Origin of the sequence: Sphingopyxis sp. Root154, from assembly GCF_001427105.1 — a bacterium.
GTDB lineage: Bacteria > Pseudomonadota > Alphaproteobacteria > Sphingomonadales > Sphingomonadaceae > Sphingopyxis.
In genome coordinates this window covers 230,687-287,177 of record NZ_LMGI01000001.1, presented here as the reverse complement: position 1 = coordinate 287,177, position 56,491 = coordinate 230,687, and the positions used below count along the sequence as shown (strand labels likewise).

At 63.4% G+C, this 56,491-nt stretch carries 55 protein-coding genes, 1 tRNA gene and 1 pseudogene (2 of these 57 cut by a window edge); 28 read left to right on the top strand and 29 right to left on the bottom strand.

What is annotated here, in order from left to right:
* The 3 genes in view from ASD73_RS01260 to ASD73_RS01250 are tightly spaced (at most 44 nt apart) and all read left to right on the top strand, a layout consistent with a single transcriptional unit that may run on beyond the window.
* Positions 1–441, top strand: partial view of a bifunctional salicylyl-CoA 5-hydroxylase/oxidoreductase gene (locus ASD73_RS01260; protein WP_056369841.1) — the 3' end only. Its footprint begins 1,860 nt before the window's first position; the window shows 441 of its 2,301 coding nt (coding positions 1,861–2,301); its start codon lies off the left edge, out of view; the stop codon is at positions 439–441.
* 44 nt (positions 442–485) lie between these two features.
* Entirely contained in the window at positions 486–986 is a 501-nt protein-coding gene (locus ASD73_RS01255) for a MarR family winged helix-turn-helix transcriptional regulator (protein WP_235534052.1), read from the top strand.
* The gene (locus ASD73_RS01250; RefSeq protein ID WP_056369843.1) at positions 983–1,396 is read left to right on the top strand and encodes an acyl-CoA thioesterase; all 414 of its coding nucleotides are present in this window, start codon (positions 983–985) and stop codon (positions 1,394–1,396) included. Before ASD73_RS01255 ends, ASD73_RS01250 begins: the two co-directional genes overlap by 4 nt.
* A gap of 349 nt (positions 1,397–1,745) precedes the next feature.
* On the opposite strand, the gene ASD73_RS01245 is transcribed toward ASD73_RS01250, so the two are convergent.
* The gene (locus ASD73_RS01245) at positions 1,746–3,992 is read right to left on the bottom strand and encodes a TonB-dependent receptor (protein WP_056369845.1); all 2,247 of its coding nucleotides are present in this window, start codon (positions 3,990–3,992) and stop codon (positions 1,746–1,748) included.
* A gap of 556 nt (positions 3,993–4,548) precedes the next feature.
* Between ASD73_RS01245 and ASD73_RS01240 the strand changes: the two genes are divergently transcribed.
* A complete protein-coding gene (locus ASD73_RS01240; protein ID WP_235534051.1) occupies positions 4,549–5,694 on the top strand; it encodes an NAD(P)-dependent alcohol dehydrogenase in 1,146 nt (381 codons plus the stop codon).
* 138 nt (positions 5,695–5,832) lie between these two features.
* On the opposite strand, the gene ASD73_RS01235 is transcribed toward ASD73_RS01240, so the two are convergent.
* Positions 5,833–6,318 carry a DNA -binding domain-containing protein gene (locus tag ASD73_RS01235; RefSeq protein WP_082521280.1) on the bottom strand — a complete coding sequence of 162 codons (486 nt, stop codon included), beginning with the start codon at positions 6,316–6,318 and terminating at the stop codon, positions 5,833–5,835.
* Here ASD73_RS01235 and ASD73_RS01230 point away from each other — a divergent pair.
* The 3 genes from ASD73_RS01230 to ASD73_RS01225 all read left to right on the top strand — a co-directional run bounded on the left by ASD73_RS01230 (position 6,317) and on the right by ASD73_RS01225 (position 7,018).
* Positions 6,317–6,538, top strand: coding sequence for a DUF2274 domain-containing protein (locus ASD73_RS01230; RefSeq protein WP_056370468.1), 222 nt, complete (start codon positions 6,317–6,319; stop codon positions 6,536–6,538). The two genes, ASD73_RS01235 and ASD73_RS01230, sit on opposite strands and share 2 nt — an antisense overlap.
* A 5-nt stretch (positions 6,539–6,543) precedes the next feature.
* Entirely contained in the window at positions 6,544–6,837 is a 294-nt protein-coding gene (locus ASD73_RS22090; protein WP_443027938.1) for a helix-turn-helix domain-containing protein, read from the top strand.
* Between the two features lie 94 nt (positions 6,838–6,931).
* A tRNA-Leu gene (locus tag ASD73_RS01225) sits at positions 6,932–7,018 on the top strand.
* A 78-nt stretch (positions 7,019–7,096) separates the two neighbouring features.
* Here the strand turns inward: ASD73_RS01225 and ASD73_RS22085 are convergent.
* Positions 7,097–7,638: pseudogene (locus tag ASD73_RS22085) on the bottom strand (IS5 family transposase); the annotation flags it as partial.
* A gap of 63 nt (positions 7,639–7,701) precedes the next feature.
* A complete protein-coding gene (locus ASD73_RS22655) occupies positions 7,702–8,376 on the bottom strand; it encodes a Crp/Fnr family transcriptional regulator (protein ID WP_056375896.1) in 675 nt (224 codons plus the stop codon).
* 154 nt (positions 8,377–8,530) lie between these two features.
* Here ASD73_RS22655 and ASD73_RS01205 point away from each other — a divergent pair, with 154 nt between their 5' ends.
* The 4 genes from ASD73_RS01205 to ASD73_RS01190 all read left to right on the top strand — a co-directional run bounded on the left by ASD73_RS01205 (position 8,531) and on the right by ASD73_RS01190 (position 13,790).
* Positions 8,531–10,771: a TonB-dependent receptor gene (locus ASD73_RS01205; RefSeq protein WP_056369853.1), complete on the top strand. Its 2,241-nt coding sequence runs from the start codon at positions 8,531–8,533 to the stop codon at positions 10,769–10,771.
* 293 nt (positions 10,772–11,064) lie between these two features.
* Complete coding sequence (locus tag ASD73_RS01200; RefSeq protein WP_200934856.1) at positions 11,065–12,153, top strand: acyclic terpene utilization AtuA family protein; 1,089 nt, start codon at positions 11,065–11,067, stop codon at positions 12,151–12,153.
* Positions 12,146–12,454, top strand: a complete 309-nt coding sequence (locus ASD73_RS01195) for a DUF4387 domain-containing protein (RefSeq protein ID WP_056369856.1) — start codon at positions 12,146–12,148, stop codon at positions 12,452–12,454. Before ASD73_RS01200 ends, ASD73_RS01195 begins: the two co-directional genes overlap by 8 nt.
* 10 nt (positions 12,455–12,464) lie before the next feature.
* Positions 12,465–13,790, top strand: coding sequence for a CitMHS family transporter (locus ASD73_RS01190; RefSeq protein ID WP_082521278.1), 1,326 nt, complete (start codon positions 12,465–12,467; stop codon positions 13,788–13,790).
* Positions 13,791–13,952: 162 nt separating this feature from the next.
* On the opposite strand, the gene ASD73_RS01185 is transcribed toward ASD73_RS01190, so the two are convergent.
* From ASD73_RS01185 to ASD73_RS01160, 6 genes are all read right to left on the bottom strand, one after another.
* Positions 13,953–14,285 carry a helix-turn-helix domain-containing protein gene (locus ASD73_RS01185; protein ID WP_056375894.1) on the bottom strand — a complete coding sequence of 111 codons (333 nt, stop codon included), beginning with the start codon at positions 14,283–14,285 and terminating at the stop codon, positions 13,953–13,955.
* Complete coding sequence (locus tag ASD73_RS01180; RefSeq protein ID WP_056369863.1) at positions 14,282–14,647, bottom strand: type II toxin-antitoxin system RelE/ParE family toxin; 366 nt, start codon at positions 14,645–14,647, stop codon at positions 14,282–14,284. The genes ASD73_RS01185 and ASD73_RS01180 overlap by 4 nt, the downstream gene beginning before the upstream one ends.
* A gap of 29 nt (positions 14,648–14,676) precedes the next feature.
* Positions 14,677–15,162 (bottom strand): helix-turn-helix domain-containing protein, encoded by a 486-nt coding sequence (locus ASD73_RS22965; protein ID WP_056369865.1) that lies wholly within the window; start codon positions 15,160–15,162, stop codon positions 14,677–14,679.
* A gap of 35 nt (positions 15,163–15,197) precedes the next feature.
* The gene (locus tag ASD73_RS01170) at positions 15,198–16,448 is read right to left on the bottom strand and encodes a tyrosine-type recombinase/integrase (RefSeq protein WP_056369867.1); all 1,251 of its coding nucleotides are present in this window, start codon (positions 16,446–16,448) and stop codon (positions 15,198–15,200) included.
* Positions 16,449–16,742: 294 nt separating this feature from the next.
* A complete protein-coding gene (locus ASD73_RS01165; protein WP_056369869.1) occupies positions 16,743–17,912 on the bottom strand; it encodes a benzoate/H(+) symporter BenE family transporter in 1,170 nt (389 codons plus the stop codon).
* Positions 17,913–17,943: 31 nt separating this feature from the next.
* A complete protein-coding gene (locus ASD73_RS01160; RefSeq protein ID WP_056369871.1) occupies positions 17,944–20,913 on the bottom strand; it encodes a DUF2339 domain-containing protein in 2,970 nt (989 codons plus the stop codon).
* A gap of 143 nt (positions 20,914–21,056) precedes the next feature.
* Here ASD73_RS01160 and ASD73_RS01155 point away from each other — a divergent pair, with 143 nt between their 5' ends.
* From ASD73_RS01155 to ASD73_RS01115, 9 genes are all read left to right on the top strand, one after another.
* The gene (locus ASD73_RS01155; RefSeq protein ID WP_056369872.1) at positions 21,057–21,473 is read left to right on the top strand and encodes a Rap1a/Tai family immunity protein; all 417 of its coding nucleotides are present in this window, start codon (positions 21,057–21,059) and stop codon (positions 21,471–21,473) included.
* A gap of 786 nt (positions 21,474–22,259) precedes the next feature.
* Positions 22,260–24,563 carry a TonB-dependent receptor gene (locus tag ASD73_RS01150; RefSeq protein ID WP_235534050.1) on the top strand — a complete coding sequence of 768 codons (2,304 nt, stop codon included), beginning with the start codon at positions 22,260–22,262 and terminating at the stop codon, positions 24,561–24,563.
* A gap of 16 nt (positions 24,564–24,579) precedes the next feature.
* Entirely contained in the window at positions 24,580–25,830 is a 1,251-nt protein-coding gene (locus ASD73_RS01145) for an MFS transporter (RefSeq protein WP_056370473.1), read from the top strand.
* 107 nt (positions 25,831–25,937) lie between these two features.
* Positions 25,938–27,131, top strand: coding sequence for an amidohydrolase family protein (locus ASD73_RS01140; protein ID WP_056369874.1), 1,194 nt, complete (start codon positions 25,938–25,940; stop codon positions 27,129–27,131).
* Positions 27,132–27,267: 136 nt separating this feature from the next.
* Complete coding sequence (locus ASD73_RS01135) at positions 27,268–28,173, top strand: LysR family transcriptional regulator (protein WP_056369877.1); 906 nt, start codon at positions 27,268–27,270, stop codon at positions 28,171–28,173.
* 163 nt (positions 28,174–28,336) lie between these two features.
* On the top strand, positions 28,337–29,323 hold the full coding sequence (locus ASD73_RS01130; RefSeq protein ID WP_156377299.1) for a Rieske 2Fe-2S domain-containing protein: 987 nt from the start codon (positions 28,337–28,339) through the stop codon (positions 29,321–29,323).
* 71 nt (positions 29,324–29,394) lie between these two features.
* Positions 29,395–30,195 (top strand): acetoacetate decarboxylase family protein, encoded by an 801-nt coding sequence (locus ASD73_RS01125; RefSeq protein WP_056369880.1) that lies wholly within the window; start codon positions 29,395–29,397, stop codon positions 30,193–30,195.
* Positions 30,195–31,064, top strand: a complete 870-nt coding sequence (locus tag ASD73_RS01120) for an SDR family NAD(P)-dependent oxidoreductase (RefSeq protein ID WP_056369882.1) — start codon at positions 30,195–30,197, stop codon at positions 31,062–31,064. The genes ASD73_RS01125 and ASD73_RS01120 overlap by 1 nt, the downstream gene beginning before the upstream one ends.
* A complete protein-coding gene (locus ASD73_RS01115; protein WP_056369885.1) occupies positions 31,058–32,401 on the top strand; it encodes an MFS transporter in 1,344 nt (447 codons plus the stop codon). The genes ASD73_RS01120 and ASD73_RS01115 overlap by 7 nt, the downstream gene beginning before the upstream one ends.
* Before the next feature lie 30 nt (positions 32,402–32,431).
* Here ASD73_RS01115 and ASD73_RS01110 read toward each other — a convergent pair whose 3' ends face one another.
* Positions 32,432–33,574, bottom strand: coding sequence for a helix-turn-helix transcriptional regulator (locus ASD73_RS01110; protein ID WP_056369887.1), 1,143 nt, complete (start codon positions 33,572–33,574; stop codon positions 32,432–32,434).
* Positions 33,575–33,801: 227 nt separating this feature from the next.
* On the opposite strand from ASD73_RS01110, the gene ASD73_RS01105 reads away from it, so the two are divergent.
* Positions 33,802–35,352, top strand: coding sequence for a FadD3 family acyl-CoA ligase (locus ASD73_RS01105; RefSeq protein ID WP_235534049.1), 1,551 nt, complete (start codon positions 33,802–33,804; stop codon positions 35,350–35,352).
* A gap of 60 nt (positions 35,353–35,412) precedes the next feature.
* Here the strand turns inward: ASD73_RS01105 and ASD73_RS01100 are convergent, their stop codons facing one another.
* The 13 genes from ASD73_RS01100 to ASD73_RS01040 are packed head-to-tail and all read right to left on the bottom strand — an operon-like array spanning position 35,413 to position 47,496.
* Positions 35,413–35,877, bottom strand: a complete 465-nt coding sequence (locus tag ASD73_RS01100) for a MaoC family dehydratase (protein ID WP_056369889.1) — start codon at positions 35,875–35,877, stop codon at positions 35,413–35,415.
* Entirely contained in the window at positions 35,874–36,656 is a 783-nt protein-coding gene (locus tag ASD73_RS01095; RefSeq protein WP_235534046.1) for an SDR family oxidoreductase, read from the bottom strand. The genes ASD73_RS01100 and ASD73_RS01095 overlap by 4 nt, the downstream gene beginning before the upstream one ends.
* Positions 36,657–36,667: 11 nt before the next feature.
* Complete coding sequence (locus ASD73_RS01090) at positions 36,668–37,849, bottom strand: acyl-CoA dehydrogenase family protein (protein WP_056369892.1); 1,182 nt, start codon at positions 37,847–37,849, stop codon at positions 36,668–36,670.
* The gene (locus ASD73_RS01085; protein ID WP_056369894.1) at positions 37,846–38,922 is read right to left on the bottom strand and encodes an acyl-CoA dehydrogenase family protein; all 1,077 of its coding nucleotides are present in this window, start codon (positions 38,920–38,922) and stop codon (positions 37,846–37,848) included. Before ASD73_RS01085 ends, ASD73_RS01090 begins: the two co-directional genes overlap by 4 nt.
* A gap of 1 nt (position 38,923) precedes the next feature.
* Entirely contained in the window at positions 38,924–39,829 is a 906-nt protein-coding gene (locus ASD73_RS01080) for an SDR family oxidoreductase (protein WP_056369896.1), read from the bottom strand.
* Positions 39,829–40,980, bottom strand: coding sequence for an acetyl-CoA C-acetyltransferase (locus tag ASD73_RS01075; RefSeq protein WP_056369898.1), 1,152 nt, complete (start codon positions 40,978–40,980; stop codon positions 39,829–39,831). Before ASD73_RS01075 ends, ASD73_RS01080 begins: the two co-directional genes overlap by 1 nt.
* Before the next feature lie 9 nt (positions 40,981–40,989).
* Complete coding sequence (locus ASD73_RS01070; RefSeq protein WP_056369900.1) at positions 40,990–41,922, bottom strand: acyl-CoA dehydrogenase family protein; 933 nt, start codon at positions 41,920–41,922, stop codon at positions 40,990–40,992.
* On the bottom strand, positions 41,922–43,085 hold the full coding sequence (locus ASD73_RS01065) for an acyl-CoA dehydrogenase family protein (RefSeq protein WP_056369902.1): 1,164 nt from the start codon (positions 43,083–43,085) through the stop codon (positions 41,922–41,924). The genes ASD73_RS01070 and ASD73_RS01065 overlap by 1 nt, the downstream gene beginning before the upstream one ends.
* Positions 43,085–43,834: an enoyl-CoA hydratase family protein gene (locus ASD73_RS01060; protein WP_056370477.1), complete on the bottom strand. Its 750-nt coding sequence runs from the start codon at positions 43,832–43,834 to the stop codon at positions 43,085–43,087. Before ASD73_RS01060 ends, ASD73_RS01065 begins: the two co-directional genes overlap by 1 nt.
* Before the next feature lie 4 nt (positions 43,835–43,838).
* Complete coding sequence (locus ASD73_RS01055) at positions 43,839–44,906, bottom strand: NAD(P)H-dependent flavin oxidoreductase (RefSeq protein WP_056369904.1); 1,068 nt, start codon at positions 44,904–44,906, stop codon at positions 43,839–43,841.
* Between the two features lie 4 nt (positions 44,907–44,910).
* Positions 44,911–45,807: an enoyl-CoA hydratase gene (locus tag ASD73_RS01050; protein WP_056369906.1), complete on the bottom strand. Its 897-nt coding sequence runs from the start codon at positions 45,805–45,807 to the stop codon at positions 44,911–44,913.
* A gap of 2 nt (positions 45,808–45,809) precedes the next feature.
* Positions 45,810–46,610: a CoA-transferase subunit beta gene (locus ASD73_RS01045; RefSeq protein WP_056369908.1), complete on the bottom strand. Its 801-nt coding sequence runs from the start codon at positions 46,608–46,610 to the stop codon at positions 45,810–45,812.
* Positions 46,611–46,620: 10 nt separating this feature from the next.
* A complete protein-coding gene (locus ASD73_RS01040; protein WP_056369909.1) occupies positions 46,621–47,496 on the bottom strand; it encodes a CoA transferase subunit A in 876 nt (291 codons plus the stop codon).
* Positions 47,497–47,647: 151 nt separating this feature from the next.
* Here ASD73_RS01040 and ASD73_RS01035 point away from each other — a divergent pair, with 151 nt between their 5' ends.
* The 3 genes from ASD73_RS01035 (at position 47,648) to ASD73_RS01025 (ending at position 50,342) form a co-directional block, all read left to right on the top strand.
* The gene (locus ASD73_RS01035) at positions 47,648–48,412 is read left to right on the top strand and encodes an SDR family oxidoreductase (RefSeq protein WP_200934854.1); all 765 of its coding nucleotides are present in this window, start codon (positions 47,648–47,650) and stop codon (positions 48,410–48,412) included.
* 139 nt (positions 48,413–48,551) lie between these two features.
* Positions 48,552–49,583, top strand: a complete 1,032-nt coding sequence (locus ASD73_RS01030) for an NADP-dependent oxidoreductase (protein ID WP_082521275.1) — start codon at positions 48,552–48,554, stop codon at positions 49,581–49,583.
* An 87-nt stretch (positions 49,584–49,670) separates the two neighbouring features.
* Positions 49,671–50,342 carry a hypothetical protein gene (locus ASD73_RS01025; RefSeq protein WP_056369916.1) on the top strand — a complete coding sequence of 224 codons (672 nt, stop codon included), beginning with the start codon at positions 49,671–49,673 and terminating at the stop codon, positions 50,340–50,342.
* Here the strand turns inward: ASD73_RS01025 and ASD73_RS22645 are convergent.
* Entirely contained in the window at positions 50,315–50,524 is a 210-nt protein-coding gene (locus ASD73_RS22645) for a hypothetical protein (RefSeq protein ID WP_156377244.1), read from the bottom strand. The two genes, ASD73_RS01025 and ASD73_RS22645, sit on opposite strands and share 28 nt — an antisense overlap.
* A 41-nt stretch (positions 50,525–50,565) precedes the next feature.
* A complete protein-coding gene (locus ASD73_RS01020; RefSeq protein ID WP_056369919.1) occupies positions 50,566–51,489 on the bottom strand; it encodes a LysR substrate-binding domain-containing protein in 924 nt (307 codons plus the stop codon).
* A 111-nt stretch (positions 51,490–51,600) separates the two neighbouring features.
* Between ASD73_RS01020 and ASD73_RS01015 the strand changes: the two genes are divergently transcribed.
* The 4 genes from ASD73_RS01015 (at position 51,601) to ASD73_RS01005 (ending at position 54,005) form a co-directional block, all read left to right on the top strand.
* The gene (locus ASD73_RS01015) at positions 51,601–52,467 is read left to right on the top strand and encodes a pirin family protein (RefSeq protein WP_056369921.1); all 867 of its coding nucleotides are present in this window, start codon (positions 51,601–51,603) and stop codon (positions 52,465–52,467) included.
* Between the two features lie 139 nt (positions 52,468–52,606).
* The gene (locus tag ASD73_RS01010; RefSeq protein ID WP_056369924.1) at positions 52,607–53,248 is read left to right on the top strand and encodes a hydrolase; all 642 of its coding nucleotides are present in this window, start codon (positions 52,607–52,609) and stop codon (positions 53,246–53,248) included.
* A gap of 62 nt (positions 53,249–53,310) precedes the next feature.
* A complete protein-coding gene (locus ASD73_RS23105; protein WP_235534044.1) occupies positions 53,311–53,547 on the top strand; it encodes a hypothetical protein in 237 nt (78 codons plus the stop codon).
* Entirely contained in the window at positions 53,469–54,005 is a 537-nt protein-coding gene (locus ASD73_RS01005) for an isochorismatase family protein (RefSeq protein WP_327196906.1), read from the top strand. The genes ASD73_RS23105 and ASD73_RS01005 overlap by 79 nt, the downstream gene beginning before the upstream one ends.
* A gap of 490 nt (positions 54,006–54,495) precedes the next feature.
* Here ASD73_RS01005 and ASD73_RS01000 read toward each other — a convergent pair whose 3' ends face one another.
* The 3 genes in view from ASD73_RS01000 to ASD73_RS00990 are tightly spaced (at most 48 nt apart) and all read right to left on the bottom strand, a layout consistent with a single transcriptional unit that may run on beyond the window.
* Complete coding sequence (locus tag ASD73_RS01000; protein ID WP_056369925.1) at positions 54,496–55,263, bottom strand: alpha/beta fold hydrolase; 768 nt, start codon at positions 55,261–55,263, stop codon at positions 54,496–54,498.
* Positions 55,260–56,414: a M20 aminoacylase family protein gene (locus tag ASD73_RS00995; protein WP_200934881.1), complete on the bottom strand. Its 1,155-nt coding sequence runs from the start codon at positions 56,412–56,414 to the stop codon at positions 55,260–55,262. The genes ASD73_RS01000 and ASD73_RS00995 overlap by 4 nt, the downstream gene beginning before the upstream one ends.
* A 48-nt stretch (positions 56,415–56,462) precedes the next feature.
* Positions 56,463–56,491: the final stretch of an AMP-binding protein gene (locus ASD73_RS00990; protein ID WP_200934853.1), read on the bottom strand. It continues 1,525 nt past the right edge of the window; the window shows 29 of its 1,554 coding nt (coding positions 1,526–1,554); its start codon lies beyond the right edge, outside the window; it ends in the stop codon at positions 56,463–56,465.

The window sequence follows — 56,491 nt, the reverse complement described above, 5'->3', positions numbered from 1 at the left end:
CTAGCCGTCCGGATATCGGCGAACGACTGGATGGGCGAGAAGGGCATTCAGCCATCGGACGCGGTCGAGATCGCGCGGCGGCTGAAGGCGGCCGGGGTCGACCTGATCGATGTGTCGGCGGGTGAAACGGCTCCCGGCGCCCGGCCGGTCTATGGCCGGATGTTCCAGACGCCCTTCGCGGACCAGATTCGCAACGAAGCGCATGTTCCGGTGATTGCCGTCGGCAATATCTCCGATGCCGACCAGGTTAATTCGATCCTGATGGCCGGCCGGGCCGACCTCGTCGCGATCGGCCGCCCGCATCTTGTCGACCCGGCATGGACGCAGCGCGCCGCGGCGGCGGCGGGTTACGAGCGTCAATCGGTGTACCCCGCTTATGTCTTTGGCCAGCAGCAGGCGCTTCGCACGGCACAGCAGCAGGCCGAGGCCGGCCGCGCATGACGCCCGACACGCCATAAACGGTTTCGCCCGCGAGAAGAATCATTATGGGAATCGGCATGGAAAACCGAGAACAATCATCAGCAAGTCCCGCGGCCGATCCCGCGACCACGCGCGAGCTCCGGATCTGGGTGCGCCTGCTAAGCTGTGCGCGGATCGTCGAAAAACGGCTGCGGCGCAATTTCCAGGAGCAATTTGGAACGACGCTGCCGCGATTCGACGTGATGGCCGCGATCGAACGGGCCCCCGAGGGTCTGAACATGGGGGCACTGTCGCGGGCGCTGCTCGTATCGAACGGAAATGTGACATCGATCGTGCGGCAGCTCGTCGATCAGGGCCTGATAACTTACAAGCCCGATCCGCAGGATGGCCGCTCCGCCATCGTTGCCTTCACCGAAACCGGGCGGTCGCATTTTAGCGAACTGGCACTCGCGCATCGCCAATGGGTGCACGAGGCGCTCGATGAGTTTCCGGCTGAAATGCAGGAGCAATTGCTGGCCTTGCTGGTCGATCTCCGTACGCAGCTTTTAAAGGATGACCCGATTTGAGTTTCGAGACAAGCGCACAGGTCCGCTTCGCGGACGTGGATCCGGCCGGGATCGTTTTTTATCCCCGCTACTTCGAGATGCTCAACGCCGCGGTCGAGGACTGGTTCGCAAAGCGTCTCGGGCTGCCGTTCGGGATCATGCACCGCGAATGTCACATGGGCGTTCCGACCGTCAGCCTTGCGGTGACCTTCCTGCATCCGAGCCAGCTCGACGAGCAGCTGGCGATTTCGCTTTCCCCCCGGGACATCGGCAGGAGCAGTTGCACGCTTGACGTCCTCTTCACCGCCGAGGGACGCGACCGGCTGAAGGCCGAGGTCGTTCTCGTTTGCATGGACCTGAAATTGATGCGCTCGATGCCGTGGCCTGCCGACGTGCGCGCGCAAATGGAAGCCGACCAGCTGCCGGCGTAGCGGGCCCGCTCGGGCCTTCCCGGCTGCGGACAAAGCGTTCGCATTTTGACACGAAATCGGCCGTCACATGAGGTGCCTGGGGCCACATCGGGTGTCTGCCGCGACATGGCGGCATCGCCGCAGCCGCGGGCTGCAGCCGCGGTTTGCGCCAAACCGGCGCCGGCGTCGCCGGCCCGGTCCGGTTAACGCGAAGGCTTTCGGCGGATGGGGCGTCGCCGGCCGCGTACCGCGCGCGACCAGGGAAGCCGTGGAGCGCGTGCAAACCGGATGACCGTAACGGGCGGGATCTGTAGCCCTGGCGCGCCAATGCTGCCGCCGCCCCGGGTGGCGGCGGCAGCCGTTCGGCGAACTAGTGCCGGACGGAGATTTGCAGCGCGACTGTGCGCGGCGTCTCGGATGACGCGAGATAAGCCCCGGCGATACCGGGAAACAGGCCCGTGCCATAGTTGGGAACGCGCTTGTCGGACAGGTTGCGGCCGATCAGCGCAACCTCGATCCCGCTCGGCTTGTGCTCGACGCCGAGACGAAGTCCGACCTTCACATAGGTGCTGGTCTTGGGAACCGTCGAGTTGAGCGCATCCTGAAAGTAGAAACCGGAACGAAGTTCGGCATTCGCATTGGCCGAGAATTTCAGCTCGTCGCTGAGCTGCGTGTCGTAGTTGATCGCCGCGATGCCGCTCCATTTCGGGGCGCGGACGAGTTCGCGCCGTTCGTTCGCGGCCGGTTGCTTGTTGATCGCATCGGCATAGGTTCCGTTCAGCGAGAAGCTGAGCTCGTCGAGCGGGCGCCACATCGCCTCGAATTCGACGCCGCGCGAGCGAATGTCGATATTCTTGACGATGAAGGAGGTGCCGCTGAACAAGGAGGTCTGGAAATTATCGACGTCGACATTGAAGAGCGCGACGTTCAGATGCGTTGCCGAAGCGCGCCCGATCTTGATGCCGATTTCCGCCGTTTTCGCGATTTCGTCGTCATATTCGGCCGTGCTGCTGCCGTCCGGCCGCAAGAGGGTCGGGTTGTTCGGAGCGTTGGCGAAACCGCCGGTCTTGCTGCCCTTGCCGTAGGATGCATAGAGGATCGCATTGTCCGAAATATCATATTTGGCGCTTACCGCGGCGTCGAGATAGTCCTGCGAACGCGAAAGCGAGACAGGCGCGAACGGCTGATAGATGGCGGTGATAAGATTGCCGTTGCGGATGATGTCGCGCGCATAATCGGCGTCGCGATCCTCGGTCGTGTAACGCACCGAGCCGGTCAGCACGAACCGGTCGCTGATTTTCGCGTCCAACGACGCGAAACCCGACCAGTCGACGGTTTTCTGGCGGAAGCGGGTGCGCTCCGCGCCGACGATGGGGCTAGGGGCGACGGCGTCGAACCCGACGTCGAAATTGTAGATGTTGTGGTAATAGAGACCACCCGCCATCAGGCTGAAAATACCGATCTCGGGCGTGCTCATGCGCAGCTCTTGCGTGAAGGTCCGGTCGCCGGCCCGATCCGCGAAGAAGATGACCGGCGAATTGATGACGGCATTATTGTTGTTGAGGAGCGAACCCGTGCTCTTGAAATAGCTGGTGATCGAAGTGAACTCGAACCCGCTGTCCGGGGTGTAGTTCAGCGTCGAGACCACCCGGTGCGAGGCGTTTTTGGCGAAGGTGTCGGGGAAACCCGGGCGTGGGGTCGCGCGGGTGCGGTCGTTGAAAGCAGCGGTGAAATTGGGATCGCCCGCCGCTGCCGCATAGGCGGCAACGCGCCCTTGGGTATCGCCGGCCACATAGAGAACCTGGCCTTCGGATTCGTAGGTCTCATGCTGGTACGACGTGTTCCAGTCGAGCGTGGACGTTGGTTGCCAGCGGACGCTGACGCGGCCGGCCCATGTCGCGACTTTCGGGCTTTCCTTGCCCGTCAGGTCATTCTTCACCCAGCCTTCGAGATCGGTGACGCGGCCCGCGACCCTGACAGCGAATTTGTCGGAAAGCGGAATGTTCACCATCGCATCGAGCGTGTCGTCTCCAAGCGCGAATTCGTGCGAATAGGAGGCGTTGAAACCGAAGTCGAACGCCGGCTTGTTGGTGTTCATCGCGATCGCGCCGATGGTCGTGTTCTTGCCGAGAACCGCCGACTGGCTGCCCTTGATGACCTGGATATCGGAGACATCGAACAGCGAAGAGGCATAATCGCGTCCACGCGCCGTGAAGACCCCGTCGACGAACAGGGCAACCGACTGATCGAACGACTGGTTCGAGGCGTTCGATCCGATGCCGCGGATCGATGCCACCGCAAGCGCTCCCGGCGCCGACTGGATGATGACCCCGGGGGTGATCGCCGGCAGATCGAGCGCGGAGGTGATGTTGGTCCTGGCGATCAGGTCGCCCGAGACGATGGCAACCGTCGCCGGCGTGTCCTGCGCCGACAGATTGCGCTTGAGCGCGGTAACGGTGATTTCCTCATCTGCGCCCGCAACGTCCTCGGCGCCATTCGCTTCGGCACCATTGTCGGTCTGCGCATGGGCTAGGGTGCTGAAGAGCGCCGACGCCAGGAGCGCGCCTCGCGCCGCGTTGGTCAATCGTCTCGGCTCATTCTTGCTGAAATTCTTCATGCTAATCCTCCTCATCAGATCCCGCGATCGCGCATCGGCGATGTCGCCGGACGCCCCTGGTTTCGGCCTTGTTCCTCCGGCCGGTATTTTGTTGGTCGGTCTCGCCGACGTGCAAACATGTGAGAGCCACATGTCAGCGAGAGAAGTTTTAACCTTAAAATAAATTCGCGACAATCGGTTCCCTGTCCGCTTCGGGCAGTCATTATCCGCTTCGGGCAAGGAAAATGAGGCGCCGGATCGAGGCCGCGCCGAGCGATTGACCACCTCCTGCGCCGTTTGCGAGCTACCCTGCGAAAAAGTTCATGATATTTGAAGCAGATGGATAGCGAAAAGGGCCTGGGCATTCGCCCCTTCCGCTTCTCCCTGCGCTATCTCCGGGGCATGGTCCCACGTTGAATTATTCACGGTCTGACATAGGAGATTTCGACGGCGCATGCCGTTCAAATGGCGATCGTGCGGCCTCGGCATTGGGGTTTCACCGCATCAGCCCGATGAGGGGGCCCCGGGCGAACGCCGTTTGTCCTGGCAGGCTTCCAATTAAAACAGGGAGATGAATATGAGTTCGGTTCACATGACGTCGGCGTCTGTCGAAGGCCGCCATTACGCGCGCGCCGCGGTCGTCCGCCCCGCATCGCGCAACTTCGACATCGAAGCCGTCAGTCTCGACGAGCCGCGCGAGGACGAGGTGCTCGTTCGTATTGTTGCGACGGGGCTGTGCCACACCGACCTGATCGCTCGCGATGAAGTCTATCCCGTCCCTCAGCCTATCGTCCTTGGTCACGAGGGCGCGGGGGTAGTCGAAAAGGTTGGCGCGCGCGTCACCCACGTCGAACCTGGCGACCATGTCGTTCTCACCTTCATGAGCTGTGGGGAATGCCCGGCCTGCAAGCAGCAGTCGCCGGCCTATTGCCACCAATTGTTCGGCTTGTGCTTTGGTGGCGCGCGATCCGATGGAAGCAGCGCCATCCGCGACGCGAGAGGGGAGGCGCTGCACGGTCATTTCTTCGGCCAGTCCTCCTTCGCGACGCGCGCGATCGCCCATCGCCGTAATGTGGTAAAAGTGCGCCGTGATGCGCCGCTCGAACTGCTCGGCCCGCTCGGTTGCGGTCTGCAGACCGGCGCGGGCGCGATCCTGAACGTCTTCCGCCCGAAGCAAGGGCAAAGCGTGGCCGTGTTCGGAGCCGGCGCAGTGGGGCTGAGCGCCGTCATGGCGGCGCGGCACGTCGGTGCCGCACCGATCATCGTCGTCGACGTCGTGCCCGACCGGTTGCAGCTCGCAAGCGCGCTGGGCGCCGACCTCGCGATTGATGCGCGCGAGGGGAATGTCGTCGAACAGATTCGGGCCGCTTCGGGCGGGGGGGTGGATTTCTCGCTCGAAGCGACGGGGATTGCAGCGGTGCTGCGCCAGGCGATCGACGCGCTCGGCCAGCGGGGCGTTTGCGGGATCGTCGGCGCGACCGCGCCGGCGGAGGAAGCGAGCTTCAACATTGCCGATCTGATGATCGGTGGCAAGACGATCCGGGGCATCGTCGAAGGCGACAGCGTCCCGGACCAACTTATTCCGCGGCTCGTCGATCTCTATCTGGCGGGCGAGTTTCCGATCGATCGATTGGTCCGAACCTATTCCTTTGATGCGATCGATCAGGCGGTCGCCGATGCCGAGAGTGGCGCGGTGATCAAGCCCATCCTCCTGATGGCGTGAGCGCGCCTGCATAGGCAAAGGAGGCGGTGTCGCGCTTCCGGCCGGGGCTGCGTCGCCAATACGAGATCCTCTCGGCGCCTGTCTGGCGTGGCAGTGGCGAATGCGGCCGGGAGATCGGATTGGCGACAATCTTGCGCATCAATCGAACCATGGTCCGGCGAACGGATCGCCGAGCAGGCGCCGCGCGCGTTTTACGAGGCGCTGGACACGCGATCGGTAGGAGGGGCTTTCGGCCCGCCAGCGATGCGGGGCGATCGCCCCGCGGAACAATCTTCGCGCGATTTCCTGCTGATTGGCTCCTGCGACGACCGCATCGGCGACGCGAAGTTCGAGGATCCAGTGCGCCGCCTTGCTTTCCTTCGGCATCATCGATCGCGGCAAACCGCCGTTCTGCGCGAGTACGACAAATTGGCGAAGCGCCGCCTGCTTGGGCTTTGCCGATTGCAGCCCGCTGATCCGGTGTTCGATGAGGACCGGTCCGCCCAGCAGGGTTCCATCGAACAGGTCGAGACGGATCGCCCAGCGCCCGTCGCTCATCAACCAGTGCTCGTGTCGATCGGCATCGATCTCCACCGAGAGCAAGACATCGTGCTTCGGCCTTGGCAGCATGCGGAGAACTGACATGAATGAAATCAGACTACCGAAACTGCCCGATCGGACCACCGTCAAGCTTACTATTGCCGTGTCGCCGGACCTGAAAAGCGCTTTGGATGCCTATGCCAAATTCTACACCGCAACCTATCAGGAAGAGGAAGCTGTTGTGGACCTGATTCCTGCAATGCTCACGCAGTTCCTTTCGAGCGATCGCGGGTTCGCGAGATCCCGCGGGCAAAAGCGAGAGTAGTCATCGTGGATGATCAGCGGCGATTGGTATCGGAACGAGGCGGTCCTGATCTGTGTGGCGTCGAGACCGGTGCACAAGAACGGGCGTCGCCATTTTATGCTAATGCCGAGGCGGCGAGATTCCTGCGCCTTTCGCCCCGAACCCTCGAAAAGATGCGGGTAGTAGGCGGCGGGCCGCCGTTTCGAAAATTTGGACGTCGGGTCCTCTACACGCTCGCCGATCTGGAGGATTGGGCGGCGCGCCGCACATGCGACTCAACGTCTGATCCGGCCTGGAAAGCGCCGCCGATCAGTCGTTGATAAAAGCCTGCATTCCGCTCTGGAAATCTCCGGGAGGCTCGCCTATAGGCTCCGCACTGTCGATCAGTGCCCGTCCAAGCGTGCAGATCGGCATGCGGGCGTGGTGAAATTGGTAGACGCGCGGGATTCAAAATCCCGTTCCTTAATCGGAGTGTCGGTTCGAGCCCGACCGCCCGCACCATCAGGTTCCGATAACCTCGCCGACCACGACCACATAGATCGTGCCACGAACGCGGCAACCACAAAAGTCGTGACCCTAGGCGTCGCGAAACCCGTCGGCATCATAGCCGCGGTCGGCCAGCATCCATCGCGCTTTGGGTTGACTGTCGAGCAACGCTGCGGCGCAGCTGTAATCGCTGATCTGCCCGGCCGTCGTGAAAAAGCTGATCGGACGACCACTCGCATCGGTCACAGCATGCAGCTTGGTGTTTATGCCGCCCTTCGTCCGACCGATCAGGCGTCCCGGGACCCTTTATTCCCGCAGGCTGGAGGCCGTGTGGTGCGGCTTGAGATAGGTCGCGTCGATCATGATCGTCTCGCGATCGGGAGCCTTAGGGGCAGCCAGGTCTTCAATCATGCGGATGAAGATGCCTTTGTCGCTTCGCCGCTTCCAGCGATTGTAGAGCGTCTTCGCCGGGCCATAGTCCCTCGGCACTTCGCGCCATCTCAGCCCATTGCGGTTGACGAAGATCATCCCGCTCAAACCCGCCGGTCGTCGACCCGCTCGCGGCCATGGCTCTTCGGAAAATAGGGCTGAAGACGCGCCATCTGCTCGTCCGTCAGCCAAAACAGAACGCTCATCCGTAAGGCTCCTCACCGCGAGCCCGAATGACAGCCGTCACATCAAATCAATAGGTAAGGATCCTAGGTTTCGTGTCTTAATCGAGGAAGATTGAGCACAATCCAAGTGCCCTCCCGCTTCTCCACGAGTTCTTGCTCCTTGAAATAGGTGATCTCGCGCTGGACGCTTTGCCGGGTTACGTCGAAAATGCTGGCAATGTCGGACTGGGTAAAGGGGAAGTCGAGCTCGATGGGAGTTGACGAGGTTGTCCCCACGCACCGTTCAGCAAAGTCGGCAAACATATTTGCGATCTGAAAGCGGAGCCGCGTGGTCGCGCGCATTTCGCGGGCGGCGAACTGCCAGCTTATGGCGTCGGCGAACTTACGGCACAGGGCTTCAGGAATTGCGCTGTGGCTGTGATAAAGCTGCCAAAAATCGCGCTCATGTAGTGCACGGATGCGGCTGGGGACCATGGCGATCGACGTATGATTATAGGGTCGCCGCGAAATTATCGCGGTTTCGGCGTAGCAGTTCCCTGGAACATAGATGGTGATCAGCGTCTCGCTGCCATCCTCATGCAGACCGCTCAGACGCACGTAGCCGGAAACAACCTGGAATATGCGCGTCGCATCTCGGCCCGCCTCCGCTATGACGTCTCCTGCCGCGACGTCGAACTCGATCATACGCGCAAGGACTTCGACCCGCACGGCATCCGGCAGATTCCCGATCCAGTTCTCATGGGAGAATATTCGCTGCATCTTGCGTTGTTCTTTTTGCCTCCCTGCGTTTCACGTAGCACCAAATTTCAGTCGACCATGTAACATAGGTGTCATGCCTCACCGAGCGCCGCGATGCACAAGGCGCCTCGAATCGGGATCGGCCGAAGCCGACCTAAATGAGGGAGACGAACAGATGGCATCGACGAAGATCAATCTACTACGCGCGTCGAGCGCACTGCTGCTTACGATGGCTAGCCCGGTATTCGCGCAGCAAGGGCAGGATGCGCCGCCACCGGATGTCGGGGCCAACGACGCATCCGGAATCGAAGAGATCATCGTCACCGCAAGGCGCCGCGAGGAGTCCCTGCAAAGCGCTCCGATCACGGTGACGGCCTTCACTGGCGAGCAACTTGCGGCCAAGGGCATCACCGATTTCAGCCGACTGGCCCAGGCGACTCCCGGCATCAATTTCGACGCCTTTCCGAAGGCCGCCCCGCGCCCATTCTTCCGCGGCGTCGGCAGCAGCAATCAAGGCGCCGGCGGCGACCCCTCGTCTGTCGCGTTCCTCGATGGCGTCTATCTGGGTCGCGCAGCGATGCTCGGCATAGATTTTTACGACATGGAACGGGTCGAGGTTCTCAAGGGTCCGCAAGGAACGCTCTGGGGCAAGAATGTCGTGGCGGGTTCGGTCAATTTCGTGACCGCCAAACCCGTCGATATTGCCGAAGCGAACGCACAGCTGACCTTTGGCGAATATGGGCAGATGAACGGCAACCTGATGCTCAACGCGCCCATCACCGAAGGTCTCGCCGCCCGCCTGACGCTTGGCGCCGTCACCAACGACGGCTTCCGTCGCACCTTCGATGGTCGCGCGCTCGACGATGAGAATAAGCTCAGCGCCCGGCTACACGTGCGTGCCGACCTCGGACCCGACACCTGGCTGCTTCTGACGGGCGATATCGCCAACCAGGACCTCTCCGACAGCTCGCGCTATAATGTCATCATCAAACCTTTCACGCCGGGCGAGGGCTACGAGGATTACGACAAGCCGCGCCGGGTCAATCCCGACCGGTTGGGCTTCACCAAGTCGCGCACCGGCGGGGCGCGCGCCGAATTGTCCACCGACGTCCTCGGTTTCGCCAACTGGACCACCGTTGCGGCTTGGCGCATGCTCGACTATGATTTTTCGAACGACCTCGACGGCACCGACCCCGCCTCCAACGCGGCCAACGGTTTGCCGGTGAGCGGAATCCAGCTGCTGGCGAAAGAGCACGCCGACTCTTACTCGGTCGAAAGCCGTCTTTCTTCGCTTCACGAAGGGCCATTCAGCTGGGTTGCCGGTATTTTCTATAACCGCGATGAAGTGTCTCGCGAACGCGAGAACCAGCTGTCGGCGACGCCTACAACAGTCAATCGATTCTTCGGCCGTTCGGTCAATAACAGCTATGCCGTGTTCGGTGAGGCGCAGTATAAGTTCGATTTCGGACTGCGGCTGTTTGCGGGCGGCCGCTTTACACAGGAAAAGAAGAGATATGGCGCGCGGCGCCTGCAAGGTCCGCTCGTTGCGCCCGCAATCTCCTACGACACTGGCGACATGCCGGGCGTCTTCGACAAGGGCGTATTCACCTACCGCGTCGGCGCCGACTTCCGCTTCAGCGATAATGTCTTCGCTTTCGGCACCGTGTCGACGGGGTTCAAGTCGGGGGCGTTCCAGGAGCAGCCCGGATCGGCGGCGCTCGCTCGCGCCCCGACCGACCCCGAACGGCTGACCAACTATGAGATCGGACTCAAGACCGACTGGCTCAACCGCAAGCTGCGCGCCAACATATCGGCCTTCTGGATGGATTACAGGGATTTCCAGACAATCAAGTCCGTCCCCGACGCCACCCAGGGCCCGGTCGGCACCCGCGTGACGGTCGATTCCGCCGACGCGACGATCAAGGGCGTCGAAACCGAGTTTATCGTTGAGCCCGTCGACTGGTTCGACGCGACGGTGCGCTACACCTATCTCCACCCCTATTTCACGCGCTTCATCCAGACGGCAGGCTTCGATGCCGCCGGAAATCCTTCCTTCGTCGACGGCGCGGGCAACCGGATGAGCCGGTCGCCGAAACATGCGGTGACCGCCACGGCCGGATTGCAGTCGCCGCGCGATGCCTCGTGGGGCTGGCTGCGGGCCGAAGTGACAATGGATTATCAGAGTGACGTGTTCGAAAACAACGTCAACGATTTCAAAGAATATCGCAAACCACGCACGCTCTGGGATGCAAGCCTCACCTACCATCTCGACGACCGCTATTCGGTCCAAGTCTGGGGACATAATTTGACCGACAAGGAATATCGCATCTGGCAGACCAATGGCGGAACATATCAATATGTCCAATATGGCGCGCCTCGGCAGTTCGGCGTGACCCTTCGCGCGAAGTTCATGTGATGGCGATGGAACGCGCAGCGACATGCAAGATCCTCGTCCCGTCGGGCGTGCTGGGATCGGGCTGCCCCGAGGACGCGCTCGAACGGGGTATTTCGCTTGGGCCCGATTGCATCGCGATCGACGGTGGATCGACCGATTCAGGCCCATATTATCTGGGTACCGGCACGTCGAAAATGACGCGGCGAGCTACCAAGCAGGACCTGCGCCAGTTGATGCTGGCGCGCGATCGGCTCCAGATCCCTTTGCTGGTGGGGTCGTGCGGGACCTGTGGCAGCGACTCGGGCGTCGACTGGATGGCCGACATCGCACGCGAGATCGCACGGGAGGAGGGACTGACCGCACGCCTCGCGCTTGTCTACTCGCAGCAGAACACCGAAGACCTCTTGCCGCTTCTGGATGCGGGGAAGGTGACCCCGCTGGAACCGGCGCTGCCGCTAACTCCCGAGCGGTTACTCGAATGCGACCATGTCGTCGGTCTTCTCGGCTATGAACCGCTGGCGGACGCGATTGCGGCGGGCGCCGATATTGTCCTGTCGGGCCGGACGACCGATACTGCCGTGCTTGCGGCGGTGCCGCTGATGCGCGGTTTTCCGGCGGGCGCCTCATGGCATGCGGCGAAGACGGCCGAATGCGGCGGCCTCTGCACGGTGCAGACGCGACTGGGCGGGGTGATGCTGACGATCGACGCCGAGGGTTTCGATATCGAGCCCTTGCACGCCGAAAATCAGTGTACGCCCTACACAGTCTCGGCGCATCTGCTGTATGAGAACAGTGACCCCTTCCGTCTCAAGGAGCCCGGCGTCGTTCTCGACGCAAGCGATGCGCAATATGACGCGATTGATGAACGCGTTGTGCGGGTGACCGGCTCGCGCGCCAAGGCCATGCCGTACACCGTCAAGTTGGAGGGTTCGGGCGGGACCGGGTATCGGACGATGGTTTTCAGCGCGGTGGCGGACCCAAAATTACTCGCGCGCGTCGACGAGTGGCTCGGCAACCTCGAGTCCTATCTGCGCGCCGGAATTGCGTCGGTGCTGGAGATCGATGCGCGGGATTATGATCTCGAGTTCCGGGCCTATGGTCACAACGCACTAAACCCGGCCCCCTCTCTCGCTGTACCGAACGAGGTGGGGCTCATGACCCTTGTGTCCGCAACTACGCAAGAACTCGCGACCGAAATCGCCCGATATTGCAACCCTATCTTGCTCCATTTTCCGTTGAACCATGACGATCCGATGCCGAGTTTCGCTTTTCCTTTCTCGCCGGCCGAGGTCGAATTGGGCCGCCAGTATGAATTTAAACTCAATCATGTCGTGCAGCTCGACCGGCCGGATCAGCTGTCGCGGACGCTGATCAAAACGATCGGGGAGACGACCATTGCCTAAACTCGGCGAAATCGCGAAATATGTCCGTTCGAAGAACGCGGGGCCTTTCTGGGTCACGATCGATATTTTCTCTTCCGATGCCGACTCCTTCGAACGCATCACGCGCGCGCCGCAACTGACGCCGAGGGCGATCGCGCAGCTATATGGCGTCTCTGAGAATGAGATCAGGCAGTTCCGGGTGCCGACGCTTCACGTGCTCAAGATAAGTTTCCCGCGCCCGACGGCACAAGGCTCGCCTCGCGACGCCGATTCGCACGCGGGCCAGTATTTCGTGCCGCTTCTCGCCGTCGAGATCGACTAGGAGCTTCTTCGTGTCACCAGCTATTCTGGGCTTTTCGATGGTGACCGTCTTCATGATCCTCGTGATGACGAGGCGCATGGCAGCGGTTCCGGCGCTGATCTTCGTTCCATTGATATTCTCCATTCTCGCCGGTCATGGCCCGGACACGGGACGAATGATGATGGAGGGTGTCACGCAGGTCTCGACGACTGCTGTGATGCTGATTTTTGCCATCCTCTATTTTGGAACCATGATCGACGCCGGCCTGTTCCAGCCCCTCGTCAATCGAATCGTGACCTGGGTCGGCAATGATCCGGTACGCGCAACGGTCGGGCATGCAACCCTTGCCAGTGCGGTCGGGCTCGATGGCGACGGGACGACGACGTCATTGGTCAGCGTCTCCTCGATGCTACCTGTCTACAAAAGGCTCGGCATCGATGTGATGGTGTTTGCTGTTGTTGGCAGCCTTACCTTCATCATCATGAACCTCAGTCCGTGGGGCGGACCCGCCGCACGTGTCGCGGCATCGCTTCACATCGACCCATCGGCCCTCTTTGTCCCGATGCTTCCCGTCGCGGCCACGGGGCTCGCATTTGTGTTCCTGCTAGCTTGGTGGTTCGGACGCCGCGAGCGGACGCGTATCGGGCATGTCGGCCCGGCAACCACGGCCTCGCTCGACGACCAAATCGATGCAGCCAGAATTGCGGAGATCTTCCAGGCGGACCCGGCCGCTCTCCGTCCGCACCTTGTTTGGTTTAACCTCACGCTGACCTTGGCGCTCATGGCGACGATTGTGGCGCGGCTCGCTCCGCTTCCGGTTCTGTTCATGGGCGGCCTGGCCGCGGCCTTGATCGTCAACTATCCGAAACTCGCCGATCAGCGCGCCCGGCTGACCGCGCATTCGGGCAACGCGCTCAGCGTCGGCGTCATGGTCCTCGCGGCGGGCGCCTTCACCGGCGTTATGGCTGGTACGGGAATGATCGACGGCATGGCGAAATCGATCCTGGCCGTTCTGCCTCCAGCCGTTGGCCCTTATCTCGCGGTCATAACGGCATTCATTTCGATCCCGATGAACTTTTTTCTCTCCAGCGATGCCTTTTATTTTGGAGTGGTGCCCGTTCTCGCCGAAACGGCTGGTCATTACGGCATATCCCCCGAAGAGATTGGGCGCGCTTCCTTGCTGGGCCAGCCCGTCCACTCGCTAAGTCCGCTGGTGGCGGCCGTATATCTGAATTGCGCCCTGCTCGGGATCGAGCTTGGCGATTTGCAGCGCTTCGCCTGGAAATATGCTTTGATGCTCTGTTTTGTACTGATTGGGGCTGCTCTTCTTTTCGGTGTCATTCCGTTGGCCGCATAAATAATCCGACGAGGCTCGTAGTGCGCCCGGCCATCGGGTGATGGCGCCGTTCGAGCAGGTATCGATCGGATCGCAGAAAAGACGCCCGCCCGATCGAAACCGGGCGGGCGTCAGATGATAATCGCCGTTTTCCTGAAAGGAAGAGCTCTTATGGGGCCCCCGTCAGGCGAGTTCCATCTCGACGCGACCCGCGACGGCGGGGGCCGGATGGGGCTCCACCCTGATTGTTACATGGCCGCCAAGCTTTGCGATCGCATCAAGCAGCTTATCCGTGGACATGCCGGCGATTTTGCCACTGTAGAGTTTTGACAGTCGCGGTTGTGGAATCCCCACGAGTCGGCTGAACGCAACTTGGCTGAGATCCCGTTCCTGCTGAAGACGATGAAGGACGCCGACGAGTTCGGCCTTATGTGTGAGTCGGTCGGCCGTGACGGAATCGAATCCCAAATCCTCGAAGACGTTACCGCTGCTCTCTTCAAAATCGATATTGCTCATGACTTTTTCCCGTTTCGCTGAGCGTGAAGCGCTCTTGCATCCTTCAGCCGGCGCTCGATAAGATCGATATCGGTCCGCGGCGTGGAAATTCCGCTCTTCGACTTCTTCTGGAAGCAATGCAGCACGTAAATCGCACCCTCTAACTCGACTGTAAAAACGGCCCGGTACGTGTCACCGTCATGGTCCTCCGAAAGCTGCGTAGCGCCCTTGCTCTTTCCCTTAAGCGGCTTTGCCTGCTCAAGTTGTCGGCCTTCCTGAGCACCGTGAAGCGCACCGCCAAAGTCTTTTCGGACGCCTTCCGGCATCGCGATCAGGTCGCTTCGGCTACTGCCCATCCAGATAATTGGCTTCTTGCTTTGCATGTGCGTCTATATCAAATCTGATCTAATTGTCAAGGTCGCTGCAAGATCATATCGCTTCGTCTCGATCGTGCTGATCCGGGCATTCTCAGCTTTTCGGCCCATTCGACGAGTTCATCGACCGCATAGTAAATTCGCCGTCCAAATCTGCGCAGACGCGGACCATGGCCGGTTTTGCGATAGTTGAACAAACAGTGCCGGGTCACGGTGAGGAAGCGCGCGGCAGCCACACTGTCAAGAAGGTCGGGCGCGCCGCGATGTGCGGCGAACAAGTCAAATGCGCCGCTCACAGCCTCATTTTGTCCGGATGCTTCGTTCCACGCGCGCAAGTCTGCCTCCGCGTAGCGCACCCACCGCCCAAATTTGTAATAGGCCGGACCGTCGCCGAGATTGCGATAGCAGGCCAGCGTGTGACGCCGGACATCGAGAAACTGCGCGGCCAGCGAGGGATCGACCAGAGGCAGGGGTTCGATCGTTTCGACAAAGAGAAATGGGCGCGCGCGGTCTTCACCGGTCATTGGCGGCTCTCCTGAGCATGGCGGTGCCGTTTGTCTCAAGGCCGTACAACCTTACCGCCAGCAGGAATAGTCTCCCAAGGTTTGGCACTAGGAGGGGAGGGCGCGCGTCCTCTCGCCCGAATGATTCCAGCCCGGCGGTCCGCGACAATTTCGGCGGCAGCCCTGACCTGATCGTCCTCGACATGGACGTAACGCATGAACATCGTCACCGTCTTATGCGCGGTGAGGGTCATCCCGACCTTTAACGGAATGCCCGAGTTGGCGATATCCGTGGCGGCTCGATGGCGAATGCCGTGGGTACCGATATGGGCAATGCCGCACGCCGCGAGAATGCGCTTCCATGCTTCCCAATAGCTGTGTTTGCTCATCGCCACGCTCGGCTTGGTAACGGCAGGGATCACATAAGGGGAACCGTGGAACCGCGGCGCATTCCACAGCAGGTCATAGGCCTCGTTGCTGAGCGGCTTCGACATGCCGCCGGTCTTGCTGTCGGGCCAGACCACGCGCCGCTCGTCGAACTCGATCCAATCCCATTGGAGCTGGGTGATTTCGGACATGCGCGCCGCGAACGCGAACTGGAGCCGGATCGCAAGCGTATAGGTGGGGTGCTCGAGACCCTCGGCGTCGGCACGATCGAGATAGTCGTAGAGCTTGGCTAGCTCGGGATTCTTGATCAGTCTCGTGCGCTTGCCCTCGGGATATCTCGGCACGAGGCGGCAAGGGTTCGTCCCCTCGGCGCGGTGGCCCCAAAGCTCGGCGCAATTGAACATCTTCTTGAGCAAGGAAAGGACGTGGTTCGCCGACGCCGGAATATGGGCCATATCGCTCATCAGCCGCGCGACCTCGGTGCGGGTCAGGTCGGCGGCTTTTTGCTTGCCGATCCGCGGGACGACATGGTTCTTGATATAGCCGCGATTACCTTTGACCGTGCTCGGCTTGTTGAACGGGATCGAATGGCGTTCGATATACTCCTCGCACAGCTCCTTGATTGTCGGATTGTCGCGAGCCTTGTGCTTGTCGAGTGATGGGTCCTTGCCCTCGCGGACCTCCGCCAGCCATTTTTGCGCAATGCCTCGTGCCTGCTCGACGGTCAGCTCGCCGAACAGGCCGATCGAGGGCTTGCGTCGCTCGCCCCCGAATGTGCGATACTGAAGCATGAAAGTTTTGCGGCCGCTCCGGCCAATCTTGCAAAGAAAGCCGGGCGTGAGAACATCGCGAATTTCATAATCGCGGTCTTGGCGTTTCGCGGTCTCGACGATCTTCTTCGTCAGCTTTAGAACGGGCATGCTTCGGCTCCGGAAGCCGACTTGTCCTTACTTTCCAGGAGCCACATAGGAGCCAGGCGAAAGAAAAGTCGGGCGTAGGCAATCTAACACCGGAGTATAATAAAGCTCGATAGGTCTTTGAGAAGCAGACGTTTATCCAACTCCGGCGTACTCCAGCGAAGTTGGTCGTAGCATCAATTTCGACGCTCAAAATGCGGTTCCGCAAGGAGTGCTGGTTCGAGTCCGGCCAGGGGCACCAATATGCTTGGCGGTGAGGCGCTGCGGCACGAATGGCGGCGCGCCGTCACCTCAATTTCAGGCGCGCGTCGCCAGCCATCTGCCCGCGGCGAGCGCCAGAAAGCCGACGACCAGCCCCCAGAAGGCCGACCCCAGCCCGAACAGCGTCAGCCCCGATCCGGTGGCAAGGAAGGTCAGGATCGCGGGGTCGCGGTCGGACTTTGCCGCCATCATCAATTCCATCGCGCCGAGCAGCGCGGGGATCAGCGCAACCCCCGTCAGCGCCGCGATGGCCGTCGGCGGCAGCGCGAGAAAGAGGCGCACGAGCAGCGGTGAGAAGATGGCAAGCAGCAGATAGAAGCCCGCGTAGAGCATGCCGACGGTCCACCGTTTCGCGCGGTCGGGATGCGCCTCTTCGGCGGTGCAGATCGCCGCGGTGATCGCCGCGAGGTTGAGGCCGTGCGCGCCGAAGGGCGCTGCGGCGAGCCAGGCGAGGGCGCTGCCGACGATCAGCGGGCGCGGCGGCGGCGCATAACCCGCGCCGCGCAGCACGACGAGGCCGGGCAGGTTCTGCGATACCAACGTCACGAGGAACAGCGGCACACCGACGCTGAGGATCGCGCGCGCGTCGAAGGCGGGAACCACGGGCATGAGCGTGCCGAGGGTCGCGCCCGGCGGCAGCGGCCCGATATCGCCGCGCAGCAGCGTGAGCGCCATGCCCGCCGCGAGCGCGAGGAGAAGGGCATAGAGCGGGAGCCGCGCACGCGCGACGACAAAGACCGCGACGAGCGTGGCGACGAGCAACGGATCGGCCGCGCCGAGGCCGAACAGTTTGAGGCAAAAGGGCAGGAGTACGCCTGCGAGCATCGCCGACGCGATTGACGCCGGGATGCGCTCGGCGAGCCGTCCGAGCAGCGGCACGATGCCGAGCAGGATCATCATCAGCGCCGCGGACAGGAAGATGCCGATCGCGACGGACCACGACAGGCCGGGTGCCGCCGCGGCGAGCAAGGCCGCGCCGGGGGTCGACCAGGCGAGCACCACGGGCATACGCAGCCGCCACGAGAGCGCCGCACCCGCGATCGCGATGCCGAGGCACAGCGCGGTGACCGCCGACCCCGTCTGGTCGCCTGACGCGCCCAGGTTGCGCATCGCCTGGACGACTAGCGCGATCGTCCCGCCAAAGCCGACCAGCGCGGCGATCAGCGCCGAGGACCAGGCCGGGACAGGGGGCAGGCTACGCAGCATCGTTTCGTGTTCTCTGGTCTGTCGGGGTGCTTCAGGCCGATGCCGGCGCGGCATTGTCGCGGTCGGGGGCGAGCTGGCGGCTGTAGAGCCAGCCGATGCCGATCAGGCTGAAACCGAGCGCGACGAAAGAGCCGATCCGCGCCAGCCCTTCGAGCCCTGAGGCGTCGAACAGGAAGACCTTGCCCGCCGCGCCGATCATCAGCACCAGCGACGCGATGCGCCAGTCGTGGCGCTTGGCCCGGATGCCCCACAAGAGGAAGCCGAGCGCCAGCGCGAGGAGCAGGATCGACCGCAGGATATTTTCCGCATCGGTAACACCCGGCTGCGCGAGCAGCGATCCGTGGAAGATCTGGCGGAGCGTCGCCCATGCAAAGCCAGCCACGAGCAGCATCGTCGCGATCTGGATTGCGCGATCGAGCTGTGCCGGCGCCTTGGCGAACAGCGCCGGCATCCGCGTTAGTCCCAGCCACGGCAGCACGAACAGCGGGACGAGCAGGTTGATGAGCGGCCAGCCGCCGACCGTCTGCGCCGACCACAGGGGATTGTGCAGGATGAGGCCATAGAAGAGCGCGTGCGCGGTGCCTGCGACGATCAGCGGACGGGCGATGCCGGTTATCCCGCGCATCATCGCGAACCAGCCGGCGCCGATCAGCAACGCTTCCCAGATCAGCCGCTGAAGGATGCCCGTCGTGACGAAGTTCCCGCCCGCCGCTGCGGAGAAGCCGAGGCGATAGAGCGAATGGACGGCGATGCCTCCGACTATGGTAGCGAGGCTGAGCGCGGCGATCCATAGCCAGCGGGGGAGCGCATCGCGAACCAGCCAGACGGGTATCGCGAACAGCAATGCTGGAAGCAGCAGGCGCAGCAGTAACGGCTCGATCGCGAGCAATGCGGTGTCCAATTGCATCGGGACACCAACGAGCGACAGCGATGCTTTCGTCGACCAGATGGCAATCGGCAGCGCCGCCCAGGCCAGGCTGAGCGCGGCGAGACTGGCCCCCGCGCCGTCGACGCGGCTGAAGGCGACGCGACGCGCGGCAAGAAGCATCGCCGCCCCGCCCAGCGCCGGGACGAGCATCAGCGCGTTCGCCGGCAAGGCCTGCGCGAAGGCGCCGTAAGCGAACAATGCCGCGCCAATCTGGCCGAGCCGGCGCACAATGAGGCCTTCGCCGCGAACCGCGAACAGCAGCGCAGCGGCGGCAAGGCTACCCCAGCGGATTATCGCCATGCCGTCGGCGCTACCCGCACCCTCGGCCAGCCGCGGCAGTTCGATCAAGGCGCGTGGCGTTGCGACCAGCGCAATCAACGCGGCGCCGACGAAACCTGCCGCAACGCGTTCGATGCGCGGATCGAGCGCGGCCTTCCCCAAGAAGAGCAGCAAGGCCGCGACGGCAGCGACGCCAAGCGGCGCCAGCCACGCGGGAATGACGAGGAGAATGGCGAGCGCGAGGAGCGCGCCCGCGGTCGCCGCGAGCCATGCGACACGGCCGTCGCTTGCCCGCCCCTCGACCTTCCAGCCGCGCACGATACCGGTCGCGGCGAGCAGCGCGCCGCCCATGGCTATCAAGGCGAGCGCGCCATCGGCGATGCCCCAGAAATGCCATTTCGTCAGCGGAGCGGCGGCGAGCGCGATCGCGCAAAGTTCGAGTGCCGGACGCAGCATTTTTGGGACGGCCCACAACCGCATGAGGAGCGGGAGGGCGTGAATGATCAGTAGTGACAGTCCGATCAGGCCGAACCAGAAGGGGGTGGGTTCGGGCCAGGCAACCAGCAGCGCCAGCGAGAGCAGCAGGCTGATTGCCGGAACGATCGCGAAGCCGCGCTCGCGCCATGCGAGCCATTGCCCCGCGGCGGCGATCAGGACGAACAGACCCCAGTGGAGCGGCACGAAGCCGCCATAGCCGACGAGCAGCGCCAGCTGAAGCGCGCCGACAATCGCGGAGGCAGCGCGCAGCAGCGTCGAGCGCGGCCCGTCGAACGCCATCATCGGCAGCGCGATCGCGAGGAGAAGGACGAAGCCGCCGATCGAGAGCGCCGCGACGACATCGAGCGCCGCGCTCGCGAGGACCATCCACAGGCCCCAGCCGATCCCGCCGATCAGCGCCGCGAGCGCGAGCCACGGCCAGCGCCGCGCGCGCGCGACGCCCGCGAGCCCGGCGATCGTCAGCGCCAGATAGACCGCGAGCAGCGGCACATTGGGCTCGACCGCCCCGACCATCGCGGGCGCCGCCAGCCCGCCCGCAAGGCCGAGCAGCGCGCTGGGCGGGCCGAACCGGAGCGACAGGCCGAGCGCCGCGGCGGTGACGAGCGCGAGCGCGAGGAAGGCGAGCAGCGGCCCGATCAGCTGATAGACGTTCGCCGCGACCATGATCGCGGCATAGAGCGTCGCGATGCCCGCGCCTGAAAGCGCTTGGGGCACGCGGACGTCGCGCAATTTTTCCTCGTTGCGCCAGGCATATTCGGCGCCGCCGATCAACGCGAAGCCGAACAACAGCCCGGCGACGATCTGGACGCCGGGCGTGAAGATACGCGCAAAGAAGCCGGCATCGATCGCATAGCGAACGATCAATACGCCAGCGATCGCGAGCGTGAGCCCACCGGCCCAGATCGGCAGCGTCTTTCCGAACAGATTCTCGAACCGCGACGCGAGACTGACGGGCGGCCCGGCCGGAGCGGGCGCCTTTGTCGGTTTCGAAGGCGCTGTGGCAGGTGAGGGCTGTGGGCTGATGGCGTCAATCGTCTCGACTGGATCAGCCGATAGGGCGGCGGGCGGTGTTGCATCGGCGGCGACGGCGGGCTTGTCCTGCACCGGCACGGCCGCTTCCACGATCTTCGAAGCATCCGCGTCGCCGGTCACAGCCGGTCCCGCCCCGCGCTGCAGCGCGCCGATCCGCCTGGCCGCCTCCAGCAGCGTCGCCTCGGCGCGCTTCAACCGGCCGCGGGTGTCCATCAACAGAATGAACAGGATGATGATGGCCAGAAACGCGAGGAAGTCGAACACGTTGATCCCTTCAGCCTGCGTTCCTAGCAGGCAGCGGAAGCAATTTCGATCAGTTTGGCAGGAGAAAGATTTGGCGCAATAACATTAGGCCCGGCGGCACATCGGGTATAAGAAGCGATAGAGGAAAACCCTGGGGAGGGCGGATGAAGCCGTTGATTGCTCTGGCCCTGTTCGTGGCATTGTCGCCGGCTGAAAGCGCGGCCTTTCAGAAGCGCGAAAGCCTTGCGGGCGGCAATTCCTATTACAGCCAATGCGTGGCGGGTCCGAAGGATTATAGCGCTTGCATCGGATATTTCATGGGCATCGCCGATGCGCCGGTGATGAACACGGGGAAAACGCCTGAAGAGGCCGTGTACTGCCCGCAGGCCGGCGCGACGTATGAGCAGTATCGCGACGTGTTTCACAAATTCCTTCGCGACAATCCACAGACCAGGCAGTTGTCCACGCACCATCTGTTTCTGATGGCGATGAACGCCTCCTTCCCATGCAAGAGCTCGCCCTATCTCTCGGTCGATCCGAACACGGGCGGTGTGTACATCTCGGTGCCCAAACCGCGATAGGATGGCGCGTCATATTTTCTCCTGACACCCCGTTCCTGACGGGATGTGCAGAGCAGAACAAACCAGACCCTTTGGAACATCATGGCATCGACCCATACAAGGGGAGGTGGTCCGACGCAGCGGAGCATGAAATTTCGTTAGACGTGAAATGCTGGAACAGTGTCGCGGCACTTGGCCCGAGGCGTAGAAGAGTCAGATCGGTCTAATTGGTCTGCAGCCATTCTAAATACCGAAACCGTTTCCGGATCGTATCAGGGCGCGAAGCGGCAGGACTAGCCGATGCGAGCTTCCCCGGATTTCGGTGTGCAGGTGTCGCCATCACGGCCCAGGACGGTTGGCGAGGGGATCGATCTGAGCACTTGGTTCCGGCCCGAAAATCTCCGATCTTCCCTCTACGCGGCTATTGGCGCGGCGGATGAAAGGGCCCGTCGCGCGGAGTCTTGGCCTTCAGGAGACCTGGATCGGATTGGGGCCGATGAGGCGTGCGGCGATATCTTCGTGCGCTTTTGCCGCGTCGGTCAGCGAATAGCGGTGCAAGGGGGGTCGGGATGGAAGGGGTGTTGCATCCTCTGTTTCCCATTTTTCCAGGCTAACCAGCAATCACCGACGTCGAAGGATTGTCACGCGGTCAAAACGCTATTCGCCATGGCAGTGAACAGTGTGGCCACCAGCATGAGCTTTACGGCCGTGGTTCGTCGGTTATCCTCAAAGGCAGTTATCGGGCCACTTATGAAGAAGCCCGGAGATTGGCGGCCGAAACCGGCCGTCGTGGGATAGGGAGGAATTATGGCATTTCGGAAAGCCGCGTTTGCGGCGGTCATGGTCACGACTGCGTTGAACGCGTCGTTGGCATTCGCGCAGGAGGCGGATGACAAGGGGGCAGTGCTCAGCGAAGGGGAGATCGTCGTTACCGCGCAGCGCCGTGAAGAACGGCTGGTCGATGTGCCGATTTCGGTTTCGGCGGTCAGCAGCGCCGCGATCGACCGGGCACAGGTTCGCAACGTATCCGACATCGCGACGATCGTGCCGAACATCCAGATCAACGAAACGATCGGCAACAGCTTCGGCCCGCTGATCACCATCCGCGGCCTGTCGCCTTCGGCCGACACCAGCCTCGCACGCGACCAGCCCGTGGGTCTCTATATCGACGGGGTGCCGATCGGGAAGTCGACTGGCGCGGCTTTCGACACCGTCGATCTGGAACGCGTCGAGGTGCTGCGCGGGCCGCAGGGCACCTTGTATGGCAAGAATACGATCGGCGGCGCGGTCAATCTGATCACGCGCAAGCCGAGCGGTGAATTCGGCGGCCAGTATCTGGCGGGCGCCGGAAGCTGGGGGCAGTTCAATCAGCGGATATCGGTCGATCTGCCCGAAGTGGCGGGTTTTAGCGCCAAGGTGGGCCTGATCACCAAGCTCGATGGCGGCTATTACCGCAATAGCGTGCGCAAGGATAATTTCGGCGAAGAGGAATTGTGGGCGGCGCGCGCCGACCTGTTGTGGCGTCCGTCCGACAGTTTTAGCGCGCTCTATAGCTATGATATTTCGGACAGCAAAGGCACGCCGAACCAGCTTGCCACCACCGCAGTCACCGGATCGGGCGCGACCGCGTTCGTCAACGCGCTGCTCAGGCCCTATGTGGTGAGCGGACGGACGCGCGAGATCGGGGCGCAAAGCGCGCTGCGCAGCGACTATCGCACCAACGGTCACGCGCTGACGCTCGAATGGGAACCCGGTATCGGCGACCTCACGCTCAAATCGATCACCGCGCGCCGGACCGCGATAACCCGGTCGGCGAGTGATTTCGACGGCAGCCCGCTTGATCTGCTGCGCATCGTTCTCGACAATAATTACAAGCAGTTCACGCAGGAATTTCAGGCGATCGGGACCGTCGGCGATTTCAAATATACGCTCGGCGCCTTCTATCTCGACGACGAGTATGACGTGTTCAATCCGCGCTGGAACTTCCAGTTCGGCGGCAACGCCTTCGACATCAGCGAACGCGGTGGCCGTTCGAAATCCTATGCCGGCTATGGCCAGCTTGCATGGACGCCGCGCGCGCTCGACGAGAAGCTGACGGCGTCGGTCGGGCTTCGCTACACGCGGGAATCGAAGCACGCCTATGAGCTGCTGCTGTCCAATTCGGCCTATCGCGCCAATCCGGCGGCGCCCGGTTCGGGCGTGTTCCTGCGCGATGCGAACGGCAATCCGATCACCCGCAGCGGCGGCCCGGCGGCGGGCGCACGGCCGGGGGCAGGCGGGATCGGCTATACCGACCTCAGCCCGCTCGAAAATTCGGGGGTGTGGAAGCGATTCAATCCCGAATTCAACATCCTCTATAAATTCCAGCCTGATTTTTCAGTCTATGGACGCGTGGCGACGGGCTTCAAGAGCGGGGGCATCAACGATACCGCCGCGACCAACGCCGCCTTCATGACCTCCTATAATCCGGAAAAGCTGACGTCGTTCGAATTGGGTATGAAATATGGCGGCTTCGGCAACCTGCTCAATCTGAACGCCGCGGTTTATCATTCGATCTACAAGGATTTTCAGGCCGGGGTGCTCGTCCCTGCGCTGGTGACCACCAACATCATCAACGCAGGCAAGGCGAAGTTCACCGGCGTCGAGGTCGAGGGAACGCTGCGCCCCGTCGAAGGGCTGAGCTTCAACTTCGGCGGCGGCTATGTCGACGCGCGCTACACCGATTTCATCCTGCCCGACGGCACCGACGTCACCAAAACCTATGTGCTCTCGCGCGTGCCCAAGTGGAACTACCAGATCGGTGGGCTTTATCGCCACGATGCCGGTGTTGGACGACTGGAAGCGAGCCTCAACTACAGCTGGCGCAGCAGCCAGTTCTCGTCGATCACGCCGGATACGCTGGCGAAGATGCCGTCCTATGGCTTGCTCGACGGGCGCATCGCGCTCACCCAGATCGAACTTGGCGGCGGCACGACGCTCGAGGTCGCGGCGTGGGGCAAGAATCTGACCGACAAGGAATATCTGGTCAGCGCGATCAACCTCGGCGTCCTCACGCTCGGTCAATATGGCGATCCGCGCAGTTTCGGCGGCGAAGTTCGTATCCGCTTCTGATCGCGGCGAAGCCGAGATGTCCGTGGTATTGGACCCGCCGCGCACCGGGTCGCGGTGGGTCCTGCCCTTTCTCGGGGCAGTGACTTTCCTCACCGCGATCGGCAATATCGGGCTGGTGTCGGTCATGCCGACGATCGGCCGGTTGTTGCACATTCCCGATTTTCTGGTCGCGGGCATTTTTTCGCTCTCGGCGCTGACCTGGGCGATCAGCGCGCCCTTCTGGGTGTCGCGGATCGAGCGCAAGGGGCCGAATCCCTATATTCGCGCGGGGCTCGTGGGCTTCGTTGTGTCTATGGGCGGCTGCGCACTGTCGGTCGAACTGGGCCTGCTGGGGCTGCTGACGCCTTTCGCAGCCTTCCTGCTCTTTTCGATCTTGCGATCGACCTATGGTTTGCTCGGTTCGGCGGCCGCCACCGCGACGCAGGCACTGATCGCGGCCCAGACCGTCGGCGCGGCGCGGACGCGAGCGATCACGACGCTGGCCGGGGCGCTGAGCCTCGGCACCATCGTCGGGCCGGCGATCGCGCCCGCGATGATCGTCGAGCCGTTGGGGCCGCTAGGGCCGATGCTGGGCTTTGCGATATTTGGCGTGATCGCTTTGGCCGGGGCCTTCCTCTTTCTTCCACGGGCCTCGTCCGGGGTGGCGCCGGTGCCCGGCGGTGCGCCGAACATCTCGCTCATGCAGGTATGGCGGCGCAAGGGGATCGGGCCTTATCTGAGCTTCGGGCTGCTGCTCTGTTCGGCGCAGGCGATCAACCTTTACACCATCGGCTTCGTGATCATCGACCGCATGGCCGACGATCCGTTGGCGGCGCAGCGGACGATCGGCATCGCGATGACCGCCGCCGCGATGGCCGCGCTGCTCGGCCAATGGGGCTTCGTCCGGCTGTTTTCACCGTCACCTCTCGCGATGATGCGGATCGGCACCGGCTTTGCCTTTGCCGGCAATCTCCTGGCCATATCCCATGATGGGGTGCACGCCGCCGCGCTGGGCTTTGTCCTTGCGAGCTTCGGCTACGGCCTCGCGCGTCCGGGGTTCAGCGCGGCGGCATCGCTTGCGGGCTCGACCGGGGATCAGGTCGCGATCGCCTCTGCCATCACCTTCATCGCCGGGGCATCGATCACCCTGCCGCCCGTTATCGCCTCCGCCGCCTATCAGTGGTGGCGCCCGGCGCCATTTGCGATCGCTGCGCTGATCGGGGCCGCGTTGCTGCTGAGCCATCTGCTGCCCGTTCTGGCCCGGCATATTGTCCACAGCGAGCGATAGATCGTTCGCTCCGACCCGCTTTATCCGGCGGATGAAGAGCATAATGTCTGACCATGGCGTGCACGGCCAATCAGCCCGTGCATTATATTAGAAACTGGAGAGAGAGTGTGGATCGTTATCTTGTCATTTCGTCGGACGGTCATGTCGGTCTGCCCCCCGAAAAATATCGCGGCTATCTGGAATCCAAATATCACCAGCAGTTCGACGAGACCGTCGAGCTGGAGATCAAGGCGCGCGAGGAGCATGAAAAGCGCTTCCTGATCGACGACTTCAACAACAAGTGGCGCTCGCGCGTCGGCGACGGCCTTGAAGGCGCGTGGGACGGCACGATCCGCAATCGCGTGCTCGACGGCGACGGCGTCGCGGCCGAAGTCCTGTTTCCCGACGGGATCACCGAACGCAATGCGCCGCCCTTTGGCGCCGACATCGGCCTCCGCCCCTCGGCGGCGCGGGCCGAACTGCAATGGGCGGGTGCGCGGGCGCACAATCGCTGGCTGGCGGAATTCTGTCAGGACGATCCGCATCGCCGCATCGGTCTGGCGGTGATTCCGGCGCTCTATGATATCGACGAGACCGCGAAAGAGATTGAATGGGCAAAGCGTCACGGCCTGAAGGGCGTGTTCTTCCCCGCGCTGACCGACGGGTTCGACCTGTATAATCACACCAAATATCACCGCATCTGGGCGATGCTCGAAGAAATGAACATGCCGCTTCATTTCCACTCGGGCGCCGCGCCCGCCTATGACACGACGCAGCCCGGCTGGATCGGCACCTTTCTGTGCGAATATGCATTCTGGATGACGCGGCCCCTGTGGGCGATGACCTTCGGCGGTGTTTTCGAAGAATATCCCAAGCTGAAGGTCTGCTTCACCGAGGCGGGCGGCGAATTCTGGTTCCCGTGGGTCACGCAGCTGATGGATGTCCGCGCTTCGGCCAAGCATACGAGCGGGAAACTCGGCGATTATTATGCCAATATGAGCATGAAGCCGAGCGAGTATTTCGCGCGCAATGTGTGGGTCGGCTGCTCGGCGCTGCCCGATGAGGAAACGACGCAGGCCTATTATGACATTGGCGTCGACCGCATCCTGTGGGGCACCGACTATCCGCACCCCGAAGGAACCTGGCCGCACACGTTCGAGAAAATGTCGGCCAGCCTTGGCGGACTGCCCGACGACGATATTCAGGCGATGCTCGGTATCAACGCCCTCGACGTTTATGATGTCGATGCCGATGCGCTGTGGAAAATCGCCGGCGAAATCGGCCCGCGCCGCGAATTGTTCGTCAAGCAGGCGGCCGAATAGGGCCACCGGTCAGCGTCCTTCTGATTTGGATTGGCGCTTTCTGGAAGCCCCCTCCTTTCAAGGAGGGGGCTTCTGCCGCTATAGCGATTGCATTCGGGCAATGCGCTGATAGCATCCGGTCCTTTAGGGTGGGTTGATGTCAAGCTGGCGCGGGATCGAGGAATTTCTGGCGGTTGTCGATCAGGGCAGCTTTACGGCCGCGGGCGATCGGCTCGGCCTTTCGAAATCCTATATCAGCAAGACGGTGCACGAACTGGAAGAGCGGCTGGGCGTCCAGCTGCTCGTCCGCACAACCCGCCGGCTGTCGCTGACCGGCGCGGGCGAAAGCTTCCATCGCGAATGTGCGCAGCTGCAACAGCGGTTGAGCGAAGTTGAAAAACAGGTCGGCCTTTACAGCACCCATCCCGTGGGCCGGCTGCGCATCGGGCTCAGCGACATCTTCGGTTCGGATTATATGTCGGGGCTGCTCGCCGAATTCAGCGCCGAGCATCCCGGGATCATGATCGAACCGATCGCCTATCTGAACGAGAATGAGATCGTTCAGGAAAGCTTCGACATCGTCATCCGCTATGGCGCGTTACCGAACTCGAATCTGCGCGCACGCACCTTTGGCTATCTCGCCTATTGCCTGTGCGCGACACCTGCCTATTTCGCGGCACACGGCTGGCCGAAAGCGCCCGAAGACTTGCTGGAACATGATTGCCTGACCGACCGCAGCGGATCGATCAGTTTCAACGGCGATATCTGTATCCGGGTCCAGCCCAAATGGGCCAGCAACAGCGGCATCGCCCTGCGCAGCGCGGCGCGAAAAGGGCTTGGCATCGCCAGCTTGCCAGTGATGGTCGTCCGTCAGGATCTGGCCGAAGGACGGATGGTCGCGCTCGAGGAGGAATGGTCCTTCTATGACCGCGAGTGCTGGGTCGTCTATTCGCCGGGCATCATGTCGGTCGCGACACGGGCCTTCATCGACTATCTGGTGCGCAAGACGGGGCGCACGAAAGTCCGTCCGTCGATGGCGGCATCGCTCGTCGCGCGCTATTAGGATCAACGTCCAAATCTGGCGATTGTTCGCGAGCAGGCACAAACTGTGCGCGATTTTGATCTTACCTCTTGGCGAACAGGCGATACACTTCCCGGACAAAGGCCATCGCTCAAAGATGGCGTGAACTGGGAGACTGACCTTGTCTAAAGTCGATCGCTTTCCGATGCCCATTCCCCATGGCTGGTTCGGAATAGGCTATAGCTCGGACCTTGCGATCGGCGATGTCCGGTCGGTCCGTTACTTCAGCCGGGATCTGGTCCTGTTCCGCAACGAGCAGGGCGAGGCGGGGCTCCTCGATGCCTATTGTCCGCATCTTGGCGCGCATCTGGGGCATGGCGGAACGGTCGAGGGCGACAGCATTCGCTGCCCCTTTCATCACTGGGCATTCCGGCCCAACGGTTTTTGCAGCAGCATCCCCTATGCCAAGGCTTTCCCGCCGCGCGCCAAGCGCGAGGCGCTCGCGCAGTCCTATCCGGTGGTCGAAAAGAGCGGCGTCATCTGGGCCTGGTATCATCCCGACGAAATCGCGCCGACGTTCGAGGTCATCGACTATCCCGAATTCACAAACCCCGAATGGGCCGAGCCGATCAAGCGCGAATGGCGTTTTGCGAGCAACCCCCAGGAAATTGCCGAAAACGGCGTCGATGTTGCGCATTTCGCCTATGTCCACTCAATGGACGCGGTGCCCGAGGGCGAGACCGATTATGACGGTGTGCAGCGGCACAGTGTTGCGCGGGGACATCGCACCATCGACCTGCCGTCGGGCGAGCGCAAGCAATTGCCCTATTCGGTCGACACGCTCCAGAACGGGGCGGGGCAGAAGTTCACGCGGCTGAGCGGGCTCGTCGAGCTGTCGCTGCTGGTCATCGCCACACCGGTCGAAGCCGACGACGTCGAACTGCGCTTCTGCTTCACCCATCCGAAGGTCGCGCCGGGTTCGCCCGAGGAAAAGGCGATCGAGGCGGCAATCGAGAGCACTTGCGGGCAAAAGGGCGTCGAGGGCGATATTCCGATCTGGCATAACAAGATCCACCGCGCCCGGCCGTATCTGTGCGACGGCGACGGGCCGATCCTGCGCTTTCGCCGCTATTTCGAGCAATTTTATTCCGATGGGCCGGACGGAAGCCGCCTCGTCGAGGCGGCCGAATAAGCCCTCCGCGCACGCGGAAAACGATCACTGCCAAAACATCTGCGCCTGCGGGCGCCATAGGGAGAATTGCGATGTCCAAATTGCGTTATGTTCAGGGTCCTGTCGAAACCCGTGCGCCAGGCATGCTGCGCAACACCGTCTACGGAATTCGCGCGACATATGAGACCGATCCCGAAATCATCGCGGCGCTCCTGCCGCAACCGCTGGTCGCGACCGCAAGGCCCGAAATCTGGCTGCAGATGGTGCATGTAGCGATGCATGTGACCGAAACCGAGACGATCGAAATCGGCGCTCTCACCGTGGGGGTCAGCTGCACCCATGAAGGCGCACCGGGCGCCTATTGCTTCCACATGGCGATGGAAGGCGAAAGCGTCGTCACCTCGGGTCGCGAACGTTTCGGCGAGCCGAAAAAGATCGCGGAAACGCATTTCGAACGCAACGGCGATCATTTGCGTGCGACCTGCTCGCGTCACGGTATCGCCTATTTCGAAATCGAAGGCACGATCGGCGAAGCGATCGATGAGCCGCTGAAATTCGAAGAGCATCTGTTCTGTTACAAGGGTATGCCGTCGATCGACCAGCCGGGCCAGTTCGATGGCGACGTCTTCCTCACCCGTCTCAACTGGGAGCGCAATTACGACGCGCGGCGCGCGATGACGGGAACGATCACCTTGCGCGATTCGGCTTTTGACCCGCTCGCCGACATCCCCGTTCGTCGCATCACTGACATGCAATATGTCGAGGGCGGGACTGCGACCGGCGGCACGCTGCTGCGCAAGGTGCCGGGCGAGTGGATCGCGCCGCACTGGGTCGGACGGAACGACGATCCGCGCAACGTTGGCGTCGATGTTGGCAAGCGGAAGGCCGCCTGATGAACAATTTTTCCGGCCGGGTGGCCGTTGTTACCGGTGGGGCGAGCGGGGTTGGCAAATGTCTGTGCGCCGACCTCGCCCGCGCCGGGGCGAATGTGGTGATTGCCGATATCGATCCGGCGCGACTCGAAGCCGTGCGCGTCGAGATTGACGCGCTGGGTTCGGGGCAGGTGCTCGCCATCGCCTGCGACGTGACCAAGGAAGCGTCGGTGCGGGCGCTGGCGGATCAGGTTTTCGGGCACTTCGAGACGGTGCATATCCTGTTCAACAATGCCGGCGTCGGGCTGGGCGAGGCGCAGCGCAAGCTGTGGACGCTTCCGCTCAGCGACTGGCGCTGGGGGATCGACGTCAATGTGCTTGGCGTCATCCACGGTATTGCGGCTTTCGTGCCGCGGATGATCGAGGCGGGGCAGGAGGGGGTGATCGTCAACACCAGCTCGACCAACGGCGGGCTGCGTTCGCTTCCCAACACCCCCATTTATGCCGCCACCAAGGCGGCGGTGACCAGCATTTCCGAGGTCTTGCACCAGCAATTGCTGCGCGAGGGGGGCAAGCTGCGCGCCGCCACTCTCTTTCCGGGGCCGCACACGGTCAACACGGCGATCATGGCATCGGGCGAGGTGCGCCCGGCCGATTATGTCGAGAATGAAGCCCAGACCAAAGTGGCCTATCGCACGATGGAAGATCTGGTACGGACGACCGGGCTTAAGCTCAAGCTGACCGAGCCTGCGGAGGTTTCCGCCTTCGCGCTCGAGGGCATTCGGGCGGGGCGTTTCTGGTTGCTGCCCGAAAGCGAGGAGAATGACGTGTTGATCGCCGCGCGAACCGAACAGATATTGGCGCGGCGGGATCCGCCGTCGGCATGGTGACGGTGGCGGCGGCCGAAGGGCAGGGGCCGGATCAGGAGGCGGCGACCAAGGGCGGTTTCTATCGCTGGCTGGTTGTTGCGATCCTGTTTACCGGCTATTGCTTCAGCGCAATCGACGCCCGGGTCCTGACGCTGATGGTCGAACCCATCCAGCGCGATTTGGGTCTCACCGATTTCGAGATCAGCCTGCTTCAGGGCTTTGCCTTTTCGCTCCTCTACAGCATAGCCGCGCTGCCCATCGGCCGCTTCGTCGATCGCACCAAAAGGCGCGCGACGCTGATCGTCTGGGGGGTGCTCTTCTGGTCGCTGATGACCGCGGCCTGCGGCTTTACCAGCAGCTTCATCGGGCTCTTCCTCGCCCGCGTCGGCGTGGGGGTGGGCGAAGCGACACTCAGCCCGACCGCTTATTCGCTGATCAGCGACTATTTCGAGCGGCGCCGGCGGGCGCTGGCGATCAGTTTCTATGCGATCGGCTATCCGATCGGCGGCGGTCTCGCGCTATTGATCGGCGGCTGGCTGCTTGCGCGTTTCACCAAAACCGGCGGCGCGACATTGCCGTGGCTTGGCAGTTTCGAACCCTGGCAGATGGTGTTCCTGTGCGTCGCGGCCCCCGGAATACTCGTCGCCGCACTGATGATGACGATCCGCGAACCCGCGCGGCAGGAGCTGGCGGCGAATCTGTCGGTACAAAGCAGCCTGCGCGAAGGGTTCGACTATATTGCCGAGCGCTGGGCGCTTTTCGGCTCCTTGATCGGGTCGCTCAGCCTGATTGCGCTCCTCGCGATCGGCACCGCCTTGTGGTTCCCGACATTCCTGATCCGCAGTTATGGCATGAGCCCTGCTGAGGTGGGGATGTCTTATGGGATGATCATGCTGACCTGCGGCACCGTCGGCACGCTGTCGGGTGGTTGGCTCGCGGGACGGTTGATGCAGGGCGGGCGGGCCGACGCCAATATGCGCGTCGTGCTGATCGCGACCTTGCTGAAGGGCGTGCCGCTCATCATCGCGCCGCTGATGCCGACGGCCTTTCTGTCGTTGACGATGATGGCGATCGGCACGCTGATCGGGCAGGCGTCGCAAGGCGTGATGCTGACGGCGATCCAGGATGTGACGCCCAATCAGCTGCGCGGCCAGGTAACCGCGATCTCGCTCTTGTGCGTCAATCTGGTGGGGATGGGGCTGGGCGCCAGCGTCATCGCCGCGATCACCGATTTCGGTTTCGGTGACCAGGCGGCGCTCGGCTATTCGATCGCGATTGCCGGCGGGGTCGTGTTGCCGCTGATCATCGGCCTGCTTCTTGTCGCCCTGCCGCATTACCGCCGCGCGATCGAAGGCTGACGCGCGCCGCCACTCCTTTTTGGGGGCGCGTCAGCCGAGAACGGCGACGCTGCGCAGGATCAGGCGGACGAGATCGGCCTGGCGGCTGACGCCGGTCTTGCTGAGGATCGTCTTGCAGTAGCTGCGGACGGTATTTTCGGTGAGCTCCAGCCTGGCCGCCGCTTCGGCGAGGCTGAGCCCGGTTGCGAGCAGCGCCGCGAGATGCGCTTCGGACGGCGTGAGGTCGAAAATCTGGCTGACCAGTCTTTCGAGCGGCTGGTTGTTGTCGAGCCCGGAGACATAGACCACCGCGGCCGGGCCCGCCTCGTTGCTATAGCGTGAGGGGGTTTCGATCGTGCGCACCAGCACGCCCAGATGGCGGTCTATGTCAGCCTCGACGCGCAACCCTTCGGCGAAGCTGCCGCCATCGCGGCGCGCCGCGACCGCCTTGCCGACCAGCTGCTGGAGCTGTGCGTTGCCCGCCTTGCTCGCGAGCACGAGCCGGTCGTCGGCGGCGCGCAGCGCGTCGCTCGACTTGATCAGCGCGCGGCCCGCGCTGTTGGTGCGCAGGATGCGGCCCGCGCCATCAAGGATGAAGGTACAGAGCGTCAGCCGGTCGAGCGTGTCGATCATCACCTGCAGCTCGGTCTCGTCGCGGCGCATGCGTGAGAAAAGCGCCAGCGATTGTTCGAGATGCGGGCGGAGCGCGAGCAGCACCTGCTTGTCGTCATCGGTGAAATCCGCTTCATCGGGGCCGTTGGTCAGGCCGACATTGCCCTCCCACCCGCCGGGTTCGGAGATATACATGCCGAGCTGATATTCGATGCCATAGGGCTGCAATATCTCGCGATAGAAGCGATTGCCGCGAAGATCCTCGGGCGAAATTACCTCGCTCAGTCGGAAGATATCGCCGGCTTTGGTTAGCGCGTTGCGCAAGGGGTCAAGATCGCCGAGTTCGGCATGGACCGCGTGAATCCGTCGCGCCTCGTGCTCGTCGATCACGGGCGGCGGTCCCCAGATGATCAGCGGCGGGGTGCCCTGCCGGCTGAGGCGCAACGTGATAGCCGCGCTGGCGCAGCGCATCCGCCGGCTCAGCGCTTCGAGGAAGCCCAGCCACGGCGTCGCTTCGAGCGGCCCGCGATAAAGCAGGGTCACCAGTTCATCGACTTCGGCCAGAGGTTTTCCGATCCGCATTCGGGCTTCGCTTCCTGTTCGCGTCCCACCGTCCAATAATTATGGGGAGTCGGGCTCCAACCGGCAATGACCTGTCCGGGCCCGAGCGGCAAGAGGCGGTGCGCAAATCGCGCGCCCCCCGAATAGGGGTTGTCGCGGCCACACCCGCGCGTAACGCAGCGGGGAGCACATCGATCGGGCGAATGGACGGCTTGTCCATGGATGCCCGGCGCAGGAGACGATCTGCCGTGGCTAAAGCCAAGTTCACGATACCCCATAAAATCTTCGCCGCGGCACGCACGCAGGGCGATTCCGTCGCGATCCGGGGCGAGGACGGGACCGAGGTTCGCTATCGCGATCTCGAACCGCTGGTGCGTGCCGCCGCCAAGGGTTTTATCGCCGCGGGGATCGTAGCGGGGGACCGTATCGCGATCTGGGCGCCCAACGCGATCTTCTGGATCATTGCCGCCATCGGTGCGCAGGCCGCGGGCGCGGCGATCGTACCGCTCAACACGCGGCTGAAGGGGCGCGAGGCGGGCTACATCCTGCGCACCAGCGGTGCCAGGCTGCTGCTTACCGTCGCCGATTTTCTCGGCACCACCTATCCGGAATTGATCGCAGATGAGGATCTGCCCGATTTGCGCGGAATCGTCCTGATGGAGGGCGACAAGGGTGGCACGGCTTGGCAGACCTTCCTCGATCGCGGCGCAGCCCTTTCCGATGCCGCGGTCGGCGCGCGGATGGATGCGCTGGGCGAGGATCAGGTCTGCGACATCCTCTTCACCTCGGGCACCACGGGCAATCCGAAGGGCGCCGTGACGACGCATGGGCAAAATGTCCGCCTGTATCTCGCTTATGGCGAGACGCTGACATACGGGCCGGGCGACAGTTTCCTGATCATCAATCCATTTTTCCACAGCTTCGGCTACAAGGCCGGCTGGCTGGTCGCGCTGATGCGCGGCGTGACCGTGCTACCCCACGCTGTGTTTCAGACCGATAGGGTCCTCGAACGGATCGAGCGCGAACGGGTGACCCTGCTCCCCGGGCCGCCGACGATTTTCCAGAGCCTGCTTGCTGGTCCTTATCGCGACCACGATATTTCTTCGCTGCGCGTGTCGATCACCGGCGCGGCTTCGGTGCCCGTCACCCTGATCGAGGAGATGCGCGGCAAGCTCGGCATCGATGTCGTGCTCACCGCCTATGGCCTCACCGAAACTTGCGGCGTCGTGACGATGTGCGGGGCCGGTGACGATGCTGCGACGATAGCCAACACCGCGGGCCGCCCGCTCGACGGGATCGAGGTCAAGCTCATCGACGAGGCGGGCAAGATAGTAACGCCGGGCGAAGCGGGCGAACTGCTCGTGCGCGGACCCAATGTGATGCAGGGCTATTTCAACGACCCGGCGGCGACCGCTGCGGCGATCGACGGGGAAGGCTGGCTGCGCACGGGCGACATCGCGGTGCAGGACGCAAGCGGCAATGTGAAGATCACCGACCGCGCCAAGGACATCTTCATCGTCGGCGGCTTCAACGCCTATCCGGCCGAAATCGAAGGGCTGCTCGCGGCCAATCCGGCGGTCATGCAGTCGGCGGTCGTCGGCGTACCCGACGAACGGCTGGGCGAAGTGCCCAAGGCCTATGTCATTCTGCGCCCCGGTACTCGCGCCACCGCCGACGAGATTATCGCCTGGTGCCGCGAGAATATGGCGAATTACAAGGTGCCACGTCAGGTGGTGATCGTCGACGAGCTGCCGATGAATGCCGCGGGCAAGGTGCAGAAATTCCTGCTGCGAGAGTAACAGTTTGGGCTGCGTTCGACCGGTTTCTGCCCCGTCAATCGTCACCCCACAGCTGACGGTTCACGCGTCCGGATAAAAACGGCTGATCGTATCCACAACGCAAGCCGGCTTCTCGGCGCCCTCGATCTCCACGGTCACGCGGACGACCGCCTGGATGCCGCCCTTCGCTTCCTCGGCCTTGACCAGTTCGCCCTTGCCCCGGATCCGGCTGCCGGCCCGGACGGGGCTCAGGAAGCGCAGATTGTCGGTGCCGACATTGACCCCCATCGAAACGCCGCGAACCTCGATCAGTTCGGGCAGGAAGCGGTTGACGAGGCTCATCGTGAGATAACCATGGGCGATCGTGCCGCCGAACGGGCCGTCCTTCGCGCGCTCGGGATCGACATGAATCCATTGGTGATCGTCGGTGGCGTCAGCGAACAGGTCGATGCGGTCCTGCTCGATTGCGACCCACTCGGTAGGTGTAAAGCTCTCACCCACCGCGGCGAGCAGCTCGATCGGCGTTTTGAAAATCCGCGCGCTCATGCCTGCTGGCTCGACACCGCAAGCACTTCGCCTGTCATGTAGGAAGAAAGGTCGCTGGCGAGGAACATCATGACGTTCGCGACCTCCCACGGCTCGGCATAGCGGCCGAAGGCCTCCTTCTCGGTCAGCTCCTCGAGCAGCCCCGGCGGGGTCACCTTGGAAAGCGAAGCGTGCATCGCGAGGCTGGGCGAAACCGCGTTGATGCGGACGCCGTGCTCGGCGGCTTCGAGCGCCGAACAGCGCGTGAAAGCCATCACCCCCGCCTTGGCCGCGGCATAATGCGCCTGCAGCTTTTGCGCGCGCCAGCCGAGGACCGAGGCGTTGTTGACGATTGCGCCTTTCTGGCGCTCGTACATGTGCGGCAGGATCGCGCGCGTCATGCGGAAGACGCTGGTGAGCGTGACGTCGAGCACCTTGTGCCACTGGTCGTCGGTCATCTCGACCACCGAAGCCGCGCCGCCGAGGCCGGCATTGTTGATGAGTATGTCGATACTGCCCATGCCCGCGATCGCCGCGGCGACGAGCGCCTGCACCTGTTCTTCATTAGTGACGTCGCAGACGAGTGTGCCGGGGCGCGCGAAGCCCAATCCCTCGATCCGATCGGCAGTCTCGCCCAGCCGGCGTTCGTGCATGTCGGAGAGGAAGAGCGTCGCGCCTTCCTCGGCCGCGCGCTGCGCGACCGCGCCGCCGATGCCGCTGCCCGCGGCGGCGGTGATTAGCATGGTCTTGCCCTTCAAAAGGCCGGTCGGTGTCGGATATTCGGGGGCGGGTCGTGCCACGCTTCGTTCCTTCATTTGAGGTCGCCGCGCGGCTCGCGGGGTAGCCCCAGCGCGCGCTCGGCGATGATGTTGCGCTGAATCTCGTTGGTGCCGCCATAAATTGTATCGGCGCGGCTGTAGAGGAACAGGTTGGGAAGCGCGGGGAAGGCATAGTCATGCCCCGCGACGGTCTCGCCCGCCTGTCCCAGAACGTCCATCGCGAGTTCGCCGAGATCGCGGCGCCATGTTGCCCACTGGATCTTGTAAGTGAGCGCCGACGGGTTGAGCCTGCCGCCCTCCGCATCGGTGAGCATGCGCAGCGCGCCATAACGCATAAGTTTCAGGCCGATTTCGGCCTTGGCGATGCGCTGGCGGATCAGCGGGTTTTTCGCTTCGCCATTGGCGCGCGCCGCGGCGATCACCGCGTCGAGTTCGTTGCGAAAGCCCATTTGCTGCGCGAGGGTCGAGACGCCGCGCTCGAAGCCGAGCAGCCCCATCGCGACCGTCCAGCCATCGCCCGGCGCGCCGAGGATGTTGGCGGTGTTGGTGCGCGCGCCGTCGAAAAAGGTTTCGTTGAACTCGGCTTCACCGGTGATCTGGTGGATCGGCCGGACGGTGACGCCGCTCTGGTCGACCGGGACGAGCAGGAAGGACAGCCCCTTGGGACCCTTCGACCCTTCCTCGGTGCGCGCGATCACGAAAATCCAGTCCGAGAATTGCGCGAGGCTGGTCCAGACCTTCTGCCCTTCGATCACCCAGTCGTCGCTCTCGCGCCATGCGCGGGTGCGGACATTGGCGAGGTCGGACCCGGCCCCCGGCTCCGAATATCCCTGGCACCAGATTTCCTTGCCCCGCGCAATCGCGGGCAGGAAGCGCGCCTTCTGTTCTTCGGTGCCGAAAGCGAGGATGGTGGGTCCCGCAAGCTCGATACCGATATGATTGAGCCGGGGCGGGGCGCCTGCGCGCGCATATTCCTCGGCAAAGATCACCTGCTCGGCGAGCGTCGCGTCGCGGCCGCCATAGGCCTTGGGCCAGCCGACGCAGCTCCAGCCCGCTTCGCCCAGTCGGCGCTCCCAGTCGCGGCGGCGATCGGGGCTGGCGACCAGACTGGTCAGTCCGCGCACGTCGGCGAAGGGGCCGTTTAACTCGGCCGCGAGCCATGCCGCGGCTTCGGCGCGAAACGCCTCTTCTTCGGGAGAAAATCCCAGCTTCATGCCGCTTCGTCCAATCCGGCCAGCGCGGCCACCCGTTCGCGGTGCCAGTCGGGGGTGCCGAGCAAGCTCGCATTGCTGCGCGCGCGCTTGAAGAAGAGGTGCGCGTCATGCTCCCAGGTGAAGCCGATGCCGCCGTGAAGCTGGATCATCTCGCCCGCGCAATCGCTATAGGTGTCGCAGGCAAAGGCCTTGGCGGCGTGGACCGCGAACTTCGCTTCGTCCGACCCTTCGTCAATGGCGCACGCGGCCCAATAAACTGCCGAGCGCGCCTGCTCGATCGCGATCATCATGTCCGCCAGCCGGTGCTTGACCGCCTGGAAACTGCCAATCGAACGACCGAACTGGACACGTTCCTGCGCATAGGCGACCGTCCGGTCGAGACATGCTTGCGCGCCGCCCAGCGCATCGGCCGCGATGGCGAGCCATCCCGTAGTGAGCGCGGCGTGCACGGCGGCGCGGGGGTTGGCGAGAGGCTCGGCGAGGGCGCCGCCGAAATCGAGCCGGGCATAGGGGCGCGTCTGGTCCATGCTGGTGAGCGGGGTGATGCGGAGCCCGGGTGCGCCGCACTCGATGATCGCGACCCCATTGTCGGTTTCGACCACGAAGATGTCGGCGCCTGCGCCGTGCGGTACGTGGAGCGCGGCACCGGTGAGCCTTCCGTCGCTGAACGTCGCGCGGGGCGTTTCGCCCCTGTTTACGGTAGCGAAGCTCGCCACCAGTTCGCCCGACGCGAGGCGGGGGAGGAGGCGTGCCTTCTGCTCGTCGGTGCCGCCAGCGAGGATCGCCGGGGCGGCAAGCGTGAGGCTGGCGAGCAGCGGCAGCGCCGCGGTGTGCCTCCCCGCCGCCTCGGCCAGGACCGCAAGCTCGACCATGCCGAGCCCTGCGCCGCCCAGCGCTTCCGGAATCGCGACACCGGCAAGCCCAAGGTCGCCAGTGAATGCTTGCCACAATGCACCGTCGACACCGGTCTCGGCCATCGCGGCGCGCGTCCGCTCGCTCGTCGCATTCTCCGCGAAGAAAGCCTTCGCCGTTTCAGCGATCATCACCTGTTCGTCGGTGAAGGCGAAATGCACCTTAGCTGCCCCAGACCCGGCGCGGTTCGCTCCGTTCGCCAAGCAGGGCGTCGACCGCACGGCCCACATCGGCGGGCGCCCATTTTTCCTGCTTGCCGACCTGCGGCCCTTCGCGCCAACCGTCCTCGAGCATGATCTTGCCGCCTTCGAGTTCGAAGACGCAGCCCGTCACATGCGCGCTTTCGGCGCTGCCCAGCCACACCACCGTCGGCGCGATATTGGCGGGGTCCATGACGTCGAAGGCATCACCCCCGGTCGCCATCTTGTCGGCGAACGCCTGTTCGGTCATCCGCGTCCGCGCCGAGGGCGCGAGCGCATTGGCGGTGATGCCATAGCGGCCAAGCTCGGCCGCCTGAACCAGCGTGAGCGAGGCGATGCCACCCTTCGCGGTCGAATAAGCCGCCTGCGCGATGGAACCTTGAAGTCCCGCCCCCGAAGTCGTGTTGATGATCCGCGCGTCGACCGCATGGCCTTGTTTCTGCCGCCCGCGCCAATAATCGACTGCATGCCGCGCAATACAGAAATGGCCGCGCAGATGGACGTGCATCGTCGAATCCCATTCGTCGAGCGTCGCTGACACGAACATCCGGTCGCGGACGATTCCGGCATTGTTCACCACGACATGCAGGTCGCCGAACGCCGCAATCGCGGCATCGACGATGCGCTTGGCGGCATCCCAGTCGGTGACGTCTTCATAATTGGCGATCGCCTTGCCGACGCCGCCCGCGTTGATCTCGGCAACCACGGCGTCCGCCGCCGACGTGTCGCGCCCTTCACCCGCCAGCGATGTGCCAATGTCGTTGACCACGACATTGGCACCCTCGGCCGCGAAGCCCAGCGCATAAGCCTTGCCCAGCCCGCGCGCCGCGCCGGTGATGATGACGGTCCGCCCTTCGCAAAGTGTCATTACAGCCTCTCGATTATCGTGACATTGGCCTGACCGCCGCCTTCGCACATGGTCTGGAGACCATAGCGACCGCCGGTACGCTCAAGCGCATTGAGCATCGTCGTCATCAACCGTGCGCCGGTCGCGCCGAGCGGATGGCCGAGCGCTATCGCGCCGCCGTGGACATTGACCTTTTCATGCGGGATGCCGAGTTCCTTCATCCACGCCATCGGAATGCTGGCAAACGCTTCATTGCATTCGAACAGGTCGATGTCGGCGACGGTCATCCCTGCCTTCGTCAGCGCATATTGCGTCGCGGGGATCGGCGCTGTGAGCATCCACACGGGATCGTCGGCGCGTACCGACAGATGGTGGATGCGCGCCCGCGGAGTGAGGTTGTGATCCTTCACCGCCGCCTCAGACGCGATCAGCAGCGCTGCGGCGCCATCGCAATTCTGGCTGGAGATGCCCGCGGTGATCTTGCCGCCTTCCTGGATCAGCCGCAGCTCGGCCAACCCTTCGCGCGTCGTTCCGGGGCGGATTGTTTCGTCCTGCGCCAGCCCCTCGAGCGGCGCGATTTCATTGGCGAACCAGCCGGCATCGGTCGCGGCCTGCGCGCGTTGGTGCGAGGCGAAGGCGAATTCCTCCATCTCGGCGCGGCTGATGCCCCATTTGTCGGCGATCATTTCGGCCGAGTTGATCTGGTTGAGCAAACCATCACCATAGCGCGCGATCCAGCCGGGCGACGTGTTGAACGGATTGGTGAAGCCATAGGGTTCGCCGGCGTACATGGCGGCGCTGATCGGGATGGCGTTCATCGCCTGCGATCCGCCCGCGACGACCAGATCCTGCGTCCCGCTCATCACGCCCTGCGCCGCGAAATGCAGCGCCTGCTGGGACGATCCGCACTGGCGATCGACCGTCGTGCCGGGGACATGCTGCGGCATCCCCGCGACGAGCCAGACGGTGCGCCCAATGTCGCCCGCCTGCGGCCCGATCGTGTCGCAGCAGCCCCAGACGACATCGTCGACCGCGCCCGCGTCGATGCCGGTGCGCGCAATCAGCGCCTTGATCGGATGCGCGCCAAGGTCGGCGGGATGGACGGCGGCGAGGCTGCCCTTCTTCCGCCCGATCGGCGTGCGCACCGCGTCGATGATATAAGCTTCGGCCATCAGATTTCCTTATGCGAATGTGTGTGCGGGGCCGATCGCCAGCCCCCCGCCGATCACGGCGTCGTCGATGCGTTTGAGGTGGAAGGCGCGGCTGCCCCACGCCCCGGCGAGCGCCCAACTGCGCTTCATCCAGAAATGCAGGTCGACCTCATAAGTATATCCCATCGCGCCATGGACCTGGATCGCGGTCTCGGCCATTTGGATCGCGGCGTCGGTCGCGGCGACCTTGGCATGGCTGATGTGGACGGATGCGCTGGACAGACCATCGGTCAGCGCCTGCGCCGCGCGCCACACCACCGGCTTGGCAAATTCGATCGCGACCGCGGCGGTGGCGAGTTGATGCTTCACCGCTTGGAACGCGCCGATCGGCTGGCCGAACTGGGTGCGGATTTTGGCATAGGCCGCCGACTGGTCGAGCATTGCTTCCGCGAGGCCGACAAGCTGCGCGGCGGACATCAGTGCGCCGAGATCGAGCAGCAGCGGATCCGACGAAGCCGCATTGGCTTGGCGCGTCAGATTGCGCAGCGGGTCGATGCTGTCGAGCGCGGCGCCCTCGCCGTCGCTGACCCACGGGTTGATCGCATGCGCGACCGACGGCTTCGCGGTCCCGGCGACGATCGCGGCCATTTGCTCGGTCTCGCCCTGAGCCAACAACCACGGCACCACGACGAAGGCGGTGTCGACCAGCGGTTCGGCGAGGCAAGCCCGCCCGCATTCGCGCGCGATCAAAGTCGCATCGACAAGGCCAAGGCCAAGCCCGCCGAACTCCTCGGGAACCAGCAGGCCGGTGAGCCCCATGTCAACGAGCCCCTGCCAGATCACGGGATCGCGATTGTCGCCCGCATCGAGTCTGCGCAGCACGTCGGGGCCGTGGGTGCCCGCCAGATAATCGCGGATGGTTTCGGCCAGCGCGAGCTGGTCTTCGTTCAGCAGAAATTCCATCAGCCCGCTCCCACTCTGGGCAAATCGAGCAATCGTTCGGCGGTGATATTGCGCTGAATTTCGTTCGATCCGGCGTAGATCGGTCCCGATAGCGAGAAGATATAGCCCTCCAGCCACTGGTTCATCCGGCCATCGTCGAAACGGCGGAGTTCAGCCGCCGCACCCAGCAATTGCATCGCGGTGCGGTGCATCGCGCGGTCGAGTTCGGACCAGAAAATCTTGTTGAGGCTCGCCTCTGCCCCGATCGACCCGCCCGCCATGATCTTCGCGGCGACGGTATAGGTGTTGTACGCATAAGCCTGCGCCTGCATCCACGCGGTCATCACCGCCTCGCGCGCCGCGGGCGACGCCTTGGCCTCATGCTTGCGATACAGATCGACCAGCCGTTTCGCGGTCGCCTGAAACCGGCCGGGCGAGCGCAGCATCAGCCCGCGTTCGAAACCCGCGGTCGCCATCGCGACCTTCCAGCCTTCGCCTTCGCCCGCGATGCGGTTTTCGACCGGCACGCGCACCTCGTCGAAGAACAATTCGGCAAAGCCGGTGTCGCCGTGGAGCTGGCGGATCGGGCGGCGGGTGATGCCGGGGCTGTTCAAATCGAACAGGATGAAGCTTAAGCCCTTGTGGCGCTTGCTGCCCTCTTCGGTGCGGAAAATGCCGAAGCCCCAGTCGGCGAAGGCCGCGCGGCTCGACCAGGTTTTCTGGCCGCTGATCACATAATGATCGCCGTCGCGCACCGCCTTGCTGCCGATCGCCGCCATATCGGACCCGGCGCCCGGTTCGGACCATGCCTGCGCCCACATCGTCTCGCCCTTCGCCATCGGGGTCAGGAAGCGCGCTTTTTGTTCGGGCGTGCCGAATTCCATGATCGTCGGGCCGAGCAGGAAGATGCCATTCTGGTTGGCGCGATTGGGGCCGCCGGCGCGGAAATATTCTTCCTCGAAGATCAGCCACTGGATCAAATCGAGCCCGCGCCCGCCATAGGCCTCGGGCCATGTCACCATGCCCCAGTTTCCGCTCGCGAGCGTACGTTCCCAGATCACATGCTGGTCGAAGCCTTCGCGGCATTCGAGCGTCACGAGCGGCTCCCTGGGCACATGCGCGTCCATCCACGCACGCACCTCGGCGCGGAAATCCTGTTGTTCGGGGGTATAGACGAGGTCCATCAGAATTCCGCCGCCTTGCCCGTCTCGACAAAGGCATCGCGCGATTTCTGGCTGTCTTCGTGCATATACATTTCCAGCGTGAAGCCCTGTTCCCAGCGGTAGCCGCGGTCGACGTCGCGTTCCTCGAGCCCGTTCAGCGCCTCCTTGGCAATCACCAGCGCCTTGCGCGATTTCGATGCGATCACCGCGCAAAACGCGCGCGCTTCGCTTTCGAGGTCTGCCCGCGGCACGACCTTCTCGATCGCGCCCAGCCGCCACGCGTCCTCGGCGGGAATCGTGCCGCCGGTGAAGAAGGCCGCGCGCACCTTGTGCAGCGGCAACATGCGTGAAAGGTGCGAAGCCCCGCCCATCGCGCCGCGATCGACCTCGGGCAGCGAGAAATAGGCGTCGTCTGCTGCGATGATGCTGTCGCTGGCGCCGCAAATACCGATGCCGCCGCCGATGACGAATTTATGGACGGCGCTGATCACCGGCACCTCGGCGTTGCGGATCGCCTTGAAGGTCAGGTAATTGCCGCGATTGAGGAGAGTGATACGTTCGGGATGCGCCTGCATCTCCTTGATATCGACCCCGCCGCAAAAGCCCTTGCCCTCGGCGCGGATCAGCACGCAATTGACCTCGGGATTGCTCGCCGCCGCGGTGACGATCGCGGGGATCGCCATCCATGTTTCGCTGTCGAACGCGTTGACCGGCGGGACGTCGAAGACGATTTCGGCGATCCGGTCCTTGATGGTGCAATGTATCGGCATGGGTTTAGTCCAGTCCTCGCAGCGCGGCCAGGCGGGCGCGCGCATCCTTTTCAATCGAAGAGAGAAGATCGGCACAGCTCGGCAAATCCCCGAGGCGCCCGCCGACAAGCCCGGTCGCGAGCAGGCCGTTGTCGGTGTCGCCGTCCACGACCGCTTTCTGGATCAGCATCGGCGCGGCGGCCGCCATCATCGCTTGCGGCAGCGACAGATTGCCGTGGCTGGTCATGCCGCGCGCGGCGCGCAGCAGTTCGCCGAAGCTGGCGCCGGTCTGGCGCTTCATCGCAAGCCCCGCCTCGATCGCGCGTTTCCACATCGCGAGCTTCCCCGATGCCTCGATGCGTTGCATCGCGGGGGTCAGGATCATCCGCTGCGGGATGCCGTCGATCTTGGTCGACACGACAATGTCGCCGGTACCGGCGCGGACATAGGCCGATTTGGAACTCTCGGGGATCGGGCTGTCGCTGGTCATCAGGAAGCGCGTTCCCATCGCGATACCCGCCGCGCCATAGGCCAACGCCGCCGCGAGCCCGCGCCCGTCGGCAAAGCCGCCCGCCGCGACGACCGGAACGTCAACCGCGTCGAGAACCTGCGGCAACAGCACCGTCGTCGCGACCGCGCCGGTATGCCCGCCGCCTTCACCGCCCTGCACGGTGATCATCTCGCACCCCAGCTGAACCATTTTCTCGGCATGTTTGACCGCGCCGACGGTGGGGATGCACAGAATACCGGCGTCCTTGAACCGGCCGATCATTTTCGCATCGGGCCCCCGCCCGAAACTGACCGCGCCGACGCGGTCGCTGTTCGCGACGATCAGATCGACAATCTCGGCCGCGCCGGGCTGAAAGCTGTGGAAATTGACCCCGAAGCGGTGCGGGGTCAGGTCGCGCAGCCGCGCGATCGCTTCGCCGAGTTCGGCAGGCTTCATCACCGCCCCGGCGAGAAAACCGAATGCGCCGGCATTGCTCGACGCCGCGACCAGCTCAGGCGTCGCGATCCAGCCCATCGCGGTCTGGATCACCGGCAGGCGGCATCCCAATGCCTGGGTCAGCGGGGTGGTCAGCGCGTCGGTCACGGAATCAGCCCTCGCCCGCGGCTTTCTTGTTCGCCTTGGCCATCGCCGCGCCGTCGAGCCCGCCGAGCGAATTGCCGCTGACCAGATCATTCTGCGCATGGGCGAAATGGTGCATGTGGAAGACCGCATCCATCGCGGTGCGCTTGCCGCGCAGATCCTCGACATGGTTGAGCGCCTGCTTGGTCAGCCAATTGCCAAGCCGCGGACGGGTCGCGAGTTCCTGCGCCATCGCCGACACCTTGTCCTTGAGTTCGGCGCGCGGGACTATTTCGTTGACCATGCCGAATTGATATGCGCGCGCGGCGGGCATCCGTTCGCCGAGCAGCAGGAAGCCCTTGGCGATGCGCGGCGGCAGTTCGAAGCCATGGGCGAAATATTCGACCCCCGGGATGCCCATGCGGTTGACGGGGTCCTGAAAGAAAGCATCGTCGCTGGCGACGATCAGGTCGCAAACCCACGCCAGCATCAGCCCGCCGGCGATGCACGCGCCCTGTACCATCGCGATCGTCGGCTTGGGGATGTCCCGCCAGCGGCGGCACATCCCGAGGTAAACTTCCTGCTCGCGGGTATAAAGCAATTCGGCGCCGGGCCGGGTGGTGTGATCGCCGAACATCAGCTTGCGGTCGAAGGGCACCAGATGGTCGCGCCCCGGCGTGCCGATGTCGTGCCCGGCGCTGAAATGCTTGCCGTCGCCGCTCAGCACGATGACCTTGATCGCATCGTCGTCGGTCGCACGCTGGAAAGCGGCGTCGAGCGCGTAAGTCATCTGGCTGTTCTGCGCGTTGTTGAACTGCGGCCGGTCCATGATGATCCACGCGACGGGACCATCGACTTCGTAGCGGACGGGCGTGTCGGTTTCATACACCGGCTGTTGCGGCTGGCGCGGGACGATGTCGGTCATGCTCAGTTCCTCTTGCCTGCAGGATTGTCCTTGATCACGCTCGCCCGCAGATTGTGCGGATCGAACCGCGCGATGATCGCGAGTTGCTCGACAGTGGGAGCGGGGGTCTCCCGGATCTCGGGCGCGGCGGTCAGCGCAAAGCCTGTTGCATCCTGCGCCTGATCGAAGCGCACGCCCGGATGAAGCATGATGACGCGGATCTCGTGATCTGCGCCGCCGAAGTCCATCACGCAAAGATCGGTGACGATCAGCCGCAGATCGACGCGGTCGAAATTTGCGCCCGCGAGGCGCCGCGCCGGATTATAACCCACGCTCGAAACCATATCGACCTCGCCTTCGACGAAGACGCGCTTCGAATGGGCGGGGACGAACATCGAGTTGATGTGATAGATCGAGTTGCCCGGAAAGCCGCGCGCGCCGAGCATCTGCACCTTCGGCTGATCATAGGTGCCGCCGAGATAGGAGATGTTCGTCTGTCCGAAGCGGTCGATCTGGCTCGGCGTCACCATCGCGTGGCGCTTGCCCGACCACACCGCGGCATCGAAGAAGCGCGAGAAGGGCAGATAGCCTGCCGCCTTGCGATCGTCATAGCCACGCGGGCCGAGCGGTACCGGCTCTTCGACCAGAAAGGCCTCGCCATCGGTCATCATCAGCTCAGGGGTGTGGGTCACCTTGGCCAGCGAGGCGGCAAGCCGCGGCGCGGTGCCGATACCGGTCGCGACGAGTTCGCCATTGCCGCGCCACGCTTCGGACGCAGCGACGATCAGTTGTTCGCAAAGGGTGAATTCGGGTGCGGTTGTCATGTCGTCCGCCTCAGAAAATCGGAAGGGGGAGGGCGGCGATGGCGTCCTTGCCGCCGGCGCGATCGAGATAACCCGCCTCGTCAGCACCGACGGTGCCGGCGAGCCAGGAGTCCCAGCCGCCGTCCTCGCGTGCGCTTGCGGCATAGGCTTTGAGATGTTTCATATCCCAGCCGTACGAAGGCGGCATCGAGGTCGGATGCGCGCCGAGCGGCGCCTCGACCACGCCGTGGATGAAACAGCGCTCGACGATGTTGGCGCGGGCATCTTCGGGATAGCTATGGTCCATCCGGTCGACGACCTCCTCGGCCGAAACGAAGGTCCGGTCCGCGGCGCGCGCGAACCATTCGTCATAATAGGTGTCGGGGCCGAGCGCCTGGATATTGCCGAGCTTGTCGGCACGATGGACGTGGAGCAGCGCGGCATCGAGTTTGAGCGGCGGCATCGCCAGCACGACCTCGCCATCGTCATAAGGCGACTGGACGGTCTTGAACCCTCCGTGTGTCATCACGTCGGTGCCGATGCCGACATGGGTGGGGAGGAAGGGCAAGCGGAACGCCGCAGCCTTCAAGCCCCATTGGAGCATGCCTTCGTCGAGTTCCAGAATGTCGAGCGTGCCCGCCTCACGCGCCTTGCGGAAATAGGGCTCGAGCGGGATTGCATCCATCGAGACGAAGCCGAAGATCAGCTTCTTCACCTTGCCCGCGGCACACAGCATGCCGACATCAGGGCCGCCATAGGTGACGATCGTCAGGTCGGTCAGGTCCGAACGCAGGATCGCGCGGACCAGCGCCATCGGCTTGCGGCGCGGGCCCCAGCCTCCAATCCCGATCGTCATCCCGCTCTTCAGCGAGGCGACGAACTGCTCGACGGTCAGTTGCTTGTTCAATCCACTCTCCAGCCCACAGGCGCCGGACACAAAGGCGCCCGCGATGTTGCAAGATGGATAGGCGCGCTGGCCGTTCGGCCGATACCACCATATGGAGAGAGACTTTCGCGCCGCCCGATAAGAGAGAGGCGGACGAGAAATGGAGATCGACATGGCGGACGAGAAACAGCGCGTGGCGCTCGTGACCGGCGGCAGCCGCGGTATCGGCCGCGCAATCGCGGAGCGGCTGCTGGAAGAGGGCATGCGCGTCGTGATCTGCGGCCGCAATGCCCCCGACGACCTTCCGCGCCATCATGGCGCGGTGACGGAGTTCGAGGCGTGCGATGTGCGTTCGGCGGACGAGGTTCAGGCGATGGTGGACCGCATTTTCGAACGCCACGGCCGACTTGACCTCGCCGTGAACAATGCCGGGGGCTCCCCCGAAGCCGATGCGGCCTCCGCTTCGCCGCGTTTTTCGGAACGCGTCCTCGCGCTCAACCTGCTCGCGCCGCTGCATGTCGCGCAGGCCGCTAACCGCATCATGCAGGCGCAGGAGGATGGCGGAAGCATCGTCAATATCGCCAGCGTCTCGGGTACGCGGCCGTCGCCGGGAACGGCGGTTTATGGCGCGGCCAAGGCGGGGCTGTTGAGCCTCACCGAATCGCTTGCGATGGAATGGGGACCAAAGGTGCGTGTGAATGCGATCGTCGTCGGGCTGGTCGCCACCGAGGCTGCGGCCGATCATTATGGCGGGGAGGCGGGGATGAAACGTATCGATGCGATGCTGCCGCTTGGCCGGATGGCGCGCGGGCCCGATATCGCAGGCGTCGTCAGTTTTCTGGCGTCGGCGGACGCGGCCTATATCAGCGGTGCAAGGATCGCCGCGCATGGCGGTGGCGAACGGCCGATCTTTCTGAGCCTTGCCCAGATGGGCTGACCTCGCGAAGGACGAGCCGCACAGGGTGAGCGACCTTCGAAAACATTCCGTGCGCGGTGCAGGACAATGGCGACTTGGCGAAGGCGCCGGACGGTTGCGATAATGATGCCGTCTTCCACTGCCATACCGGAGTGCCGTCATGCCTGCAGAGACCGTCAATCGCCAATGGCTGCTCGCGCGGCGCCCCAGGGGGCCGGTAAGCGTGGATGATTTTGCTCGGCGCGATGCGCCCATGCCGCGCGCCGATCTGGCCGTGGGCGAAATTCTCGTCCGCAACCTCATGCTCGGCTTCGATCCCGCGCAGCGCGGGTGGATGGACGATGTCCCAAGCTATCTGCCCCCCATCATGATCGACGAGCCCGTGCGCGGCAGCGCGGCAGCGCGTGTGATCGCGTCGGCCAACCCGGCCTATCCCGAGGGCTCGATGGTGCGCGGGCTGTTCGGATGGCAGGACTATGCTGTGGCGGCTCGGGCAGGGGACCCCGATCCGGTCCCCATTACCGAAGATACGGCGCCCGAAGAGGCGTTGGGTATATTCGGCGCAGCGAGCCTCACCGCCTATGTCGGCATGTACGATGTCGGCCGACTCCGCGCGGGGGATTGCGTGCTCGTTTCCGGCGCGGCGGGTGCGGTCGGATCGGTCGCCATCCAGATCGCGCGGCTCGCTGGTGCGCGCGTGATCGGAATAGCCGGGGGCGCCGAAAAATGCCGCTGGTTGATAGAGGATTACGGTGCCGACGCCGCGATCGATTATCGCGCTGAAGATGTGCGGGCGCGGCTCGGAGCGCTCGCGCCAGAGGGAATCGACCTGTTCTTCGACAATGTGGGCGGCGCCACGCTCGAAGCGGGAATCGCGCATATCGCGCGCTTCGGCCGGATCGTGCTGTGCGGCGCGATTTCGGGCTATAACGACACGCACGCCGCTGTCGGGCCGCGTAATCTGGTGCGGCTGATTCCGCAGCGCGCCGAGATGCGTGGCTTTATCCTGCTGGACCACCTGGATCGCGTGCCCTCTGCGATGGTGGAACTCAGGCAATGGGTCCGCAGCAACCGAATCCGCTATCGTACCGACATCCAGCACGGTTTCGACGCTATTCCACAAACATTCTTGCGGCTGTTCAACGGCTCAAATCAGGGCAAGCAATTGCTGCGGATCGACGGGGCGGAGTAGGCTTGGATTACCGGCGCGGGCCTCCGTAACGGTGTACAAACGGCGGACGCTATTGATGATTGGCCGCGCGTGCCGCATTCTTGGGGCATGAACAAAAAGTCTAGCCAGAGCGCAAAGGGGCCGCGCAAATTTCTGGATCTCGAGCAGCAGCAGGAGTGGCTGGAGGGCAGGGTGGAATTGGCCGACGCCGAAGAGCGGCAGGATTCGATCGAGCAGCGGATGAAATATGCGCACCGCTTCCAGAAGCTGCTTCGTCGACCGCAGGCGTCCGAGCTGTTTGAGATTCTCGAGCTATATGGCCAGACTTGCATGCCCTTGCCTCGCGCGACGGAGCGCACTTACTGGTCGGCTTCCTGCCTGCCATCGACGTCGGACAAGCCATTGGTCCGCGTCAACGCGAGCTGGATGGAACTGTTCACTCTCTACGCCGACGGCGACGATCTCCGCGCAAGGTTCATTATTCACCTTTCGGATTTCACGACCAATGGGTCGTTCGCACAGGAGATGATCGACCAGGTGTTTCTCGAGGGGAGCGTGCGGACGCCCGAGGACTTGCGCTATTCGGTTCCGAGCGGTCCGGACATCTTCGTCATCAAGATACGAGGCTCCGCGTCCATCCGCGACTTCCTCACGGCCCCCCGCGCGCTACGCGCTGTTCGGAGATTCAATCTGACCCACATGAATCGCGGCAGGAATGCCTATCAGGCCAGCCATTCGTATAGCGTGGCGGATTACATGCTGGGGGAGGGCTCTTCCTGATGCTCACAACTGCCGACAGTCAACGAACGGCCGGCCGTACAGGAATCGGCGGCGCTGTTGCCAATTCGGTCGCCAATACCGCGATCGACGTCGCCGATGCGGGCGCCAGCGCGCGCGGCCTCGCCAGAACCGGAAAGGCCAAAAATGCTGAGCCCGATCGTCTCGGTCGGGCTGCTACTCATCGGCGCTCCTGAAAGCTGACTGGCAGCAACGGGCCAAAAACTCAGTCATCGCTGGATTCCGGCACCCGCCGCCGCTGCGCAGCACATTCGTCCGCGAGGAAATCCAGAAGCGCCCGCACCGAAGGGAGGAGCCCGCGCCGGGATGGAAAAACGGCATGGACGATTTCGTTCGACGGTTTCCAATCGGGCAGCACCGTCTCCAGGCGCCCTGCCTGCAAATCGCTCCAAACGACAAGGGTTGGCAGGCGCGCAGCCCCGGCCCCGGCAAGCGCGGCGTCGCGCAGCACCGCCATATCATCGGTGACCAGCCGTGGCGTATGGCGCACCTCTGCGACGCTGCCGTCGACATGGGTCAGGCGCCAGCGATGCTCGCCGCCCGCGGGCCCAAAATCAAGGCTGGGCAGGCCCGCGAGATCGCCGGGCAGGGTGATGGCCCGTTGCTTCAACAAATCGGGGCTGGCGACGATCCGGATCGTGCGCTCGTCGAAACGTCGCATGACAAGCTCGCTCTCGGTGAGCGGCGGTGGTCGGACACGGATCGCAATGTCGAACCCTTCGCCGATGACATCGATGCGGCGGTTGGTACTTTCGACGTGGAGTTCGACTGCCGGATAGAGCGCCATGAAACGCCCCAACAGTTCGCCGAACTGGAAGGCAAGAAGGCCGGTGGGGCAGCTGAGCCGCACGACGCCGCATGGCTCGGCGCGCGACTGGTCGATGACGGTTTGTGCGCCTTCGGCCTCGATGAGCATGGCGACGCAGCGGCGGTAATATTCCTGACCGATCTCCGTCACCGAAAAGCGCCGCGTCGAACGCTGTATCAAGCGCACGCCCAGTCGATCTTCGAGCAAGCCGATGCGACGGCTCACCTTCGACTTCTGCAAGCCCAGCGCACGCGCGGCCGCGGCGAAACCCCCATGATCGACGGCCTGTACAAAGAGATAGAGGTCGTTGAGGTCCTGCATTGTCCTATCAGTAGGACTCTGAGTCCATTTTCGCAATCTTTCGGCATATTTGGTGAATGATTATTGTGCATTTCAACAGATGCCTCCCAGTGGAGGCGCAGGAGATGCAAGATGAAGACGATCCTTGGCACCTACAGCAATCCCAACCAGCATTGGGTGGGGGACGGCTTTCCGGTCCGCTCGCTCTTTTCGTACAACAGCCTTGGCGACCGGGTCAGCCCGTTCCTGCTGCTCGACTATGCCGGCCCCTATAATTTCGCGCCGACCACCGATCGACGTGGTGTCGGCCAGCATCCGCACCGCGGGTTCGAAACGGTGACGATCGTCTATGACGGCGAGGTCGAACACAAGGATTCGGCCGGAAACGGCGGTATCATCGGCCCCGGCGACGTCCAGTGGATGACGGCGGCAGGCGGGATTCTGCACGAGGAATATCATTCCCCGGCATTCGGCAAGACGGGCGGCCCGTTCCGGATGGTTCAGCTGTGGGTCAACCTGCCCGCGAAGGACAAGATGGCGCCCGGCGGCTATCAAGGTATCACGGCGGCGGACATCCCGACCGTCGAGCTGCCCAACGGCGCGGGTCTCGGCCGGGTGATCGCGGGCGAGATGCTCGGCGTAAAAGGTCCGGCGCGGACCTTCACCCCGATCAACGCCTGGGACGTCCGGCTGAACCGCGACGCCGATGTGACGCTCGAGCTGCCCGAAGGCCACACCGCGATGCTGGTGGTGCTTGCCGGTCATGTCACCGTGGGTGCAGCCGAGGAAGTAGGTGAGGCCGAGATGGTCCTGCTGAGCCGGGAAGGGGGATCGATCCCGGTCCACGCCGACGGCGACGCGACGATCCTCGTGCTGACCGGCGAGCCGATCGACGAACCGATTGTCGGCTACGGACCTTTCGTGATGAACAGCGAGGCCGAGATCCGGCAGGCTATCGACGATTTCAACAACGGCAGGCTCGCGCCAGTCGCAGCCTGACGCGGACCCGGCTCCTTCCCCCACCTCCCGGGAGCCGGGTCCACTCTCCCCTCGACGAATTGACGGTGGACCCGCGTGCCCCGCCGCGACGGCAGTTGCCTGCCGGCCCTTCGGCGCGCCCGAATGCAGGAGAAGACCCATGACAAGCGAAGCGATCCGCGATCCGAAGGCCGACCATCTGCTGACCCCGCAGAATTCCGCCTTCATCATCATCGACTATCAACCGGTGCAGGTGAATTCGATCGCCTCGATGGATCGGCAGTTGCTGCTGAACAACATCGCCGGTTGCGCGCGGGCGGCGGTCGCTTACGACCTGCCGGTCGTCCATTCGACGGTGAATGTCGAAACCGGCCTCAACAAGCCGCCGGTGCCGCAGGTCCGCAAGGTTCTCGGCAACTACCCGACCTATGACCGCACGACGATCAATAGCTGGGAAGATGTCGAATTCCGGAAAGCGGTCGAAGCCACCGGGCGCAAGAAGCTGATCATGACGGCACTCTGGACCGAGGCTTGCCTGACCTTTCCCGCGCTCGATGCGCTTGCCGAAGGTTATGAGGTCTATGTCCCGGTCGATGCCGTGGGCGGCACCTCGCTCGCCGCGCACGAGGCCGCGCTGCGGCGGATCGAGCAGGCAGGCGGCAAGATGATCTCGGTCCCGCAGCTGTTCTGCGAATTGCAGCGCGACTGGAAACGCAGCGAGACCGTTCCCGCCTTCATGAACCTGTTCATCGAGACGGGCGGCACCGCCGGAATCCAGTTTTCCTACGACAAGGTCGACTGACCCGAATATCTCCGCCGGGCGCGGCGCACGCCGCCCGGCGGAACCCCTCAAGGAGAATGACGATGTCTACCCCCGCCAACTTCGACGGAGCCCGTCCCGTGATCGATCCCGATGACGCGGTGATGTTGCTGATCGACCATCAGAGCGGCCTGTTCCAGACCGTCGGCGACATGCCGATGACCGAGCTGCGCGCACGCGCTGGCGCGCACGCGCTGGCGCGCTGGCCTCGATCGCAACGCTTGCCAATATTCCGGTCATCACGACCGCGTCGGTGCCGCAGGGGCCGAACGGCCCGTTGATCCCCGAAATCCACGCCAATGCTCCGCACGCGCAATATGTCGCGCGCAGGGGCGAAATTAACGCGTGGGACAATGCTGATTTCGTCGCGGCGGTGAAGGCAACGGGCCGGAGCACCCTGATCATCGCGGGCACGATCACCAGCGTCTGCATGGCCTTCCCGTCGATCAGTGCGGTGCATGACGGCTACAAGGTGTTCGCCGTCGTCGATGCATCGGGAACCTATTCGAAGATGGCACAGGAAATCACGCTCGCACGGGTCGTCCAGGCCGGCGTCGTGCCGATGGACACCGCTGCGGTCGCCTCGGAAATCCAGAAGAGCTGGCACCGCGACGATGCGGAGAAATGGGCCGAGATCTATACGAAGATTTTTCCGCCCTATCAGTTGCTCATCGAAAGCTACGCCAAGGCACAGCACGTCATCACGGAACATGAGGCGTTGGATTCGCAGCGTAGCTAGTTGACCTGAATTCGGTTAGCCGGGCGGCCTGTTTCGCAGGCTTCGGTGTTTCGAAGCAGCATTGTTCTTCCGGCCAGAAGTCAGCATTGAAAGGTGGCTACCGGCAGCGATGACGGTCTGCATTTCCCCCGCCGCGCTGGCATGGAGGCAAGGTCCGGCCCTTCTGCGCGAACGCGGCGCCAACTATCGCAATGGAAAGGCCTAACTCCGCCAGCGCCTCGAAATGATCGCGACCGGGCAGGCCTTATGTGACGCAAGCGTTGGAACGGATCGCACAGCCGGACTAGCCGGAGTGTCTCGCGAGCCGTAATTTCCTTTGCCGGAAAGCGGTCATTCCGTGGCCGATGGACGATCCCTTGTCTTGCTCGCGTATGCGCCATCTTGCAGCTACTGAGGGTCACCGCGGTGTAGAAGTAGCGAGATTGGATCGTGGACGACGCTGATCTGAAAGAATCGCCGATGACCCTGTCAGCAGCCACGAGCGCGAATGCTAGCCCGAGGCCAAGAACCGCTCGATCAGCGTGTAAGTTAGAGGAGGTGCTTCTTGCATGGGGTAGTGCCCAGCCTCAGCAATTTTCTCAATCAGCAAATCCGGGCAAAGCGGCGCCAGTGACTCGCGGACTGCTTGTGCCCGCATAATCTCGGCATCACACTCTCCCGTCAGCGCGAGAACCGGAACGCTGACCGGCCGCTGTCGATCGGGCAACCCCTGCCGCGCGAACATCTCCACAAAGCCGGCGGCCGCTTGAGGGTCTGCCGTCTCGCGCCATCGCGCTTCCTTGAAGATTTTCCATTGCTGCGACAGCCGATCGCCCCACATCGCCTCGAAACCCGCTATTCGCTGCGCGTGATCGCCCAGCGCAACGCTTTCGAGATAGTCGAACGTTGGCTCGTCCACGCCCAGCCCGGCGGGCGGCGGTGGTGCCGCCACCACGATCCGGCTGATGCGCTCGGGAAAGATTTGCCCGAGATGCAGCGCGATCAGGCTACTCATCGAGTGCCCGACCACGGCGAACTTCGTCCAGCCCAGCGTATCCGCGACAATCATCACATCTGCGGCAGCTTCCGTTACCGTGTGCTCGCCGGGGATCGCCCGGGAGCGCCCGTAACCGCGCAAGTCGACAAACGCCCAGCTGAATCGTTCCCCGTCCAGCAACGGCCGGCACATGTCCCAGCTGGTCGTATCGGAAATCCAGTCATGAAGAAGGATGATGCGGATCGGACCCTCGCCGACAACGTCGTGGCCGATGATCGTCATTGCGTATCTCCATCTTTTCGTTCGGTCGATAGCCAGCTTTCCGCCAGTTCCACCCAATAGCTGGCGCCGATCGGCAGGATACGGTCGTTGAAGTCATATCCGGGGTTATGCAGCATGCATCCACCTTGATGCTCCGGACCATTTCCGATCCAGACATAGCTGCCGGCCTTGCGCAGCAGCATCCATGCAAAGTCCTCCGATCCCATCACCGGGCGCTCGTTCCGCAGCACGTTATCGGGACCGACGATGCGCTCCGCCGCGGCGGCCGCGAATTCGGTCTCTGCCGGATGATTGAGCGTCGGCGGGTAGCGGCGGTCATATTCGAACGTGACCGTTGCGCCATGCGCAGCTGCGATACCTTCGCACAGCTGTCGCATTCGCTGTTCGAGATGATCCTGCACGGCGAGACTGAACGTGCGCGTCGAGCCTGCAATGGTGGCGGTTTCGGGCAATACGTTGGTGCTATGGCCGGCATTGAACATCGTGACGCTGACCACGGCCGACTCCAGCGGGTCGATCGTACGCGCCACGATCTGATTGAAAGCGAGCACGATCTCGCTGGCGATCGAAATGGCGTCGATCCCGGTATGGGGCCATGCACCATGCGCGCCCCTGCCGGTCACTTTGACCTCGAAGAAGTCGGCGGAGGCCATCATCGGGCCTGGCCGTACGACGATCTGACCCTCCGGGATCATCGGAAAATTGTGCATGCCGAACACAGCGTCCATCGGAAACAGCTCGAACAGCCCTTCCTCCGTCATTCGCCGGGCACCCGCTTCATTCTCTTCAGCGGGCTGAAAGATGAAATATACGGTGCCGTCGAAGTTGCGGGTCTGCGCAAGATGGCTTGCTGCGCCCAGCAGCATCGCCATATGTCCGTCATGGCCGCAGGCATGCATCTTGCCAGCCGTGCGCGACGTGTGCGTGAACCGGTTGCTTTCGTCGAGATGAAGCGCGTCCATGTCGGCGCGAAGGCCGATGGCGCGGCCGCTTTCGCCAACGCGCAACGTGCCGATTACGCCCGTGCCCGCAAGCCCGCGTGAAACGGCGATCCCCCACTCGCCCAACTTCGCAGCGATGAAGTCGGCCGTCGCATATTCTTCATAGGCGGTTTCCGGATGGGCATGGAGATGATGGCGCCAATCGCGCATTTCTCCGGCGAGTGCCGTAATATTGTCTCGAACGGGCATGCTCGCTCCTCAAATGCTGCGCCCGGTCGCGGCCCAAT

Excerpts from the sequence above, each read along its gene's own strand:
- ASD73_RS01255 (WP_235534052.1), top strand. The coding sequence starts at position 486 with ATGGGAATCGGCATGGAAAACCGAGAACAATCATCAGCAAGTCCCGCG.
- ASD73_RS01245 (WP_056369845.1), bottom strand. The coding sequence starts at position 3,992 with ATGAAGAATTTCAGCAAGAATGAGCCGAGACGATTGACCAACGCGGCG.
- ASD73_RS01240 (WP_235534051.1), top strand. The coding sequence starts at position 4,549 with ATGAGTTCGGTTCACATGACGTCGGCGTCTGTCGAAGGCCGCCATTAC.
- ASD73_RS01230 (WP_056370468.1), top strand. The coding sequence starts at position 6,317 with ATGAATGAAATCAGACTACCGAAACTGCCCGATCGGACCACCGTCAAG.
- ASD73_RS01235 (WP_082521280.1), bottom strand. The coding sequence starts at position 6,318 with ATGTCAGTTCTCCGCATGCTGCCAAGGCCGAAGCACGATGTCTTGCTC.
- ASD73_RS22655 (WP_056375896.1), bottom strand. The coding sequence starts at position 8,376 with ATGCAGCGAATATTCTCCCATGAGAACTGGATCGGGAATCTGCCGGAT.
- ASD73_RS01205 (WP_056369853.1), top strand. The coding sequence starts at position 8,531 with ATGGCATCGACGAAGATCAATCTACTACGCGCGTCGAGCGCACTGCTG.
- ASD73_RS01200 (WP_200934856.1), top strand. The coding sequence starts at position 11,065 with ATGGCCGACATCGCACGCGAGATCGCACGGGAGGAGGGACTGACCGCA.
- ASD73_RS01185 (WP_056375894.1), bottom strand. The coding sequence starts at position 14,285 with ATGAGCAATATCGATTTTGAAGAGAGCAGCGGTAACGTCTTCGAGGAT.
- ASD73_RS01180 (WP_056369863.1), bottom strand. The coding sequence starts at position 14,647 with ATGCAAAGCAAGAAGCCAATTATCTGGATGGGCAGTAGCCGAAGCGAC.
- ASD73_RS22965 (WP_056369865.1), bottom strand. The coding sequence starts at position 15,162 with ATGACCGGTGAAGACCGCGCGCGCCCATTTCTCTTTGTCGAAACGATC.
- ASD73_RS01170 (WP_056369867.1), bottom strand. The coding sequence starts at position 16,448 with ATGCCCGTTCTAAAGCTGACGAAGAAGATCGTCGAGACCGCGAAACGC.
- ASD73_RS01165 (WP_056369869.1), bottom strand. The coding sequence starts at position 17,912 with ATGCTGCGTAGCCTGCCCCCTGTCCCGGCCTGGTCCTCGGCGCTGATC.
- ASD73_RS01155 (WP_056369872.1), top strand. The coding sequence starts at position 21,057 with ATGAAGCCGTTGATTGCTCTGGCCCTGTTCGTGGCATTGTCGCCGGCT.
- ASD73_RS01150 (WP_235534050.1), top strand. The coding sequence starts at position 22,260 with ATGGCATTTCGGAAAGCCGCGTTTGCGGCGGTCATGGTCACGACTGCG.
- ASD73_RS01145 (WP_056370473.1), top strand. The coding sequence starts at position 24,580 with ATGTCCGTGGTATTGGACCCGCCGCGCACCGGGTCGCGGTGGGTCCTG.
- ASD73_RS01135 (WP_056369877.1), top strand. The coding sequence starts at position 27,268 with ATGTCAAGCTGGCGCGGGATCGAGGAATTTCTGGCGGTTGTCGATCAG.
- ASD73_RS01130 (WP_156377299.1), top strand. The coding sequence starts at position 28,337 with ATGCCCATTCCCCATGGCTGGTTCGGAATAGGCTATAGCTCGGACCTT.
- ASD73_RS01125 (WP_056369880.1), top strand. The coding sequence starts at position 29,395 with ATGTCCAAATTGCGTTATGTTCAGGGTCCTGTCGAAACCCGTGCGCCA.
- ASD73_RS01120 (WP_056369882.1), top strand. The coding sequence starts at position 30,195 with ATGAACAATTTTTCCGGCCGGGTGGCCGTTGTTACCGGTGGGGCGAGC.
- ASD73_RS01115 (WP_056369885.1), top strand. The coding sequence starts at position 31,058 with ATGGTGACGGTGGCGGCGGCCGAAGGGCAGGGGCCGGATCAGGAGGCG.
- ASD73_RS01110 (WP_056369887.1), bottom strand. The coding sequence starts at position 33,574 with ATGCGGATCGGAAAACCTCTGGCCGAAGTCGATGAACTGGTGACCCTG.
- ASD73_RS01100 (WP_056369889.1), bottom strand. The coding sequence starts at position 35,877 with ATGAGCGCGCGGATTTTCAAAACGCCGATCGAGCTGCTCGCCGCGGTG.
- ASD73_RS01090 (WP_056369892.1), bottom strand. The coding sequence starts at position 37,849 with ATGAAGCTGGGATTTTCTCCCGAAGAAGAGGCGTTTCGCGCCGAAGCC.
- ASD73_RS01080 (WP_056369896.1), bottom strand. The coding sequence starts at position 39,829 with ATGACACTTTGCGAAGGGCGGACCGTCATCATCACCGGCGCGGCGCGC.
- ASD73_RS01075 (WP_056369898.1), bottom strand. The coding sequence starts at position 40,980 with ATGGCCGAAGCTTATATCATCGACGCGGTGCGCACGCCGATCGGGCGG.
- ASD73_RS01070 (WP_056369900.1), bottom strand. The coding sequence starts at position 41,922 with ATGGAATTTCTGCTGAACGAAGACCAGCTCGCGCTGGCCGAAACCATC.
- ASD73_RS01065 (WP_056369902.1), bottom strand. The coding sequence starts at position 43,085 with ATGGACCTCGTCTATACCCCCGAACAACAGGATTTCCGCGCCGAGGTG.
- ASD73_RS01060 (WP_056370477.1), bottom strand. The coding sequence starts at position 43,834 with ATGCCGATACATTGCACCATCAAGGACCGGATCGCCGAAATCGTCTTC.
- ASD73_RS01050 (WP_056369906.1), bottom strand. The coding sequence starts at position 45,807 with ATGACCGACATCGTCCCGCGCCAGCCGCAACAGCCGGTGTATGAAACC.
- ASD73_RS01045 (WP_056369908.1), bottom strand. The coding sequence starts at position 46,610 with ATGACAACCGCACCCGAATTCACCCTTTGCGAACAACTGATCGTCGCT.
- ASD73_RS01035 (WP_200934854.1), top strand. The coding sequence starts at position 47,648 with ATGGCGGACGAGAAACAGCGCGTGGCGCTCGTGACCGGCGGCAGCCGC.
- ASD73_RS01030 (WP_082521275.1), top strand. The coding sequence starts at position 48,552 with ATGCCTGCAGAGACCGTCAATCGCCAATGGCTGCTCGCGCGGCGCCCC.
- ASD73_RS01025 (WP_056369916.1), top strand. The coding sequence starts at position 49,671 with ATGAACAAAAAGTCTAGCCAGAGCGCAAAGGGGCCGCGCAAATTTCTG.
- ASD73_RS22645 (WP_156377244.1), bottom strand. The coding sequence starts at position 50,524 with ATGAGTAGCAGCCCGACCGAGACGATCGGGCTCAGCATTTTTGGCCTT.
- ASD73_RS01020 (WP_056369919.1), bottom strand. The coding sequence starts at position 51,489 with ATGCAGGACCTCAACGACCTCTATCTCTTTGTACAGGCCGTCGATCAT.
- ASD73_RS01015 (WP_056369921.1), top strand. The coding sequence starts at position 51,601 with ATGAAGACGATCCTTGGCACCTACAGCAATCCCAACCAGCATTGGGTG.
- ASD73_RS01010 (WP_056369924.1), top strand. The coding sequence starts at position 52,607 with ATGACAAGCGAAGCGATCCGCGATCCGAAGGCCGACCATCTGCTGACC.
- ASD73_RS23105 (WP_235534044.1), top strand. The coding sequence starts at position 53,311 with ATGTCTACCCCCGCCAACTTCGACGGAGCCCGTCCCGTGATCGATCCC.
- ASD73_RS01000 (WP_056369925.1), bottom strand. The coding sequence starts at position 55,263 with ATGACGATCATCGGCCACGACGTTGTCGGCGAGGGTCCGATCCGCATC.
- ASD73_RS00995 (WP_200934881.1), bottom strand. The coding sequence starts at position 56,414 with ATGCGCGATTGGCGCCATCATCTCCATGCCCATCCGGAAACCGCCTAT.